This window comes from Segatella salivae F0493, from assembly GCF_000477535.1.
Classification (GTDB): Bacteria; Bacteroidota; Bacteroidia; order Bacteroidales; family Bacteroidaceae; genus Prevotella; species Prevotella salivae.
This window is the reverse complement of the sequence record NZ_AWGW01000026.1, coordinates 57,672-115,342: the sequence shown is the minus strand read 5'-3', so window position 1 is coordinate 115,342 and position 57,671 is coordinate 57,672. Positions and strand designations below refer to the sequence as shown.

The 57,671-nt window shown below is 41.1% G+C and carries 51 protein-coding genes and 4 tRNA genes (2 of these 55 cut by a window edge); 22 read left to right on the top strand and 33 right to left on the bottom strand.

The window, feature by feature from the left end; genetic code table 11:
* From HMPREF9145_RS09410 to HMPREF9145_RS09390, 5 genes are all read left to right on the top strand, one after another.
* Positions 1-275, top strand: the 3' portion of a protein-coding gene (locus HMPREF9145_RS09410; protein ID WP_036907257.1) for an OmpH/Skp family outer membrane protein. It extends 346 nt beyond the left edge of the window; 275 of the gene's 621 nt are visible here — the last part of the coding sequence; the start codon falls outside the window, past its left edge; it ends in the stop codon at positions 273-275.
* Between the two features lie 222 nt (positions 276-497).
* The gene (locus HMPREF9145_RS09405) at positions 498-1,010 is read left to right on the top strand and encodes a YcxB family protein (RefSeq protein ID WP_021826055.1); all 513 of its coding nucleotides are present in this window, start codon (positions 498-500) and stop codon (positions 1,008-1,010) included.
* On the top strand, positions 1,007-2,095 hold the full coding sequence (locus HMPREF9145_RS09400; RefSeq protein ID WP_021826069.1) for a hypothetical protein: 1,089 nt from the start codon (positions 1,007-1,009) through the stop codon (positions 2,093-2,095). The genes HMPREF9145_RS09405 and HMPREF9145_RS09400 overlap by 4 nt, the downstream gene beginning before the upstream one ends.
* Positions 2,096-2,124: 29 nt before the next feature.
* Positions 2,125-2,547, top strand: coding sequence for a hypothetical protein (locus HMPREF9145_RS09395; RefSeq protein ID WP_021826063.1), 423 nt, complete (start codon positions 2,125-2,127; stop codon positions 2,545-2,547).
* Positions 2,548-2,662: 115 nt separating this feature from the next.
* Positions 2,663-2,917 (top strand): hypothetical protein, encoded by a 255-nt coding sequence (locus HMPREF9145_RS09390; protein WP_021826049.1) that lies wholly within the window; start codon positions 2,663-2,665, stop codon positions 2,915-2,917.
* Between the two features lie 352 nt (positions 2,918-3,269).
* Here the strand turns inward: HMPREF9145_RS09390 and HMPREF9145_RS09385 are convergent.
* The 15 genes from HMPREF9145_RS09385 to HMPREF9145_RS09315 all read right to left on the bottom strand — a co-directional run bounded on the left by HMPREF9145_RS09385 (position 3,270) and on the right by HMPREF9145_RS09315 (position 15,429).
* A tRNA-Asp gene (locus HMPREF9145_RS09385) sits at positions 3,270-3,343 on the bottom strand.
* Positions 3,344-3,367: 24 nt separating this feature from the next.
* Positions 3,368-3,444 (bottom strand) — tRNA-Asp (locus tag HMPREF9145_RS09380).
* 75 nt (positions 3,445-3,519) lie between these two features.
* Positions 3,520-4,029: a GNAT family N-acetyltransferase gene (locus HMPREF9145_RS09375; RefSeq protein WP_021826048.1), complete on the bottom strand. Its 510-nt coding sequence runs from the start codon at positions 4,027-4,029 to the stop codon at positions 3,520-3,522.
* The gene (locus HMPREF9145_RS09370) at positions 4,019-5,197 is read right to left on the bottom strand and encodes a glycosyltransferase family 2 protein (protein ID WP_036907271.1); all 1,179 of its coding nucleotides are present in this window, start codon (positions 5,195-5,197) and stop codon (positions 4,019-4,021) included. Before HMPREF9145_RS09370 ends, HMPREF9145_RS09375 begins: the two co-directional genes overlap by 11 nt.
* A 23-nt stretch (positions 5,198-5,220) precedes the next feature.
* Positions 5,221-5,664: a hypothetical protein gene (locus tag HMPREF9145_RS09365; protein ID WP_021826032.1), complete on the bottom strand. Its 444-nt coding sequence runs from the start codon at positions 5,662-5,664 to the stop codon at positions 5,221-5,223.
* A gap of 17 nt (positions 5,665-5,681) precedes the next feature.
* On the bottom strand, positions 5,682-6,293 hold the full coding sequence (gene recR, locus HMPREF9145_RS09360) for a recombination mediator RecR (RefSeq protein ID WP_021826056.1): 612 nt from the start codon (positions 6,291-6,293) through the stop codon (positions 5,682-5,684).
* 5 nt (positions 6,294-6,298) lie between these two features.
* The gene (locus HMPREF9145_RS09355; RefSeq protein WP_021826027.1) at positions 6,299-6,784 is read right to left on the bottom strand and encodes an outer membrane beta-barrel protein; all 486 of its coding nucleotides are present in this window, start codon (positions 6,782-6,784) and stop codon (positions 6,299-6,301) included.
* Between the two features lie 104 nt (positions 6,785-6,888).
* Positions 6,889-7,554 (bottom strand): B3/B4 domain-containing protein, encoded by a 666-nt coding sequence (locus HMPREF9145_RS09350; RefSeq protein WP_021826072.1) that lies wholly within the window; start codon positions 7,552-7,554, stop codon positions 6,889-6,891.
* Between the two features lie 69 nt (positions 7,555-7,623).
* Positions 7,624-8,049, bottom strand: coding sequence for an energy transducer TonB (locus HMPREF9145_RS09345; protein ID WP_052026756.1), 426 nt, complete (start codon positions 8,047-8,049; stop codon positions 7,624-7,626).
* Positions 8,050-8,061: 12 nt separating this feature from the next.
* Positions 8,062-9,225, bottom strand: a complete 1,164-nt coding sequence (locus HMPREF9145_RS09340) for a serpin family protein (protein ID WP_021826062.1) — start codon at positions 9,223-9,225, stop codon at positions 8,062-8,064.
* A gap of 408 nt (positions 9,226-9,633) precedes the next feature.
* Positions 9,634-10,725: an ABC transporter permease gene (locus HMPREF9145_RS09335; RefSeq protein WP_021826084.1), complete on the bottom strand. Its 1,092-nt coding sequence runs from the start codon at positions 10,723-10,725 to the stop codon at positions 9,634-9,636.
* A 1-nt stretch (position 10,726) separates the two neighbouring features.
* Positions 10,727-11,809, bottom strand: a complete 1,083-nt coding sequence (locus tag HMPREF9145_RS09330; RefSeq protein WP_036907252.1) for an ABC transporter permease — start codon at positions 11,807-11,809, stop codon at positions 10,727-10,729.
* Position 11,810: 1 nt separating this feature from the next.
* On the bottom strand, positions 11,811-13,301 hold the full coding sequence (locus tag HMPREF9145_RS09325; protein ID WP_021826092.1) for an ATP-binding cassette domain-containing protein: 1,491 nt from the start codon (positions 13,299-13,301) through the stop codon (positions 11,811-11,813).
* On the bottom strand, positions 13,282-14,169 hold the full coding sequence (locus tag HMPREF9145_RS09320; protein ID WP_036907249.1) for an HlyD family secretion protein: 888 nt from the start codon (positions 14,167-14,169) through the stop codon (positions 13,282-13,284). Before HMPREF9145_RS09320 ends, HMPREF9145_RS09325 begins: the two co-directional genes overlap by 20 nt.
* 18 nt (positions 14,170-14,187) lie before the next feature.
* Positions 14,188-15,429 (bottom strand): TolC family protein, encoded by a 1,242-nt coding sequence (locus tag HMPREF9145_RS09315; RefSeq protein ID WP_021826088.1) that lies wholly within the window; start codon positions 15,427-15,429, stop codon positions 14,188-14,190.
* Between the two features lie 158 nt (positions 15,430-15,587).
* Between HMPREF9145_RS09315 and HMPREF9145_RS09310 the strand changes: the two genes are divergently transcribed.
* The 8 genes from HMPREF9145_RS09310 (at position 15,588) to HMPREF9145_RS09275 (ending at position 25,613) form a co-directional block, all read left to right on the top strand.
* On the top strand, positions 15,588-16,493 hold the full coding sequence (locus tag HMPREF9145_RS09310; protein ID WP_021826090.1) for a helix-turn-helix domain-containing protein: 906 nt from the start codon (positions 15,588-15,590) through the stop codon (positions 16,491-16,493).
* 69 nt (positions 16,494-16,562) lie between these two features.
* Entirely contained in the window at positions 16,563-17,663 is a 1,101-nt protein-coding gene (locus tag HMPREF9145_RS09305) for a lactonase family protein (protein WP_021826100.1), read from the top strand.
* Between the two features lie 403 nt (positions 17,664-18,066).
* Entirely contained in the window at positions 18,067-20,064 is a 1,998-nt protein-coding gene (gene ligA / locus HMPREF9145_RS09300; RefSeq protein WP_021826050.1) for an NAD-dependent DNA ligase LigA, read from the top strand.
* A 77-nt stretch (positions 20,065-20,141) separates the two neighbouring features.
* Complete coding sequence (gene trmD / locus HMPREF9145_RS09295) at positions 20,142-20,816, top strand: tRNA (guanosine(37)-N1)-methyltransferase TrmD (RefSeq protein WP_036907245.1); 675 nt, start codon at positions 20,142-20,144, stop codon at positions 20,814-20,816.
* Positions 20,817-20,981: 165 nt separating this feature from the next.
* Entirely contained in the window at positions 20,982-22,997 is a 2,016-nt protein-coding gene (locus HMPREF9145_RS09290; RefSeq protein ID WP_021826115.1) for an OPT family oligopeptide transporter, read from the top strand.
* A gap of 30 nt (positions 22,998-23,027) precedes the next feature.
* Complete coding sequence (locus tag HMPREF9145_RS09285; RefSeq protein ID WP_021826070.1) at positions 23,028-24,236, top strand: GDP-L-fucose synthase family protein; 1,209 nt, start codon at positions 23,028-23,030, stop codon at positions 24,234-24,236.
* 15 nt (positions 24,237-24,251) lie between these two features.
* Positions 24,252-25,238 carry a type I phosphomannose isomerase catalytic subunit gene (locus HMPREF9145_RS09280; protein ID WP_007133334.1) on the top strand — a complete coding sequence of 329 codons (987 nt, stop codon included), beginning with the start codon at positions 24,252-24,254 and terminating at the stop codon, positions 25,236-25,238.
* A gap of 60 nt (positions 25,239-25,298) precedes the next feature.
* Positions 25,299-25,613 (top strand): hypothetical protein, encoded by a 315-nt coding sequence (locus HMPREF9145_RS09275; RefSeq protein WP_021826080.1) that lies wholly within the window; start codon positions 25,299-25,301, stop codon positions 25,611-25,613.
* A 406-nt stretch (positions 25,614-26,019) separates the two neighbouring features.
* On the opposite strand, the gene HMPREF9145_RS09270 is transcribed toward HMPREF9145_RS09275, so the two are convergent.
* Positions 26,020-27,087, bottom strand: coding sequence for an OmpA family protein (locus HMPREF9145_RS09270; RefSeq protein ID WP_021826044.1), 1,068 nt, complete (start codon positions 27,085-27,087; stop codon positions 26,020-26,022).
* A gap of 228 nt (positions 27,088-27,315) precedes the next feature.
* On the opposite strand from HMPREF9145_RS09270, the gene cobU reads away from it, so the two are divergent.
* The 4 genes from cobU to cobC are packed head-to-tail and all read left to right on the top strand — an operon-like array spanning position 27,316 to position 30,225.
* Entirely contained in the window at positions 27,316-27,843 is a 528-nt protein-coding gene (gene cobU, locus HMPREF9145_RS09265) for a bifunctional adenosylcobinamide kinase/adenosylcobinamide-phosphate guanylyltransferase (RefSeq protein ID WP_021826098.1), read from the top strand.
* Between the two features lies 1 nt (position 27,844).
* On the top strand, positions 27,845-28,885 hold the full coding sequence (gene cobT / locus HMPREF9145_RS09260) for a nicotinate-nucleotide--dimethylbenzimidazole phosphoribosyltransferase (RefSeq protein ID WP_021826034.1): 1,041 nt from the start codon (positions 27,845-27,847) through the stop codon (positions 28,883-28,885).
* Between the two features lie 3 nt (positions 28,886-28,888).
* Entirely contained in the window at positions 28,889-29,692 is an 804-nt protein-coding gene (gene cobS / locus HMPREF9145_RS09255) for an adenosylcobinamide-GDP ribazoletransferase (RefSeq protein ID WP_021826082.1), read from the top strand.
* Positions 29,689-30,225, top strand: coding sequence for an alpha-ribazole phosphatase (cobC, locus tag HMPREF9145_RS09250; protein ID WP_021826067.1), 537 nt, complete (start codon positions 29,689-29,691; stop codon positions 30,223-30,225). Before cobS ends, cobC begins: the two co-directional genes overlap by 4 nt.
* Before the next feature lie 6 nt (positions 30,226-30,231).
* Here the strand turns inward: cobC and HMPREF9145_RS09245 are convergent, their stop codons facing one another.
* The 8 genes from HMPREF9145_RS09245 to HMPREF9145_RS09210 all read right to left on the bottom strand — a co-directional run bounded on the left by HMPREF9145_RS09245 (position 30,232) and on the right by HMPREF9145_RS09210 (position 40,463).
* Positions 30,232-32,820 carry an alpha-L-arabinofuranosidase C-terminal domain-containing protein gene (locus tag HMPREF9145_RS09245; protein ID WP_021826036.1) on the bottom strand — a complete coding sequence of 863 codons (2,589 nt, stop codon included), beginning with the start codon at positions 32,818-32,820 and terminating at the stop codon, positions 30,232-30,234.
* A gap of 280 nt (positions 32,821-33,100) precedes the next feature.
* Entirely contained in the window at positions 33,101-33,979 is an 879-nt protein-coding gene (folD, locus tag HMPREF9145_RS09240; protein WP_007133325.1) for a bifunctional methylenetetrahydrofolate dehydrogenase/methenyltetrahydrofolate cyclohydrolase FolD, read from the bottom strand.
* 24 nt (positions 33,980-34,003) lie between these two features.
* The gene (gene ffh, locus HMPREF9145_RS09235; RefSeq protein WP_021826105.1) at positions 34,004-35,353 is read right to left on the bottom strand and encodes a signal recognition particle protein; all 1,350 of its coding nucleotides are present in this window, start codon (positions 35,351-35,353) and stop codon (positions 34,004-34,006) included.
* Between the two features lie 185 nt (positions 35,354-35,538).
* Positions 35,539-36,480 carry an endonuclease/exonuclease/phosphatase family protein gene (locus HMPREF9145_RS09230; protein WP_021826057.1) on the bottom strand — a complete coding sequence of 314 codons (942 nt, stop codon included), beginning with the start codon at positions 36,478-36,480 and terminating at the stop codon, positions 35,539-35,541.
* A gap of 11 nt (positions 36,481-36,491) precedes the next feature.
* On the bottom strand, positions 36,492-37,277 hold the full coding sequence (locus HMPREF9145_RS09225; RefSeq protein WP_021826051.1) for a prephenate dehydrogenase/arogenate dehydrogenase family protein: 786 nt from the start codon (positions 37,275-37,277) through the stop codon (positions 36,492-36,494).
* A 2-nt stretch (positions 37,278-37,279) separates the two neighbouring features.
* Positions 37,280-38,347: a bifunctional 3-deoxy-7-phosphoheptulonate synthase/chorismate mutase type II gene (locus HMPREF9145_RS09220; protein WP_007133321.1), complete on the bottom strand. Its 1,068-nt coding sequence runs from the start codon at positions 38,345-38,347 to the stop codon at positions 37,280-37,282.
* Positions 38,348-38,479: 132 nt separating this feature from the next.
* Positions 38,480-39,646: a pyridoxal phosphate-dependent aminotransferase gene (locus HMPREF9145_RS09215; RefSeq protein WP_021826112.1), complete on the bottom strand. Its 1,167-nt coding sequence runs from the start codon at positions 39,644-39,646 to the stop codon at positions 38,480-38,482.
* Positions 39,621-40,463: a prephenate dehydratase gene (locus tag HMPREF9145_RS09210; RefSeq protein WP_021826096.1), complete on the bottom strand. Its 843-nt coding sequence runs from the start codon at positions 40,461-40,463 to the stop codon at positions 39,621-39,623. Before HMPREF9145_RS09210 ends, HMPREF9145_RS09215 begins: the two co-directional genes overlap by 26 nt.
* Positions 40,464-41,162: 699 nt before the next feature.
* Here HMPREF9145_RS09210 and HMPREF9145_RS09205 point away from each other — a divergent pair.
* Together HMPREF9145_RS09205 and HMPREF9145_RS09200 are read left to right on the top strand one after the other, a co-directional pair.
* A complete protein-coding gene (locus tag HMPREF9145_RS09205; protein ID WP_316928788.1) occupies positions 41,163-42,194 on the top strand; it encodes a DUF7833 domain-containing protein in 1,032 nt (343 codons plus the stop codon).
* A 263-nt stretch (positions 42,195-42,457) separates the two neighbouring features.
* A complete protein-coding gene (locus tag HMPREF9145_RS09200) occupies positions 42,458-43,660 on the top strand; it encodes a hypothetical protein (protein WP_036907237.1) in 1,203 nt (400 codons plus the stop codon).
* 144 nt (positions 43,661-43,804) lie between these two features.
* Here HMPREF9145_RS09200 and HMPREF9145_RS09195 read toward each other — a convergent pair whose 3' ends face one another.
* From HMPREF9145_RS09195 to HMPREF9145_RS09170, 6 genes are all read right to left on the bottom strand, one after another.
* Positions 43,805-44,404, bottom strand: coding sequence for a porin family protein (locus HMPREF9145_RS09195; protein WP_021826124.1), 600 nt, complete (start codon positions 44,402-44,404; stop codon positions 43,805-43,807).
* A 574-nt stretch (positions 44,405-44,978) separates the two neighbouring features.
* Positions 44,979-46,070 (bottom strand): UDP-N-acetyl glucosamine 2-epimerase, encoded by a 1,092-nt coding sequence (locus HMPREF9145_RS09190; RefSeq protein ID WP_021826122.1) that lies wholly within the window; start codon positions 46,068-46,070, stop codon positions 44,979-44,981.
* 68 nt (positions 46,071-46,138) lie between these two features.
* Complete coding sequence (locus tag HMPREF9145_RS09185; protein WP_021826091.1) at positions 46,139-47,089, bottom strand: SPFH domain-containing protein; 951 nt, start codon at positions 47,087-47,089, stop codon at positions 46,139-46,141.
* A 29-nt stretch (positions 47,090-47,118) separates the two neighbouring features.
* Positions 47,119-47,565: an NfeD family protein gene (locus HMPREF9145_RS09180; protein WP_036907233.1), complete on the bottom strand. Its 447-nt coding sequence runs from the start codon at positions 47,563-47,565 to the stop codon at positions 47,119-47,121.
* Between the two features lie 120 nt (positions 47,566-47,685).
* On the bottom strand, positions 47,686-48,573 hold the full coding sequence (locus HMPREF9145_RS09175; RefSeq protein ID WP_036907230.1) for a M48 family metallopeptidase: 888 nt from the start codon (positions 48,571-48,573) through the stop codon (positions 47,686-47,688).
* Positions 48,574-48,925: 352 nt separating this feature from the next.
* Entirely contained in the window at positions 48,926-51,628 is a 2,703-nt protein-coding gene (locus tag HMPREF9145_RS09170) for a two-component regulator propeller domain-containing protein (protein WP_021826042.1), read from the bottom strand.
* A gap of 370 nt (positions 51,629-51,998) precedes the next feature.
* On the opposite strand from HMPREF9145_RS09170, the gene HMPREF9145_RS13525 reads away from it, so the two are divergent.
* Positions 51,999-52,154: a hypothetical protein gene (locus HMPREF9145_RS13525; RefSeq protein ID WP_021826068.1), complete on the top strand. Its 156-nt coding sequence runs from the start codon at positions 51,999-52,001 to the stop codon at positions 52,152-52,154.
* Between the two features lie 21 nt (positions 52,155-52,175).
* Complete coding sequence (locus HMPREF9145_RS09165; protein ID WP_262502510.1) at positions 52,176-52,961, top strand: acetylxylan esterase; 786 nt, start codon at positions 52,176-52,178, stop codon at positions 52,959-52,961.
* Positions 52,962-53,095: 134 nt separating this feature from the next.
* Here the strand turns inward: HMPREF9145_RS09165 and HMPREF9145_RS09160 are convergent.
* From HMPREF9145_RS09160 to htpG, 3 genes are all read right to left on the bottom strand, one after another.
* Positions 53,096-53,169 (bottom strand) — tRNA-Arg (locus HMPREF9145_RS09160).
* A gap of 24 nt (positions 53,170-53,193) precedes the next feature.
* Positions 53,194-53,267: transfer RNA gene (locus HMPREF9145_RS09155), tRNA-Arg, on the bottom strand.
* 278 nt (positions 53,268-53,545) lie between these two features.
* Positions 53,546-55,600 (bottom strand): molecular chaperone HtpG, encoded by a 2,055-nt coding sequence (gene htpG / locus HMPREF9145_RS09150; protein ID WP_021826093.1) that lies wholly within the window; start codon positions 55,598-55,600, stop codon positions 53,546-53,548.
* 218 nt (positions 55,601-55,818) lie between these two features.
* Here htpG and HMPREF9145_RS09145 point away from each other — a divergent pair, with 218 nt between their 5' ends.
* On the top strand, positions 55,819-57,671 hold the 5' portion of the coding sequence (locus tag HMPREF9145_RS09145; protein ID WP_021826110.1) for a KUP/HAK/KT family potassium transporter. It continues 94 nt past the right edge of the window; 1,853 of the gene's 1,947 nt are visible here — the first part of the coding sequence; the start codon lies at positions 55,819-55,821; its stop codon lies off the right edge, out of view.

Here is a 57,671-nt window from a genome sequence, read left to right as displayed (position 1 = left end):
AGCAAAACACTGATTTACAGGCACTCAATCAACGCTTAACAAACGAGTTCCAGACTGAAACGGAGAAATACAACAACGCTCTTCGTGACAGCATTCAGCACTATTTGAAGGTTTATAACAAGGATAAACACTATAGTTTAATCCTTAGCAAAGCTGGGGATAACCTGCTTTATGCTGATAAGTCTTTTGATATCACCAACGAAATTATTGCTGGTTTGAACAAGGCCTATAAGCCTTCAGAGAAAATGAAGGCTGCTATGCCAACGAAAAAATAAAGTATTTGCTTCCTAAATCTCATTATATAAAAGGGTGAGTACTATGTAATAGTATTGTCAACCTGCATATAAGAGAGGATAAATCCATTAAAAGAGTCTCTTTTCTTCATTCGAACAACGAAGAAAGGAGACTCTTTTCGTTTTCTTAAAATAAAGGAAGTAAAACGCAAATCATATATAATAAAATTTATATCTTTGTAAAAACAATCTATAAAAGAAGTTATGGAAGAGCCTAAATTCATTATTACAAGGAAACCAACAAAGGAGGATTTCATCCAATTTAACCGCGTTATTAGCGACAAAGAGTTTCATTTCAAACGCTCAGTCACTATTGTTAGCATTGTAATTTTTGTTATATGGACCGATGTTCTCTTATCTATACATCTACAAAGTAAGGTGCTAACGGCTGCCTTATTCCTTCTAAACATCCTCATGATTGTCTTTTATAACTGGAACGTTAGAAAGCGAAGAGACCGCAAGGCAAGTAAACTTTATGATCAAAACAAGATGTTTAATAGTCTGAGTCAAATCAAACTATCATTATTTGACGACCATATTGAAACTCACACGGACTTAGAACAGGGCAATATTCCCTATGACAAACTCTATAAAATCATAGAGACCCCAACACATTTCTATTTCATGTACGCTAAAAACCAAGGTATTATTATTGCTAAAGAGGGTGAAGCCATGACCGACTTTGTCCTTAAACTGAAAGAGAAATACAAGTTATGAAGACATTTTCTATCCTTTTTGCTGCGCTGACTTTACTCATTTCAGCTGCCTGTTCTACAACAGAAAAGAAAGTTATCAATGCTCATCAACTTCTTGGAAAATGGGAAAGTGTCAGTAAGAAACCTTTGAACATGGCACAAACACTCACCATTTCGAAGGCTGAAGTCTATTATGACCCAGCAATAGGAGACACGGTTATGTACTTCGATAGCTACAAAATCAATCATGATAGCCTACGACTTAACTATCAGAAGTCTAAGAATTATGAATGTGTTATCCGTTCTTTAAATGATAGTTCCCTTGAAATCACGGGACTTCCCTTTAGAGAAAAGGAAAAGATTCAATTCATTAAGTCGCTCGTTGACACCACACAACTCCACGGAATATGGCTCAGTAACATTAAAGAAGGCACACTTCACAAACTTGTATTGAACATTTCAGAGCATGATATTGCTTATTCTTGGAGAGAATTTGGGTTCATTTCCTGTTTCACTCCTTATGCTTTATGTGATGACACGCTGAAAATAAAGACTGAAAATAACAAAAATCAAAAGATTGTTATACGTAAGTTGAATCACAATCAGCTTGTGCTTTCTGCATTTCCTGGCATGAAAACAGCACCTGTTTCCTTTACGAAATTACAACCACAACAATTAGATATCATCCTTAATACTGACAGTTTAAGTATCAAAAGCCCTGACAAAATAACCTTTACCATTACAAAAGAACAGATGCTTGAAGCCAGAACAATTCTCGAAAACTTTATGGATACAACACAATATAGGCAGAATATGCAGCAATTACTTGTCAAACAATATGGTAAACAAGCAAATAATAGGCCTTATAGTTTAGGCCCTTCACCTCTCCCCTTCAATCAATATTATCGTCAATATATAGGAGAAAAAGAAGAAGGACATATTTATATATCTGTTAATCTCTTAGGAATAGATATGACAAACTATAACGATAAGTTACTATTCAAAGACTGGATAAGAGTACATGACGGTGGAATCTACTTTGGAACAGCCAGAATAGACCTCACCAACAGAGAGGTTATCGCGTTTGATTTACATGGCGATGCTTAATCATATCACGCAATATAAATTATTATTTCATGGAAAAAGAAACCTATACTCCACGACATATCATCAGAAATCTTGTGTTGGCAAATCTATTTATCTATCTTTTGATGGTAGCTTGTAACCAGATTCAAATGATAATATGGTTCTTTAGTGATGAGAATTCTATCCTGTTCGGTATGGATTTACTCTCTTATACGCTTTCGTTTGCACTTGCTTATCCCGTCGGAGCAGCTATTTCATGGATATTCTTCAATATAGATTCATGGATAAAAATGGCTATATTGCAAGTTTTTATCAGTAATCTCATTGTGTTTGCAATATGTTTTCTGCCTTCAATGGACTTTGATCTGTTTACCCTTATACTGCTTACCATATACTTTATCTTTGGTGGTCTCTGCTCAATCTTTGTCATATTCATTTGCTGTTATATACTCAGGAAATCATTCGAAGATTGATTTGAGCGAGGAGAAGTTGGCAACATGTCAGATAAATCTATTTGTAATGCTTGATATATTCAGTGAAAATTCATTACCTTTGCACCCACTAACTCTCAAAAAACAATAGAAAACTATGAATAACTGGATAAAGATTGCACTGCTTGTTGCCTTTCATGGTCTTATGATGACAGATTATTATTATTGGGATAAGGCACGAATTGCACTGACAACCTTCAAAGTTTACAATACCCACATGCCTGCATTTCAGCAGTTTGCACTAAGCCAACTCGACACCTTGGGCTACGTATTGATAGCCAACGTGACAATGATTGCCCTATTGGTGGTGTGGATTTGTTTCAGCAAAAAGCGCAATACAAAAACCTCTTGAGTCTTAAACAGCGTTTAATTAAATTGCATCCTGTACGTATAAACATATAATTGCAGGGCCATTATCACAAACTTTATTACGCTATATAACTTTATGCGCCACACAATATTTTAGGGAGAAACGCATAAAGTATTTTTCTTTTCTACCCAAGCCGTAACACATTGATTTACATTCCGCTACATCTTAAAACACAAGATGCCTCGAAACACAATATCATTCCTATCTTTTTACTGCGTAAAGTGACTGCTTTTGTCTTATGAAATGCACTATTTTATTTTGCAAAAGCATTGATTTCAAGTTGCCTATTGCCTATAAGCATAAAAAAGCCTCATTGCAAGAGCAATGAGGTTTGCGGTGCGTACGAGACTCGAACTCGTGACCTCCTGCGTGACAGGCAGGCATTCTAACCAACTGAACTAACGCACCAAGGTGCTAATTCAACAAGGATGATGGCGGTGCGTACGAGACTCGAACTCGTGACCTCCTGCGTGACAGGCAGGCATTCTAACCAACTGAACTAACGCACCATGGCACCTTGTTCTGAATTGCGTGTGCAAAGGTAAGGATAAATTTTTATTCTTGCAAACCTTTCTACACCTTTTTTACAAAAAATATTGTAGCAATTGTGCATCAACGAAACAATTATCTTCGCGCAACCAGTCTTTCATTGTCGTGTATTCCCTGAAACCCAACGATTTAAGTAGGTTCAAAGAAGGTTGATTATTGACGGAGACAATGGCATAAACTTGATGAAGATGGACCACTTTTCGTGCATAATCCAAGATGAGTTTCATTGCCTCTGTGGCATAACCACGCCGGCGATGCTTCATTTGAAGAATGATTCCGACCTCTGCTCTGCTGTGTTGTGGATCAAAATCTACCAAATCTATCAGTCCAACACTATTCCCTTTTTTATCTTCAATGATAAGTCTGAGCTGACGATCTGCATAGATATCTCCCGTCGCATGAGCAATATAATCATGTAAAAGATAACGCGAATAGGGCACGTTTACAGCCCCAACATGCCATGTTTCAATATCATTCTCAATCTCATAAAGCAGGTCTAAGTCTTCAGGCTCCATGGCTCTGAGTCTCACTTTGTTACTTTCCATATATGACTTTATCTTCAGTGATTAATATTTTTGATGAATATGTTCCCATAGAATAGCCTTCATTTGCACGCGAAGCCATATCATTCAACACAAAAGTATAGTCGAAAACGTCCATATCATAAACGAGATAAGTAAGTGAAAATTCCTTCTTTTCTGGAATAACAGGTATGTTTGTTGGACTGCCTTCTATGAAAAGAGCAGACAAATCATAATCCTTAGCAATCTTTTGGCAGTCATCAAGCATCGTTTTTTGACCGATAAAGACATAACACGAACGGCGTTTCTTCTGCTGAAATGATATGCCAAAAGAACACAAAAGCTTATGAACAGTCTGGCGAACAACAACCATTAAGGCTTTAAAAACAATGGCTATTTTCAAGAAATAGGCTGCAAACGAAACGACACCATAATGCTTTCGGATATAGATAAGCATGGCTTTATAAAACCGATGCACATAGCGATAGGAAGTCATTGCAGTGCTTTCGCCTTTATAATGCAGTATTTTTAGTGGCAAATACCAATTCTCCCACCCTTTCAAAAGCAACTGACAACTGAGTTCTATGTCTTCTCCATACATGAAATAATCGTCATCCAACATCCCCACTTGTAACAAAGCTTCACGCCGAAGAAAACAAAAGGCCCCACTGACGACCTCAATTTGGTGAGGCATATCCCACGAAATACCTCCCATATAGTAATGCGCTAACCTCTTATTATTAGGGAACAACCTGCTAAGCCCACTCATTTTATAAAGCGCAGTCATGGGAGTAGGCAGTCCACGTCGACTCTCTTTGGCACAACTTCCGTCTGCTTTGAGCATGCAAACTCCTGCAGCTCCCGCCTTGGGATGACGCTCCATGAAAGATAAAACGGCTTTCAACACACCCTCACCCACTATTGTATCGGGATTCAATAAAAGCACATATTCTCCCCGACTCTGCTCAATTGCAATGTTATTTGCACGTGCAAAACCCATGTTTTCACGATTTTCAATGTAACGAACTGAAGGAAAATGCGCCTTCAAATAAGTGATACTATCGTCTGAGGAGTGGTTATCAACAACAAGAATCTCGGCATTCAACCCCTCCAAAGCACGACAAAGTGAATGGAGACATTGTGCTAAATAGTACTTCACATTATAGTTAACGATTATTACCGAGAGCTGAATCACGCGTCACAAAGGCTGAAAACTTAGGATTGAATGATCGTATTGTATTCCTGTTCACAACGTTCTTGCGTAGGAAAAATAAAGAGAGTAGACAGAAAAAGGATAATGGCCATATAGCCAAAAGCAACATTCATGAAGACATAATAAAGCACAGCATTAACCAACATCGGCATAAGCAGCATTTCAAGTCTCACTAATGAATAAGCAAAAAACGTATTCAAAAGTGGGGTTTTATCGTCTTTTATGGCTTGACGAATGGCTCCAAACTTAAACAATCGTAAGGAAACAGGAATAAAACAAATGGTAATAACCTCCATTATTGAGGCAGAAAGAAAGTCAGAATTAGTGCTTTCATGTGCTGTTCCAACGATATTAAACACGTCGTTTTCATTGAGAACAATCCACAATAAGACTATAATGAGGTTAAGAAAATAATTAATTTGGAGTATCTTTTGTATGCGTTTCATCGTTTAATAAGTACTGTTCATTGTTTAAAAGGAGTTCGATTGATGATTGAACGACCAAGCGTCACCTCATCAGTATACTCTAACTCGTCGCCAACAGAAATGCCTCGAGCAATCACACTGATAGCAACATCGAAATCAGCAAGCTTTCGTGAGATAAAGAAATTTGTCGTATCACCTTCCATTGTAGAACTCAATGCAAGAATAACTTCCTTTATTTTGCCCGTCTTTACACGTTCTACAAGTGATGAAATCTCTATATCGTTCGGCCCAATACCATCCATCGGCGAGATAATTCCGCCCAACACATGGTATAACCCATTATATTGCTGGGTCTTTTCTATGGCCATTACGTCTTGAATATTCTCCACTACACAGATTGTTGTGGCGTCTCTTCTAACATCAGAACATATCGGACAGACATCCGTATCACTGATATTATGACACACTTTGCAGTATTTCACCTCGTGTTTGAGTGTAGTGATAGCCTCACTAAAGGCATCTACTTCTTCATTTTCACGTCGAAGCATATACAATACAAGGCGCAATGCTGACTTGCGCCCTATACCTGGTAGCTTGGAAAACTCGCTTACAGCCTTCTCTAAGAGTGAAGAAGGGTATTTATCTGACATAGATCTTAGAGATAAACGCCTATACCCACCTTCAAACCAATTGTAGAATACTGGCTGTGATCCTTGATACTTTGATCATAGTAGATAGCCGGCTCAAGGGTAACTGTATGACTTAAGAAGAAAGCATAACCCACTTCTACACCCGGCATAAAGTCATTATATCCCTTAGAATGAATGTATTTAGCATTTACTCCGAGGTAGATTCCATTCTGTTCGATATAATATCGTCCGCCAACACCTAATGAAAAGCTGTTTGGAGTCACATGACTTGAGCTTGTCTGTATACCCGCATTGCCTAATAACATCAATTCATCGGCTACCATATATCCTAACTTTGCCTGAACACCAAGATTCAGTTCATTAGCTCCATTGTAGCTTAAATTCAAACCAGTCAATGATGCTCCTGCATAAAGCTTACCTTCTTCAAACTGTGCATTGGCTGAGATTGTCATCAGTAATGCCGTGAACAATAAAATAATTTTCTTTTTCATAATTCTTCTTTTCCTTATAAAACTCTAATTGTTTGATTCAAATAATATGGAGTAATAGTGCAAATTTAATGATTTTATCACATCCAACAAAATTTTGTTTGATTTTATTTATAGACAAAGAACGTCCCCCCGTCACTGCAAGCATACTTTCGAAGCAACGCTTGTACATACAAAGCAGTAGACCAAACAGCATCTTCATTGCCATCATATCCATTGACAAGCACCAAGAGATGCGTCGTTTGAGCTGTTATTTTCGTGCGTTCATGGTCACTCGTTGGCGTTCCAATACCCCCTATTTTATCGCGATATACAGGCAAACCTTCAATATTCAATGGGCCACGCCCTATTCCTTCATAAGGTTCTTCAGCTCTACCGATGCCCAAAGTCAATTGATTTCCCACAATCTTATCTGCATCAAAACCACCTAAACTATACCCAAAGGCGATTGAAGCCAAGTTGATTAAGTCTACCAAAGTATCTATTTGATAGAGTTTTTTGCCTTGTAACATTCTACGAATCAAGGCTTCTGCGGCAGGACGATAACGCGAAGGATCTTTTCCACAAGCCCGATAAACGCGACGGGTTGCTGCAATTCCACTAATATCTTTTAGTGTTTCTGTGGTCAGTTCATTGCGAAACTGTTCACCCTTTGCATGGATTTCTTCCCACAATTCACTGCAAAAAGAAGAGTTTTCAACCTTAGCCTCCACACAAGCTCCTACGAAATGAGGACAAACTTGCTCTATTTCTTTACTTACAATAACTTCCATAATGACTACAAATGTAGGTAAAAAAATCAAGAAACGCGGACTTTCATTTCGCAAAACAAATCAAAAGTGCTATAAACCCTTAAACCTTATCGGGAAAACAAACCTACAACGAACAGGACGTCCGCCCTTGATAGCAGGCTTAAATCGTGGAAACTGTCGCCAAACTTTTAGGGCTTCATTCTCAAATGCGGTATCCGTTCGGTGGACAAATTGGGGACATGAGAGGGTCCCATCAGTCTCAACAATAAACTTTATCACCACTCTCCAATTGCCAGTACACTCTACTACTGTTGTCGGCCATTTCAAATGTTCAGCTATAAACTTAAACATTGCCTGCTGACCTCCTGGAAATTCGGGCATTGTATCACAGAATTCATAAATCGGTCCTTTTGTTTTCGTCGCATGAACACAAACAAACTTTTTCTCTTGTCCTATGGCAAAACCTTGCAAAGACAATAAGACGAGTGCTAAACACAATACCAATCGTTGTTTCATAAGCTTACTATACTAAAACCGTTGAACCTCACCGATGAAGCAGATTGCACCAAATCGATTGGTCACTACATAAAGAAATGGATGGTCACAGCGTACGAACCTTCTCTGGATTTCTTTCTTCTTAGGCTCTTCTGTAGCACAAAGTACAGCTACTTCCATCGTTGTTTTGGCCTCAGCTTCAGTGCGTTGCTCGTTAAAATCAATTTGAACCTCCTGCTTAACTCCTGAAACATACGCCTGTCCTAAAGTCATTTTTGAAAGGTTTGCAAGTTGCATGTCAAAGGCATCCCTAACACCTAAGTTCTTCAACACACTTATCATGTCGTTCTTCTTGGCTGTACTAAGGCGTGGAAACCATAGACTTACATCGGCCATTTGCATCTGTTTAAGCGTTTGTTGCCATGTAGTCACATCCAACTTTGACACAATCGGTTCTAACTTTTCTCCTGTTTTAGGCAATAATACATAAAGATTAAAGCCACCATTATATGGTATTTTTACCAATTGATAATCATTTGTTTCGGCATAATCTAACTTAAACCGTCCACTCATCAGCGGTACTTTCTGCTGCTTTCCCTCGGCTGTTGTGAACAAACTTACTTGAGTTTGCGATGAATCAAAAGCCTCTTTCCACACTCCATCAAATCGTAATGTGTTACTAAGGATAATCTTTTGTGCCTCATTTCCCTCTTCTATCGCAGCAAAATAACTTTCTTTCATGCGCTCTTCAAAGGCTGGTAGCAAGCTAATTCCACGACCAACATCAACCCTATTGTCGACAATCAGCGTTGTTACTTTATCATTTTGCGCCTTCGCTTGCCCGTCTTTTGTTGCCGCATCAACCAATAACATCTTGCGACATAAACGATCTGCCAATATGTCCCGACCCAAGAAACGATTTATTTGCCGTTGTGTCGCCCCATCAGCACCAGCATTGAGCATATTCAAAGTATAGCAAAGCCCAAGTGGAGAGACCAATAAGTTGTCATGATTCTTTTGCATCTCATGAACCAAACGAAAGGCCACGCCATTCACCATGCTGTCAACTTCAGCACGTTCTGCATCATTCAGTTTCACCTGCCCATACTTTCCTTTAGCCTTATCCTGTAAACTCGCAGACTTACAAGCAGTTAACAATAAAGCAAAAGCAATGATATACCATTTAATTTTCCTCATAATTTGTCTATATTCAGATATTCTTTTCACCATTGATTATGCCACAAAGATACGTGATTTTCAAATAGATTATTCACTAAGTCCTTTATTTTTTTTCTAAAAATACCTAAACAAGAATCACGAACACAAAAAGAATGTTGTATAAATGATTAGAGAAACCAGATTAAACCAGCAAATTAAGACTACAAAAACAAGCCTTTTTAAGCTGTAAACTGCATCATTTTGCAATGCGAAATGGCGTAGTTTACAGCTTAAAACGACGGAGATTACCTTATGTTTTGCCCCATATCGTTTTACGCATGATTGGCATCACTACAATGAAGGCTATTTCTTTTCATATCGTGCGCCATGAGATGATAGCGTTAGGTGATATTAAACCGCTCACTGAAAGCACACCTTCATAAAGAATTATCTATTTTTCCGATAGCTCAATACTGCCCAAGTATCTGCAAAAACAGATAAGAGAGTGAGCCCAAGCAACTGTGGAAGAATACTCATAAAACCTCCCCCACGCACATAAATCGTTCGAACACCATCAATAAAATAGGCAACTGGATTGATATAAGTAGTCAAATAAGCCCAGTGAGGCATAGAACGTGCGGGCGTAAGTAAGCCACTCATCAACAGACATATCAACAAAAAGAACCATAAAACGAACATGGCTTGCTGCATAGTATCGTTATAATTGGAAATGACCAACCCCAAACCACTGAAACAAAAAGATAAAAGCAGGGCAAGAAGATACACCCAAAACAAGCTTCCTACACACGAAAAACCATATAAAAACCTTGTAAGGACAATACAAATCGTCATGACCAACATGCCAAGTAGCCAATAAGGGATGAGCTTTGCCATGATAAACGTAAACTTACTCACAGGAGTTACGTTGATAGCTTCAATCGTTCCAGCCTCCTTTTCGGCTACAATGTTCAGGGCAGGTAAGGCTCCACAGATAACCATTAGCAAGATTCCAAAGAGTGAAGGAATCATGAATCGCTTACTATCTAAGTGCTTATTATATAAATATAAGGTTGAAACACGCTGACTTAAGGTGGTAAGCAGTCCTTCTGGAGCAACAGATGCGGTCACTATCTGATTCATATATGAAGCGCCCAACATGCCTTTCGACCCATTAACAGCATTTACCGCAATCTGTATTTGAGGGTGCTCGCCCCGCGTTTTATTACGTTCGAAGTGCGCAGGAACCTCTACTATCACGTCTGCTTCACATTGTTCTACGGCACTTAAAGCATCAGTATACGAAGCGTTCTGCCCCTTAAAGACGAAATAATGGCTTGCCTCTATGCGATGAACCAATTGTTGTGAAAGTGTAGAATGGTCGTTATCTACCACCACAACCGCTACGTTTTTCACGTCCATACGCATCACCCAAGGGAATACACACATAACAGCCACAGGATAAACCAACGCCAACACTTTCAGAAAGTGATTGCGGTTCATCTGTAAGAACTCTTTTTTTATGAGATAAAGAATAAGCATACTACCCCAATCTTTTATTAAATTTCAACAACGCTACCGTCAAAAAGAGCGTCGTCATGCCTAAAAGGGTGATGATTTCTGGCAAAACATATTGAAACGATACACCCATAATGAGTAATTTTCTCATTGCAGAGATATAATAACGCGGTGGAATCAGTGCCGCAACCCATTGCAAAACATGAGGCATACTCTCGATAGGAAACATCATGCCGCTTAGCATAGTGCAAGGCATTAACAACATAACGGCCGACATTAATAAGGCTGCCATCTGTGTCTTTGCTATCGTACTGATGAGCAATCCCAGGGATAAAGCCATGAATATATATATCGTTGAGACAAGTAAAATGAGCCAAAGACTGCCAGCAATTGGTACAAACAACACGTAACGTGACATGAGAAGAATCGCTAAAAGCACGACAAATGCCAACACAAGATAAGGTACTGCTTTCGCCAATATGATTAGAAACGGGCGCACAGGTGACACTAACAACACCTCCATTGTACCTCGTTCTTTCTCACGAACTATGCTGATACTCGTCATCATTGCACATATTAACATCAACAAAATCCCCATGATTCCTGGCACAAAGTTATAGGAACTCTTCATTTGGGGGTTATAAAGCATTTTTAAAGCAATGGCACTTGGGGACTTTCTTTGCATGACATTCATCAGTTGAGTGCCCATAATCTGTGAAGCATAATTATTATATTGCTGTGCCATATTAGGGTCTGTACCATCTATAATGAGCTGAACTCCACCATGTTTGCTGGCAAAATCAGTACTAAAAACAATCCCCATATCAGCCTTTTGATTACGAATCAGCTGCTCAGCTTCGGCAGGTGTGTGCACCTTATAGAGCACTTTGAAATACTCTGACTCATCAAGTGCATTAATCATCCGTTGTGTTTGATGATCGATCTGAGACATAACGACAACGGTTCTCACGTTTCTTACGTCAGTAGAGATTGCAAAACCAAAGATCAACATCAGTATAATGGGCATACCAAAGAGTATCATCATCGTGCGTCTATCACGCATAATGTGTTGCGTTTCCTTAATAATAAATGACCAAAACTCTTTCATACTAAACACTTTGCCGGTTGGATTGTCGCGCCAAGAAAGTAAAAACCTCATTCATATCACGTTTATTGAACTGTGATTTAAGTTCAGAAGGCGTCCCGATTGCACTTATCTTACCATCTACCATGATAGAGATTCTGTCGCAATATTCGGCTTCATCCATGTAATGTGTAGTCACAAAGATGGTTATTCCGCTTCGGGCTGCATCGTAAATTAACGTCCAAAACTGCTGTCTTGTGGCTGGATCGACACCGCCAGTTGGCTCATCTAAGAACACAATATCAGGCTCATGGAAGATACTTATGGAGAAAGCGAGCTTCTGTTTCCAGCCTAATGGGAGGGAAGAAACAATGTCGTTGGCATGGTCAGTAAACTGTAATTGTTGGAGTAACTGATGGAGTTTGCGGCTGATGTCAGCAGACTTCATGCCGTAGATATGACCAAACAATTGAATGTTTTCAGTCACAGTAAGGTCTTCATAGAGTGAAAACTTCTGACTCATATAGCCAATATATCGCTTCACTTGCTCGTACTGAGTAGACACATCGAAGCCAGCAACCATGGCATGTCCCCCAGTTGGCTGACTAAGTCCCGTCAAAATGTGCATTGCCGTGGTCTTTCCTGCACCATTAGCACCAAGGAAACCAAAGATCTCTCCACGGCGAACATTAAACGAAATGTCATCTACGGCACGGAAATCTCCAAAGGATTTCACTAAATGTTGCACCTGAATGACGTTTTCTTCGTGTTCCTTCTGGTTGTCGTTTACCTCATGTACCAACGCGGGTGGATTGAAAATAGCTTTGAATTGCGTTAATATTGTCTTGGGATTCCCTACTCCTTTCAACCTACCTTCATGTAAGAATGCCACGCAATCACACTGCAACACTTCGTCAATATAAGGCGTAGAAACTACTATTGTGATGTCATTTTGTTTCAAGGTTACAAGCATTTCCCAAAACTCTTTACGGCTAACGGGGTCGACACCCGTAGTGGGTTCGTCAAGAAAAAGAATGGAAGGCTTATGCACTAAAGCACAACATAGCGCCAGTTTTTGCTTCATTCCACCAGACAAAGCGCCTGCTCTTCGCGTCTTAAATCGTTCTATCTGCGAATAGATTGGAGCGATTAAGTCATAGCCTTCGGCTATCGTTGTGGAGAAAAGTGTTGCAAAGAACTTCAAGTTCTCTTCCACTGTAAGGTCTTGATAGAGTGAAAAATGACCAGGCATATACCCTACTCGTTTCCGAATATCATTCATATCCCGAACTACATCAAACCCATCTACACTGGCTTTTCCTGCATCTGCCAACAAAAGAGTCGTCAGAATACGAAACAAAGTGGTCTTCCCTGAGCCGTCAGGTCCTATGAGTCCAAAGATTTTTCCATGCTCAACATCAAACGAAACGTCATGTAATGCCTGCACTCTTCCATAGCTTTTAGACAATGCTCTGACAGATATTGACGGCCGATGATTAGAAGTTGACCTCGCCATACATACCTATTTTAATGCTACCATCATTCTTAACAGCCACCTTTATGGCATAAACTAAGTCGGCACGCTCGTCATTTGTGAGGATAGTTTTGGGTGTAAACTCACTCTGAGATGATATCCATGACACCACACCTTGATAGCTTTTACGTAGGTTATTCCCGTAATCTGAGAAGACAGTTACACGTTGACCGAGCTTCACTTTACTTAGTTGTTGGCTCGTGATATAAGCCCGAAGATAAAGCCGTTGGATATCAGCGACCTTAAAAAGAGGCTTTCCTGTCATGACAAACTCACCCTGTTCAGCATACTTCTCCAATACAGTTCCGCTGATAGGTGACGTGATATGACACTTCCGAAGCTGGTCAATGACTTGCAGTTTCTCTACATCTGCCGTCCCCATTTGAGCCGAAAGACTGCGCGTAGAGTTACCCAAGGTGGAATTTTGAGCTGCTAACTGTCGCTGAAGAACAAGCAATTGGTTTCGTGAATCATCTAATATCTTCCGGTTGGCAGCCCCATCTTTCACCAACTCCGCATAGCGTTTGACGTCTTCTTGGGCCTTAACAATCTGCTGACGCAAGGCAGCTACCTGCGTAGAAGCATTCGGTTTCTGTGCTTGATACACCATTTTTAGTGCACCAATCTGCCGTGCTTTCAGATAAAAGGGAATGGTATCAATACATCCAACCTCCTTGTTTACGATAACTTTTCCACCTTCTTGAATGTCAAAGCAAATCAGTTTTCCCGTTTGTTCGGCTGAAACAGTCACTTCTGTTGCCTCGAAAGTTCCTGTTGCGTCAAAGACATTATCATTGTTACTGCAGCCCATCAGCAGGCACATTACAGCAAATAACATTATTTTCTTCATCATAATTCTGTTCAGTTGTTATTGATTTATCGTATTTTTAAGTGCGTATAAGGCTTCAAGCAATTGGATTTCATGAGTCGAACGCTGTTGACGTGCCTTGGAAACTGCATTAATATCCCGCAACATCTCATTGATACTTTCCGTTCCTAAGCGTACTTTCTTCTCGCTCTTTCCGCGAATTTGCTCCCGAAGTCTTACGATTTCATCGTCCCGAAGCAGTTGTTTCTTGAGCATAGCTATGTTCCCTTCGGCTGTTTCTACCTCCAAATGATTATTAAAAAGAAAGGTAGCGCGCTCGCTTTCTATCTGCTGTTGCTGCACCATTAGCTTTTGAAGATCATTCTTTCGCGTATATAAGGCTCCAACATTCCAACTTAAAGTTAAACCACCAGCAAGCATTCCATTGTGTATCAGCGATGTAATCTTTGTATGATACACGCCCATTCCGAAGGCTTTTAGCGTTGGAAGAAGACTTGCATTCAATCGTTTTCGCTCCGCACCTAACTGATTTTCGCGTGCTTGGAAATAGGAAAGTTCTGGGCGTTTCACTTCTTCCGACTTCAAATCTAATGCAACAGGCAACTGCAATTGCACGTCTTTATCCAACGATTGATGTATAAAAAGACCCAACATCTTAAGAAATGATTGTCTCGAAGCCTGCTGCGCATCGAGCAATTGCAATGCATTCTCTTGCTCAACTGCCACTGCATCGACATCCGTTGGATTGGCAACACCTCCTCGCATCATTGCTTCAATGGTCTGCCGACTAAGTTTTAGGTCGTCAATCAGCAACGATGTATGTTTGATTTGCGCATCCAACAGCAGCACACCAAAATAGAGTTGCTCCACTCTCCGATTCAAATCATACAGCGAAACAGCCAATTGCTGACGCTGAACTTCGGTTTGTGCGCGGACAATCTGACGCTGAGCATGAATCTTTCCACCATCATACACATTCTGATTCAGCATCACCATGCCCGAAGCCAACGTTTTTTTAGTCTCCATTCCCATTTGTTTCATCACACCACTTACATTCAACAAGTCTGTAAAAGCAACGCCACTAAGCGACACAGACACTTGGGGCAACCAGGCTTTTGCAGCATTTTCCAATGTAAAATCACGTGTAAGTTCCATCAAATGATACTGACTCACAGCGGGATAATTGGCCTCGGCTCGCTGCTTGCAAGCCTCTAATGTGAGCGACTGTGCCCACAATTGCAGGGGCAAAACGCAACAACATATCAAGATTTTCCTTTTCATTATTCTGTCATCTAACTGCTGCAAAGATAGAACAAAATGTATGATGATGTGTTATCCTTTTCTATTGGATAATGTTCTTTTCGTAAGATACGAAGTAAAAAAAGCGCTTTGAAAGGCAAATTTCATTATCTTTGCATCATATTTCAAACTAAAAAGAGATGCAAGACAAGCCCCTTTCACTTACATTCGACCGCTTCAAGGAACTCGTTGAGTCTTACAAAAGCGACTTTCCCGGCAATATCGTCGTCACCAAAGACTTCTCCGTGGTCACCGATTTGAAGTATGTTCTCCAAGCAGTACTGCGGATCGGCTCGATATTTCAGCTGCAAGACTATCGCTATGGCTTGATACGTACGGGCAAAGCTACTGTGCGTTTCAATCTTCTTGACAAGGAATTAACAGCCGGAACCCTTGTTTTTCTCACGCCGGGAACTATCATTCAGCCCCTTGAAGCATCGCAAGATTTCAACTTAACCGGCATGGCATGCTCACCCGATTTCATGCATCTTGCCATGAATGATGCCATTCCTGCCACCTTCAACCGACCAATGACAGATGCTCAAAAACAGCTTTCTGATGCTGAAAACAATTTTATTCAACAACTTTTCGGATTGCTTCTCCAAGCTGTTTCGAAAGAACCTCACAGTCAACAAGTGATTAAAAGCATCATTCGCACGATTATCTATCAATACGATTTCCATTTTTCGATGGTAAAGGACAATGTAACTTCGGAACACTCTAACGAGCGAAACATCTTCGAACGCTTTATCTATTTAGTCAACAAAAACTGCAAACAAGAACATCAAATGGGCTTCTATGCTGAAAAGATGTGCCTCACCGACCGCTATCTTGGTACGGTTGTGAAGGCTGTTAGCGGTCAAACAGGGAAAGAATGGATAGACCGTGCCCTGATTACTTCAGCCAAAGTATTGTTGAAACACAGTGATAAAACGATTATAGAGATTGCTGATGAGCTGAACTTTCCTACGGTAAGCTTCTTTTGTAAGTATTTCAAGAGGCTCACTTCTACCACTCCTAACCAGTTCAGACAAACCAATCCATGATGCTATAACTATATTATAAGGTGCAAAAAGAGAACAAATAACAGTATCAAATCATAAAAAATAAATTCAATGAAGACTAAAACAATCGTGTTAAGTGTGGTGGCTTCTGCCCTTCCAGCCCTCTGTACAGCGAACAACAAGCTCAATATGGTTATCGGAACCTATACTGATAATGGCAGCAAAGGTGTCTATTCTTTTCTTTTTGACCAACAAACGGGGAAAGCAACTGCACAACATTCGCTGGCACTTAAAAACCCTTCATACCTTGCTTTCGCACCAAATGGCCGATATTTCTATGCGGTTAGCGAGAACAATGATACCACAGCAAGCTTGAATGCCATAGCCTTCGGTCGAGATGGAAGCATGAAACTCGTCAACACTCAACGCACACACGGTGAAGATCCGTGTTATGTGGAGACCGATGGACACGTAGTTATGACGGCAAACTATTCGGGAGGAAGTCTCTCTGTGTTTCCAATTGCAGCCGATGGAAGCTTGAAACCCATGGCCAGTCAACACAAAGGAACAATTGGAGGCCCAGACTTGACGAGACAAGACAAGCCTCATGTGCACTGCACTCGATTCACAAAAGATGGTTATATGTTAGCAACAAACTTCAGTGCAGACCAGATTCTATCATTCAAATACAACAAAACAGCAGGTACACTCACACCTTATTCCGCGCCAGTTGATGTTGACAAAGACTCTGGTCCGCGTCATCTCACATTCTCACCCAATGGTAAAGACGTCTACCTTATGAGTGAATTATCGGGTGACATCACGGCATTTCATTATGCCAATGGCTTGCTGAAACGCTTCCAAACCATTGCTGCTGACGATGCAAAAGCCCGCGGTGGAGCCGATATTCACCTCAGCCCTGATGGTAAGTTCGTTTATGCGAGCACACGATTAAAAGGCGATGGAATCACCATTTTTAAGAGATTAGCTTCGGGAAAGCTTGTTCGCTTTGGACAACAACCCACGGGATTGCACCCTCGAAACTTTATCATTACACCGAATGGAAAGTTTGTTCTCGTCGCTTGTCGTGATGCAAATAAGATTCAAGTCTATGCACGCAACCCTCAAACAGGCTTGCTAAGCGACACACATCAAGACATTTTGGTTCAGCATCCCGTATGCGTGAAGTTCGCACCAGTGCAACATCAATAGAGATATTGCAGGTTATCGCGATGCTGTCCGACCACTTTTGCAGTATAATTTCATCAAAAATCAAACAATAAACCATGCTCTTCAAAAGTACAAAGCATGGATATTAATTTCCTTAACCCATAAAGTGGTATTTGAATTTGCGCCATTTTGGTGTGCCTTCTGCGTCATTTCACCGCATGATTTGAGGCAGATTACACACCGAAATAGCACAAATTACAAATAATTTATTATTTATTGATTATCAGAATATTACTATAATCTCACTCAACATAAACTATATTATTTTTTATTACCATTTGAAGCACTACCCCAAAACACAAGAATCAACTTTTTCCTACAATGAGAATGGTTTATGATATAAAAGTTGTATTTTTGCTAAACCATAACTTTTGAATTCTATAAAATGGCAGAAGACAAACTAAGAACCATGCGAGAGCTTGTTGACAAGCTTAATTTCGCGGCCAATGCATACTATAATGGACAGGGCGAACAGATGTCAGACTACGAATGGGACGCCTTGTTTGACGAAGTGAAACGCTTGGAAAAAGAGACTGGGCAGCAATTCCCCGACTCACCAACCAACCGAGTTTCGGAAGACAATATTATTGGAAAGAAGGAAGAACACGAATTTCCTGCCCTCTCATTAGCAAAGACCAAGCAACCCATTGAACTCGCGAAATGGGCAGAAGAGCATCCTATTTGGCTGAGTTGGAAGCTTGATGGGTTGACACTTGTAGTCACTTTTGACAACGGAAAACTTACAAAGGTGGTGACACGAGGCAATGGACACATCGGAACAAACATCACTCATTTGGCTACTGCCATTCAAGGCATTCCACAAGAGATAAAGAACAAGGGCCATGTTGTAGTCAGAGGAGAATGTGTTATCAGTTATGCCGACTTCGAACAATTTAATATTGAGAGCGAAGAAGAATATGCAAACCCACGCAACTTAGCTTCAGGTTCGCTGACATTAAAAGACATTAATGAAGTCAAACAGCGTCATCTTGTGTGGATTCCCTTTACATTAGTCTATACCGATGAAGTCATAACGTCATGGGGAAAGCGTATGGATTGGCTTGAAAAGAATGGTATGAAGGCGGTAGAACGTGAGGAAATAGAACATCCAACACTGCAAAACATAGAACAAGTCATTGCAAAATGGACTGAGAAAGTAACGGGAAAAGAGAACCCCTACCCTGTAGATGGCTTGGTAATTACCTATGATGACACGGCGTTTGCCCAAACTGGCAGCGTCACGGGACATCATGCAACGCGTGCGGGCCTTGCTTTTAAATGGCAAGATGAAAGTGCAGACACCGTGTTAGACCATGTAGAATGGAGTTGTGCAGCCAATACAATCTCACCAGTTGCCGTGTTTTCACCTGTCGATTTGGAGGGAACGAGTGTAAAACGTGCCTCACTCTGCAATATCAGTGAATGTGAACGATTAGGTATCGGCGGCCAAGGAACGAAACTAAGTGTTATCAAAGCCAATAAGATTATACCGAAAGTGATTCGTGTTATCGAGAAAGTTGGCGACTTAGATATTCCATGTTCTTGTCCGGTTTGCAATGCCCCAACCCGCATAACGATTAGTTCGGTCAGCGAAACAAAGACCCTTCATTGCACAAACCACAAATGCCCAGCGAAACAACTGCGTAAGTTTGCGCGCTTTGTAAGCAAAGAAGGAGTTAACATCGATGGCATGTCAGAGCAAACAGTGGCTAAGTTTATCAACTTTGGATGGGTAAAGACCTATGCCGATTTATACAAATTGAAAGATCACGCCATTCAACTTTCGTCAACAGATGGTTTTGGTGAGAAGAGCGTTCGCAACCTTTTGCGCTCTATTGAGAAAGCACGTGACGTGGAAGCACACCACTTTCTATATGCGTTGAGCATTCCTTTGTGTGGTCAAGACGTATGTAAAAGGTTGCTAAGTGCCTATTCGCTGCAAGATATTATCACCATTGCAAGTGGTAAAAGCGAAAATATTGTTCCGGCAAGCGACTCACCTTTTTCTCTCATTGCAGGCATTGGACCCGAAAAAAGTAATCAAGTGGTGACTTGGTTTCATGATGAAGAAAACCTCGCTATGGTTGAAGAACTGCTTCAACAAGTACGCGTGAGCCAAGAAAACACAGCAGCTGAGGGCGACAGTTGCAAGGGATTGACCTTTGTTGTGACTGGCGATGTGACACATTATAAGAATCGTAACGAGCTGAAAGCATACATAGAAAGTCAAGGAGGAAAGGTAACGGGAAGCGTCAGCAAGTCTACCGACTATCTGATTAACAACGATGTAGCCTCTCAAAGTTCTAAGAATCAGAAGGCACAACAATTGGGAATCCCCATAATCTCAGAAGAAGAATTTATTGAAAAGTTTGGAAAAGAATAATATTAAATATGCAACTCGATGCCGATAAAGCATGAGTATGCTTGTTCAATCAAAGAAAAAGTATTACTTTTGCAGTCATGAGAATAGACATTATTTCAGTAATCCCGGAAATGATTGAGGGCTTTGTCACTGAATCTATCCTTGCTCGGGCACAGAAAAAAGGGCTTGTTGAGATTCGGTTACATAACCTTCGCGATTATACGCTTGACAAATGGCGTCGCGTTGACGACTATCCTTATGGTGGAAGCGCAGGAATGGTGATGCAATGTGAACCTATTGACCGCTGCATCTCTGCGCTTAAAGCCGAACGCGACTATGAAGAGGTGATTTACACCAGCCCAGATGGTGAGAAGTTTGACCAGCCTTTAGCCAACGAACTATCCCTAAAAGGCAACATGATTATCCTCTGTGGCCACTATAAAGGAATTGATCAGCGCGTCAGAGACCATCTGATTACGCGAGAGATAAGTATTGGTGACTATGTACTTACAGGCGGAGAGTTGGCCGCTGCAGTGATGACAGACGCTATAGTGAGGCTAATTCCAGGCTCAATCAGTGATGAACAAAGTGCATTGAGCGACTGTTTTCAAGACAATATGCTTGCAGCACCTATATATACTCGCCCATCTGACTATAAAGGTTGGAAGGTTCCAGACATTCTTTTGAGTGGAAACGAAGCGAAAGTACGCCAATGGGAGTTTGATCAAGCAATGGAACGGACAAAACGTTTGCGTCCCGACTTATTGAAATAAATAAAAAACTAAACCGGAAGACCCTTGTAGTCTCCCGGTTTTTTATTTCTTTTTGACAGAAGTATAAGCTTTAGAGAATCCAAAATCAAATTATATTGACTAAATAGAACCAATAATTTTGATTTTATATTCATTTGTTTTATCTTTGTAAGATAATACGGAATTATGGAAAAAGAAACGAAAGACATGGAGGCAGTACAGCTGTCCGAGAACGCATTTCGCGAACTAAAAGAAGGCGAAAAGTATGAACCTGTGATGAGCCCCAACAAGGTTTATCCCGAAGTGAATAGCTGGTCAGTCATTTGGGGCATTCTTATGGCAGTGCTTTTTTCAGCAGCTGCAGCCTATCTTGGACTCAAAGTAGGTCAGGTTTTCGAGGCCGCTATCCCCATAGCCATTATTGCTGTCGGCGCATCTACAGCCGCAAAGCGTCACAATGCACTTGGAGAGAACGTTATTATTCAAAGTATCGGCGCCTGCTCGGGTGCTGTTGTAGCTGGTGCTATCTTTACTTTGCCTGCCATATATATATTGCAAGCCAAGTATCCTGAAATGACAACATCATTCTTTAAGATATTCATGGCCTCGGCATTAGGTGGTGTTCTCGGTATATTATTCCTTATTCCTTTCCGCAAATACTTTGTAAGCGACATGCATGGCAAGTATCCTTTCCCCGAGGCTACAGCCACAACTCAAGTATTAATGAGTGGAGCGAAAGGTAGAGATCAGGCAAAACCGCTGCTATTATCAGGTCTTGTAGGTGGACTTTACGATTTTATTGTGGCCTCACTTGGCTGGTGGAATGAGAACTTTACAAGCCGTGTGGTAGGTTGGGGAACAGAATTGGCCGACAAGGCAAAGCTCGTTTTCAAAGTCAATACAGGCGCTGCCGTCCTTGGTTTGGGCTATATTGTAGGCTTGAAATATGCACTATACATCTGTTTTGGTAGCATTGCAGTGTGGTGGTTGATTGTTCCTGGCATGTCGTTACTATTCCATGACCAAGTATTAAACCAGTGGGACCCCTCCATTACACTCACAGTAGGCGCTATGAACCCTGAAACAATCTTCAGATCGTATGCACGTAGCATCGGCATTGGAGGCATAGCTATGGCTGGTATCATTGGAATTATCCGTAGTTGGGGTATCATCCGTGATGCTGTTGGACTGGCAGCGCGTGAACTAAAAGGTAAAGGTGGAAACATAGATGACGTACAACGCACTCAAAGAGATATCAGTTTTAAGATTATTGCCATAGGAAGTATTGTGGTATTATTACTCACTTTCATCTTCTTTTGGACTGGAGTGATGCAAGGAAACATCTTATTTGCTGTGGTAGGTATACTGCTTGTGACCGTCATTGCCTTTCTTTTTACGACCGTTGCAGCTAATGCTATCGCCATCGTTGGTAGCAATCCAGTATCAGGAATGACGCTAATGACGTTGATATTTGCCAGTGTTGTGATGGTTGCTGTAGGCTTAAAAGGTTCTGCCGGCATGCTGGCTGCCCTCATTATGGGAGGAGTTGTCTGCACCGCTTTAAGCATGTCGGGTAGCTTTATCACTGACTTGAAGATAGGATATTGGCTTGGAACGACGCCAAAGAAACAGGAAAGTTGGAAGTTTTTGGGTACTTTGGTCAGCGCAGCAACAGTTGGTGGCGTGATGATGTTACTCAATGAGACTTATGGTTTCGCAAGCGGCAGTCTGGCAGCACCACAAGCTAACGCGATGGCTGCAGTCATAGATCCTCTTATGAACGGTGTAGGTGCACCATGGATTCTATATGGTATAGGAGCTGTTTTGGCTATAATTCTGACGCTATGTAAGGTTCCTGCGCTCGCTTTTGCATTGGGAATGTTTATTCCTTTAGAGCTAAACGTACCATTGGTTGTGGGAGGTGCCATCAACTGGTGGGTTACTTCTCGTAGTAAAGATGATGAAGTGAACAAGCAACGCGGTGAGCATGGTACGCTGATTGCAAGCGGTTTTATTGCTGGTGGAGCATTGATGGGCGTGATAAGTGCATTGCTGAAGTTTGCAGGTTTTGAGGTTTGGTTGTCCGACATGAAGCTCGCTGTGTCACCAACCTGGTTGACAAGTGCCGCAAGTCAAGTGTGCTCTTTGATAGCTTACATCTGTTTGATTGCATTCTTCATCAGAGCTACACGCAAAAAATAGACTATATAATAAGATAAAAAGAATAAAGAAATGACATTAGAAAAGGATAGTAAGATTTACATTGCAGGCCATCATGGACTTGTTGGCTCTGCCATTTGGAAGAATTTAGAGTCACGTGGCTATACAAACCTAATCGGAAGGAGTCATAAAGAGCTTGACTTGACAGACCAATCTGCCGTCAAATCATTCTTTGATGAGGTACAACCCGATGCGGTAGTTCTTGCTGCTGCATTCGTTGGAGGCATTATGGCGAACTCTCTTTACCGTGCAGATTTCATCATGCAAAACATGAAAATGCAATGCAATGTGATTGAAAACGCATATAAACATGGGGTGAAAAAATTACTATTCTTAGGCTCGACATGTATCTATCCAAAGGATGCGCCGCAACCAATGAAGGAAGATTGTCTACTCACCTCGCCCTTGGAATATACCAACGAGGAATATGCTATCGCCAAAATTGCCGGACTTAAGATGTGTGAAAGCTACAATTTGCAATATGGAACGAACTATATTGCTGTCATGCCTACTAACCTTTATGGTCCTAATGACAACTTCCATTTGGAGAATAGTCATGTGATGCCTGCCATGATGCGTAAGATTTACTTAGCCAAACTCATTCATGATGGAGACTGGAATGCTATTAACAACGACATGAATAAACGTCCACTCAACCCTCCACCAGCCTTGCGTAAGCTTATTGGTGAAGGCAATGTCGACGGTAACAACACGCAAGAACGCATCTTAAAAGCCCTCGCTTTCTATGGCATAGAGGATAATAAGGTGACGTTATGGGGCGATGGTAGTCCATTCCGTGAATTCCTTTGGAGTGAAGATATGGCTGATGCAAGCGTACATGTGCTATTGAATGTTGACTTCAAAGACATCATAGGCATTGATAAATACTCATCTGTTTTCTATGATGCAAAGACAGATGGTGTTGTAGATCGTAATAATTCTGAAGGTCGAGGCGGTGCTATTCCATCGTTAGGTGAAATCAGGAACTGCCATATTAACGTCGGAACAGGAAAAGAACTCACGATTAAACAATTAGCAAACTTAGTCAAAGAAACGGTTGGTTTCACAGGAGAAATCGTTTGGGATGCCTCAAAACCTAACGGCACCCCACGTAAACTCATCGACGTAGAAAAGTTACATCGTTTAGGCTGGACACACAAAATAGAAATCGAAGAAGGTGTAGCGAAACTCTATACCTGGTATCAAGACAGTCTTAAATAAAATCAACAATCAAATATGAAACATTTATATCCATTGTTGTTTGAACCTAATCTTCATGAAACGGTATGGGGAGGAGACAAACTAACAACTTGGAAACATCTGCCAAAGCATACTGCTCCCGTTGGAGAATCATGGGAAGTAAGTGCTGTTCCATCAAGTGTTAACATCATTTCTAACGGAATTTATAAAGGCAAAGACCTCATTTCACTCATTGATAGCTATCCAAACGAGATACTTGGAAAGCATGTTGCAGAGCGTTATGCAGGTAAAATGCCACTCTTAGTAAAGTTTATTGATGCCCGACATGACTTGAGTATACAAGTTCATCCCAATGATGAGATGGCGCAACGAGTACATGGTAAGTTTGGAAAGAGCGAGATGTGGTACGTCCTTCACGCTGATCCTGGCGCATCACTCTACGTTGGTTTTAAACAAGAAATAGACCGAAATGAATATAAAAAGCGAATTGCTGAAGGCACAATTACTGACGTTTTAGCTCGTCACGAAGTGCATGCCGGAGACGTTTTCTACCTTCCTGCAGGACGCGTTCATGCGATTTGCGGAGGCATTTTGCTTGCAGAAGTTCAACAAAGTAGTGATCTTACCTATCGAATCTATGACTATAACCGGCCTGGAATAGATGGAAAGCCACGCGAACTACATACAGAATTAGCCGCAGAAGCACTCAATTATCATGTAGAAAAAGACTATCGCACACACTATTCTGACCAGAAAGAGTGCGATTGTACGGTGCTTTCAACAGAATATTTCTCTGTACATATTATTGACACCACTGCCCCATTCCACCGCAATCTCATGGAACATGACAGCTTTGTCATTGTGATGTGCCTTGAAGGCGACTGCAAAATTCACGTTCATTCGACTGGAGATGAGATTGAATTGCACGAAGGATTTAGTTGTATGATCCCTGCAGAAATAGCAGATTATGACCTTATTCCTGTGAATGGTCATACCAAAATATTAGATACTTACATTGATTAAAAGTAAAGGGTTTCGTGAAACGATTTCGCGAAACTCTATACTTTTTAAAATAAAATGTCTATGTTCGAAGACACAAGTGAATATAACGACATCATTGAACTGCCTCATGTAGAGCCAATCGGACGTAAAAGGCTTTCTTCATGGGAGCATGCTAACCAGTTTTCTGCATTCGATGCCCTCACAGGACTTGGAAAATCAATTGAAGAAGAGACGTCTAAAATACTCAAGGAATACACGATTAATGATGAAGAACAAAAGGGCGCGCTTGCTAAAATGAAAGCGTTCTTTGAACAAGCAAACCTACCATACGAAGCTGCTAACGAATACTTTCAATCCATTTTTGGTCAAGATGCGCAATTAAAGGACTTTCTTTAAGCGCAATATCATTTTGCATTATCTCTCAAAATAAATATAGTAATCGATAAAACGAATCTATCCTGAAAAACAATTCCATTCATTTTATCGCGTAAACAACATTAAAACACCTCTTAATCTCAGCCATTTTAACTTGCAAAATAGCTTATTTGGGTTTGCTTTCTAATTTCATTGTTTTCGCTACCGAAGAGATAACGTAACACTATTTTGCACCTTCCATATCATATTATCATGAAAAGGAAGATTGACTTATAGTGATTTCTATGTTTCTTTTCTTCTATTTCATTGATTGCTTAACCAGAAACAATACCCAAGAAACACACTTTCTTAGAGATGAAGTATTTAAAAAAGAAATCCCCAACGGATTGCTCCGTCGGGGAATATCTTGTAAATTGAGTCTACTTTATTACTTTACGTAGATTACAGCAAGGCGGTTAGATGTTGTACCTTGAACGCCCTTACCATTAGCTTGCTCAACATTTACACCCTTATTCTTCAGGTAGTTAGCAACAACGTTTGCACGATCCTGAGAAAGTTTCTTGTTAAGTGAGCTTGAACCTTCAGGAGAAGATGTACCAACAATCTGTACAGTGCTACCCTTAGCGATGTTATCAAGAACAGACTTAGCTTCGCTTGTCAAGTTAGACTTACCCTGTGCGAATGTTACGAACAATGGGTTAACTACGCTTGCACCTGGAACTTCCTTAACAACTTCCTTGATAACCTCTTTTGGTTTCTTAGCAAGTTCGTTACGAAGATCGCTGATCTGTGAGTTGAGTGCATCGATTTCGCTCTGATCGCGAGGAGTAACAATCTTGAAGTTGTGTGTACCATTTGAGTTAGCGAACTTGTAAATCAAACCACCATTCAACTGAACGTAGCTGTGGTTGATGTTGTACTGGATACCGCTATTACCCATGTTGTAAGGAGTACCGCTCTTATCGTTCAAACCATAAGCAATAGATGGCTCAACATAGAACTGCCACTGCTTCTGTGAACCGAAGTTGAAAGCGAAATCAAGACCTAACTTTGAAGTCAAGTTGTTAACCTGTTTGAAGCTCTTGTACTCTGCAGTGTTGCCAAACAAGTGGCCCCAACCAAGACCAGCTACAGCGATTACTTCGAATGAGCGAGGCTCACCAGTGTAACCACCAAACCAGTTACTGACGTTCAAAGTACCCAACAAGCTTGTGTTCAAGAAGCGAACGATAGTACCTGTTGAAGCATAAGGCTTATTTGAGAAATAAGCATTGCTCTCTACTGCCAAACCAACAACTGGAGTAAACCAGCGACCAATGCGAAGACCTGCATTTGGATCAAGACCCTTTAACCATGCATGACCGGTTGTTTTTGTAGCAACACCGCCATTAACACCAACATAAATGTTGTCAAAAGTCTTACTTTCCTGTACAGTTTGTGCGGATGCTGATACTGTCATTAAGGCAGCAGCAGCTAATAAAACTAACTTTTTCATGTCTCTCTAAAAAATTAATTAATAATTATTGTTTATAATCTTTTTTCTTGTTTACGAGTGCAAAGTAATTAAAAAATATTCGAACTGCCAAATTTTTACTAAGGAATTTATGCTCAACAACATAAAAAATGAGAAATATCAATTATTTAATCAAATTATCTTTCGTTTTATACTTGTTTTTTACCTCTAAGGTCTTATTATTAAACGAGTTTTTATTATCTTCGCAATATGAAAAAGATTATACTGATAACTGGAGGACAACGTTCTGGGAAAAGTATGTATGCAGAACGCTTAGCCCTATCAATGACCGACCAACCAATATATTTTGCCACGGCACGTATTTGGGATGAAGAGTTCAAGGAGCGTGTAAAAAGACATCAAGCACGTAGAGGAGACCATTGGACTAATATCGAAGAAGAGAAATATCTGTCGTACCATACTATATATAATAAGGTATGTGTTGTCGACTGCATTACGCTTTGGTGCACTAATTTCTTTTTCGATGCAAACCAAAATAATCCAAAAGAGCCAGTGATTGATGAAGCACTCGATGCAATTAAAAAGGAATTTGATCAATTTACGGCCCAAGATGCAACGTTTATCTTTGTGACTAATGAGATTGGTAGTGGCGGAGTGAGTGATAATGTGGTTCAAAGACGCTTCACAGACATGGAGGGTTGGATGAATCAATATGTGGCATCAAAAGCTGATGAGGTTGTTCTGATGGTGTCAGGAATACCAGTTAAAATCAAATAACATGATCAATTTTAATATAAAAGCACCCAATCTATCCATAGAAAAGTCGCTGATTGAGAAGATAAACAATCTAAATAAGCCCAAAGGTTCATTGGGAAGATTGGAAGAAATAGCCTTGCAAATAGGACTTATTCAACAGACATTATCTCCCTCTTTGCATCATCCTTGCCACCTACTTTTTGGTGGAGACCATGGTATTGAGCGTGAAAACGTGTCGGTATCTCCACGAGATGTGACATGGCAACAGATGATAAACTTCACACAAGGAGGTGGAGGTGTCAACCTGTTTTGCCGTCAACATGGATTTAAATTGCGAATCATCGACATGGGAGTAGACCATGATTTAACGGCCTATCCAGCCATTATCAATCACAAAATCGCGCATGGAACGGCGAATTTCCTTCGCAATCCTGCCATGAATGATGAGCAATTCCAGCGTGCGTTGCATATAGGTGCAACATTAGTAGATGATTGTTTTGCCGAAGGATGTAACATTATTAGTATAGGTGAAATGGGAATTGCCAATACAAGTCCGTCAAGTATATGGATGAGTATCTTTGAAAACCTTCCTTTAAACGAATGTATTGGAGCCGGTGCAGGCCTAAACCATACCGAGATGCAACACAAATTAGCTGTACTTCAGACTGCCGTTGACCGATTCTTTGCCCAGGGCTATCAGCCCATTGATGCCATTCCATATTTTGGAGGCTTTGAAATGGTTGGGGCAATAGGGGCAATGCTGCGTGCAGCCGAACGTCACATGGTCATCCTTGTTGACGGATTTATCATGACCGCTTGCATGTTGGCAGCGTCTCAAATGCACCCCGAAGTTTTGGCTTATGCCATCTATGGGCACTGCAGTGATGAGGGAGGACACCGCAAAATGCTTAAACTCATGAATGCTAAGCCTTTATTATCTTTAGGTTTAAGACTTGGTGAAGGTACTGGAGGCTTATGTTCCTACCCCATTATTGACTCTGCTGTGCGCATGATTAACGAGATGAATAACTTTGAAAATGCACATATCACCAAATATTTTTAATTCATGCAGATAGACATTCAAAACAATATTTCATGGCGCGACCGCCTTTTTGCTGCGCTAATATTCTTTACTCGCCTCCCCTTTTGGCGCATCTATCAACCTAAAAAAGAGGCCTACGAAACGATAATTAAGTTTTGGCCCCTCACAGGATGGCTCACTTCAGCGTGCATGGCAGCCACTTTTTACTTCGGTTCGATGTATATGCCTCTTTCGTTTGCCGCAATTTTGGCTATCGTAATACGCATTTTAATTACTGGAGCCCTACATGAAGACGGCTTAGCTGACTTTCTTGACGGCTTCGGCGGAGGCGGAAGTGACCGCAAACGCATTTTAGATATCATGAAAGATAGCCGTATTGGCACCTTCGGTGTACTCGGTTTGATTCTTTATTTCATGTTATTGTATCAGTGCCTTACAATTCTTCCAGCCCACACAACGGCATTAATGATTCTGGCTGCAGACCCTTTCTTCAAGATGATTACAGCCAATCTCATCCAATATATGCCTTATGCTCGAACGGCAGATACAGCAAAAAATCGAGTCGTTTACCGTAAGTTGAGCATTAAATCTGGCATAAGTCTCTTCATACAAGGCGTGCTTCCAACTCTTCCTTTGTGGTATTTCTTCGGCTTACCTTATATCTGTATAGCCCTTCCTGCACTTGTTTATTATCTCCTTTATCTATTGATGCACCACCGCATTGGAGGCTATACCGGAGATTGTTGCGGTGCTGTTTTCCTCCTAACAGAGTTGAGTTTCTACCTCATTTATGTCATTATCTCACTTCATCCATTAGCATCTTTATGAAAGTTACCCTTATCCGACACACCAAAGTGAATGTTCCCAAAGGCACATGTTATGGTTGGAGCGATGTGCCCGTAGCCGATTCATTCTGTGAAGAGGCTGCAATCACGAAAGCAAACCTATCTAAAAAACCACCTTTTGACGCCGTGTTCTCTTCGCCATTAACACGTGCTCGCAAGCTTGCTTCTTATTGCGGATACGATAATCCCACACTCGATGACCGACTGAAGGAGATGAACATGGGAGACTGGGAGATGCGTTTATATGACGATATTGCCAAAGAAGACCCGCACATTCTGGCGTGGTATGAAGACTATATGCATCTTGAAGCCACGGGAGGTGAGAGTTTTCCGATGCTGTTCAAGCGCGTTTCGTCCTTCCTTGACTGGCTAAAACAACAACCATTTGAGCATGTCGGCATCTTTGCTCATGGCGGTGTACTCATTTGTGCAGGCATTTATGATGGATTGTTTCCTAAAGAAAATGCCTTCGAAAACCTTACAGCATTCGGAGGCATTGAGGAAATTGAACTATGATATCAATTATTTTGTCACCATATTTGAATTAAAACTTATGGCTATCACACTATAAGCCGGCAATTGCAACACGCTATTTTTCACGTTGATGAGCTTTTCCCGGCGCATAGCATCAAACGTTTTCACCTCCGTATCGCTTGGATTTCCATCAAAACCAACCACACGGCTGTCATCAGGAAGACTGATTCCGTCTAACTTTAAGTTAACTGTTGCAGGCAAAGCATTCACCAATTTCAACATTATTTCACCCGTTCTACTATCTTTTACCACACTAACAGCAACACGATAGGCCAAATCTTTGGCTATATCAACATGCGAAGTAACATATTGATTGCCTGAAAATTGAGAAAATAAGGCCTGGGTATGATAATTAGGAGTTGTCGTTATCTGAGACGCATTGAAATAAATGAGGTCAGGATTCCAGTTCTGATGCTTCTCATGACACAGCAAAGGAGCATAACTTGTCATTTCAACAATATCGCCATTACGCTCAATATTGCAAAGATGTATAGCCTCAGCAAGGGCCGACTCAACCGTTCTTGAGCGCGAAGCATACTCTCCCAAGTAAACTTTCGGACCTTTTCGATCATATTGATCATAATAGTTTTGATTGTGAAGAAACCAGCCCGGTGATTCATAATAATGCTCATCTACAGCATCTATAACTGATTTATTGGCCTTAGCAACCTTCCATCCTTCGATATAATCAGCCGAAGGATAATGGAAAGGACCAACAGTCCCAATAACTTCTATATCAGGATATTTCGCTTTTACAGCCTTGCAAATCATCAAATAGCGTTCTTCAAACGCCGTTGTAATAAGGTCTTCATTGCCAATGCCTATCATTTTTAAATGGAAAGGAGCTGGATGTCCTGCGTCGGCACGCATCTTTGCCCACTTCGAAGAAGTCGGATTACCATTCGCCCACTCGATTAAATCCAACACATCTTGCACGTAAGCAGGCATTTGATTCATAGGGATTCCACATTGTTGCCCAGCTAAACCCTCTTTGTTTGCAGCCGAATTCTGACACGGAACGCCTGCAGCAAGCACAGGAAGTGGGGCTGCTCCAAGATCTTCGCATAGCTGAAAATATTCAAAAAAGCCTAAACCTTTCGTCTGATGATAGCCCCATATATTGCGATCGGGCTTGCGATCATAAAGTGGTCCAATACTTTCTTTCCAATGATAGATATTGTTTATTCCGTCACCATGCAGCATACAGCCTCCCGGAAAGCGCATAAACTTTGGACGCAAGGCTGCAATTGTCTCGGCAATATCCTTACGCATGCCATGTCCTTTATAGGTATCGTGAGGAAAAAGTGACACCATGTCTATCGCAATATCTCCCGGTTTAGTACTTACAATACGCAGACTGCAACGCACAGGTATTACGGGCTGCACCCTCTTTTTGGTCAAAGTATTTAGCGATAGCGAATAAGGCTGCCAGCGGTTTCCCTCAACCTTCACCTTTCCTTCAGTCAAAACCTGCCCCAAAGAATCAACCAACTGAACGAGCAATGTAGCTTTCTTCTGATCAACACAACGTGCATAAACCGAAAAATCAAATTGTTCGCCATGGTCATAGATAACATTATCCCACCCATGATTCGTCAAAGTAGCTTGATTTAGAACTGCATAATGTGCATTGTTCTTGCTCAATGGCTCTGCCGTTGCTATCACAATAGGTTTATCCGAGGTCCAAGCGGTCTGACTATTCCATCCTCGATGGTCGGCAGGAGAATACTCAAAATCTCCATTTTCAAGTAATTGTGCGTATAAACCACCATCAGCTGCACGACTAATATCTTCGAAAAATACGCCTATAAGCTTATCACTTATCGGCTTTGTTCTCGTAAGGTCAACATGCAAAGTAGCCTCAACAGGCCGATTCAAAGCTGCAAAACGCGATTTATCGTCTTTCATTTGCTCTGCATAACGCACGTTATCGGCTTTCAAACCAGCAAACCACGAACGAATAAATTGAAGATGATAAGCCGACACATCGAAAGCATTTCCCAAGAACTTTTTCCCATTTATCACGGCATTATCCTTCTGCCAAAGCACTTCATCGGCTTGTGATGGAATGGAATCCTCTTCAAAATGACGAAAATCTTCTGTGGCATGAACATAGCGTTTGCCTTTGGAAGTCTTCAAATAAATATCAAAAGAGCCATCTCCCATTTGATAAACGACAGGACTTTTCACCCCTTTCTCACGCACAAGGGGATAATCTTGCGGGCGCCATGTAATGAGATCATCTGAATAAGCCGCTGCAAACACAGGCGCACTATCATTCACTGACCACACGGCACGCCACGTTCCGTCAGCAGCCTTAGTCACATAAGGATCAAACATGCGTTTTTCTGCACCCCATGGTCCATAGTCTGAGGCGCAAAGCTGGCCCACTTCATGCCACTGATCATCGTCGCCGAGAAAGGCAAGATGAAGTCCTTCGCGCGCACTCGGTGAATAAACAAAGACCTGACAGGTAGAATCTTTGCCCATAATCGTATAGGCTGGCGTTATATTTTGAGCTCGAACGGCTCCACCACCCAAGCATAATGCCAAGAAAAGTATTATCTTATGTTTCATGTTATATGATTTATTTTCATTTCGTTTGCAACGCGCTTTATCTCATTGAGAATCAGAATGTTTCGTTTTCGGCTTCAGCTGCTTCTGACTTTTGCATTAAATTGGCGCACGATTTGTGCCATTTTAGCTCATCTTCTGCGTCAATTCACAGCATCGTTACTTTCATTTTACTTTACCTGTTGTAGTAAAAAACGGGACTGACTCGCATCACTGCGTACCAGTCCCTATAAAAAAATTAGAGAGTTATAAAAAAATCAAGTTACTACTTATGTTAATAAGTCTACTTATAATATTCTTTTTTGCCTGCCGCCAACGTATTTTTCATTAGCGAACAGATTGTCATTGGGCCAACACCACCAGGAACTGGCGTGATAAATGCACATTTGGGTGCGACCTCATCAAACTTTACATCGCCGTTCAAACGAAAGCCACTCTTACGTGTTTTGTCTTCAACGCGCGTAGTACCCACGTCAATTACGACTGCACCTTGCTTCACCATATCGGCTGTAACGAAGTTAGGTTGTCCGATAGCTGCAATGATTATATCGGCTTCACGACATTCTTTCTTCAAGTCTTTTGAATGACTATGGCAGACGGTTACTGTCGCATCACCATATTGTTTCTGCATCATCAGCTGCGCCATAGGCTTTCCTACGATGTTACTTCGACCGAGAATAACACACTTCTTACCACTGGTTTCAATGTTATAGTGACTGAGAAGCGTCCATATTCCCAACGGAGTGGCAGAGATGAAACAGGGCAAACCAATGCACATTCTGCCTACATTGATGGGGTGAAATCCATCTACATCCTTACGGAAATCAATAGACATGATGACCTTTTGCTCGTCAATATGCCGGGGTAAAGGCAACTGAACGATAAATCCATCGACGTCTTTGTCTTTATTAAGTCGGTCTACACAAGCCAGCAACTCAGCCTCAGTAACATCCGCTTCATAGCGAATGAGCGTGGACTTGAAGCCACATTGCTCGCAAGCGATAACCTTATTGCGCACATAAGTCTCTGAACCACCGTCATGACCCACTAACACTGCCACCAAATGAGGCTGTTTTCCACCAGCTGAAACGATATTCTTTACCTCTTCAGCGATTTCAGCTTTGATTGCTGTTGCAGTTGCTTTACCGTCAATAATCTGCATGGTAGTGAATCAATTCGTCAGACTTTAGAACTTAGGCATACCCGGCATTTTCATACCTTTCATGCGACTCATCATGCTTGCCATTTGATTTCCCGTAACCATTTTCATCATTTTACGCGTCTGGTCAAACTGCTTGATGAGCTTATTCACCTCTTGTATATTCGTTCCTGAACCTTTTGCGATGCGTTGTCTGCGGCTCGTGTTGAGTATTTCAGGATTAGTGCGCTCCTTAGGTGTCATACTTTTGATGATGGCTTCAATGCCTTTGAACGCATTATCATCGATATCAACGTCCTTAATGGCTTTACCTACGCCCGGAATCATACTTGCTAAGTCTTTAAGATTGCCCATTTTCTTAATCTGTTCAATCTGACCGAGGAAGTCGTTGAAATCAAATTTATTCTTTTGTATCTTCTTTTGGAGTCGTCTTGCCTCTTCTTCGTCGAACTGTTCTTGCGCGCGTTCAACGAGTGAAACGATATCACCCATGCCGAGAATTCGGTCAGCCATGCGCACAGGATGAAACGCATCAATCGCTTCCATCTTCTCTCCTGTGCCGACAAACTTAATGGGTTTCGTGACAACCGTACGTATTGAAAGTGCTGCTCCGCCTCGAGTGTCGCCATCAAGTTTGGTCAAAACAACACCATCGAAGTCGAGTCTGTCGTTAAATTCCTTTGCCGTGTTCACAGCATCTTGGCCAGTCATGGAGTCAACCACAAAGAGAGTTTCGTCTGGATGGAGTGCATTTTTGAGATTAGCAATCTCATTCATCATCTCTTCATCAACCGCAAGACGACCAGCAGTGTCGACAATCACAACATCATATCCCTTTGCTTTGGCCTCACGCACAGCGTTGTTAGCAATCGCAATGACATCTTTGCTCTCAGGTTCTGAGTATACTGGAACACCAATCTGCTCGCCAACGACTTTTAATTGCTGAATAGCAGCAGGACGATAAACGTCACAAGCCACCAACAAAGGTTTCTTATTGCGTTTGTTCTTAAGCAGGTTTGCGAGCTTACCACTAAAAGTTGTCTTTCCCGAACCTTGCAAACCACTCATTAGAATAATGGCAGGATGGCCTTCAAGTTGGATGTCAACAGTGTCTCCTCCCATTAAATCGGCCAACTCATCATGCACAATCTTCACCATCAACTGACCCGGCTTAACTGCTGTAAGCACGTTCATGCCCATGGCTTTCTGCTTTACTGTGTCTGTAAAACTCTTGGCAACTTTGAAATTAACGTCTGCATCGAGCAGGGCTCTACGTACATCTTTCAACGTCTCTGCAACGTTAATCTCGGTGATTTGACCTTCACCTTTCAATATTTTGAATGATCGTTCTAACCTATCACTTAAGTTTTCAAACATAAATTAAAGTCTTTTTTTTATAATTCTCTCATTAAAAATGAGGTCTTCTTAGTGAGAATGAAAGTCAACTCATTTTAGACAATGCAAAAATAAATAATATATAGGAGAAACACTACTATCTAAACATGAATTTATAAATAATTAAGAAAAAAATGATTCAACATGTTAAAATGTGCCCAATACATCTAAAAATCGAATAGTGCAACTAAGGGTAAATGATCACTAAATCCATTTTGATAACATGCGCCATGAAAATTTCTCAATGGTTGGACTCCACCATAGATTTCATCTTCAGTTAAGAGGAATGGAAAGTCAGCCACATAACAACGCTGAAAGAAAGGAATCAACGGGTCACTACAAAAGATATGGTCCAAACTTCCCCATTCTCCACGATATTTATACGTACCTTTTGCGCCATGATTCCCAACAGCCGATGCAGAAACATCTAAAAAATCATGATGCATAACATACTGAATACTAACATCTTTTTGATAGTCATTAAAGTCTCCCGCAATAACAATCTTAGCATTGTTTGAATGATTTCTCACGGAATCAATAGCCTCAACCAATCGCTTTGCAACTGCCATTCGGTGATCACGAGTGGCTAATTCGCCGCCCATTCGACTTGGCGCATGCACCACAAACACATGAAGTGTGTCATCGTTTATTAGTTGTCCTGCCGCATAGAGTATATCTCGGGTTGGTCGCATGCCTTTAATCGGAGCCACACGGATGCTATTCCAGCGCAACAACTTAAATGTAAAAGGTGAATAAAGCAAGGCAACATCAATACCACGCACGTCAGGTGACTCGGTCATCACATACTCATAACGTGCCTGACGAAGTAGGGATCGTTTAGTAAGATCACGTACCACACTGTCATTTTCGACTTCACACAGTGCAACAAGATCAGGTAAAAGCCATTTGTTTTCATGATTACCACAAGCTATTATGGATTGACCAACGTGGTTAAGTTTATTCCAATAGCGACTTTTATTCCAGTGATGATAACTCTCTGGCAAGTATTCCATGTCTTGTTTCAGGCTATCATGTTGTGTGTCGAAAAGGTTTTCGCAGTTCAATTCAACGAAAGTGAAGACCCCAAGTAACAGATACAACCAGTGCATAAGCGTTATTTCTAAGAGATATCTTCCTTTACATGTCGGCGAATCCGTGCGAGAAAGTCTTTCATTGCATCAGCATCTTTGTGGTCAATGATGTCAATGAGTTCTTTCAAAGCCTCTCTAATCTTAGCCACTTGCCCACTCGTGAACGGATTGAAGAGGATTTCTTGCAACAGATAATCATCCTCATTCAACACTCCTTTGGCTATTTTCATGTGCCGTTTGAATGTTGTTCCCGGCGCATCTTGATGCTTCATGACCGCGGCGAAGGCGAAAGTAGAGACAAACGGAATGCTCAATGAATAAGCAACTGTTTCATCATGTTCCTGAAAAGAATACTCATAGATATTCAATCCCAGTCGTTGATAGAGGTCCTTAAAGAAGATTCGTCCCATATAATCCCCTTCATTGATGATAATTGCATTCTCTTCGTTCAGCTGATGTAGGTTGGCAAACGTCGGTCCAAACATGGGATGAGTGCTCACATAAGGTCGATTGCAGGTCTCATAAAAAGCCTTTAAGCCCGTCTTTACACTTGCTATATCACTCAAAATGCAATCTTTCGGCAAATAAGGGAGCACTTCTTGAAATGCAGGAAGCGTGTATTTAACCGTCACAGCATTAATAACTAACTCGGGAGAAAACTGCTTTATCTCTTCAAGTTCGGTGAATCTTTGGCAGTTATACGTAAAGCGCATGCGCCTAATATCCTTCTCATAGACGGCTACTTCGTGTTCAAAGCTGAGCAAATCGATAAAGAAACTCCCCATCTTTCCTGCTCCCATCACTAATATTTTCATGGCTATTGATTTATGATTTCCATCTGTTGACGAACACTTTCTTCGTGAATATGCTCGAAGATTTGAGCCGCAAACTCCGGACTCATGCCACAAAGACTCGCCTGAGCACCACGCTTTGACAGTATCTCATTATATCGGTTGGTCTGCAGAATCGTCATATTATGTTCCTTCTTATAAGTTCCAATCTCTCGGCAAATGCGCATTCTCCTGGCCAAAAGTTCCATCAATTGGCTGTCAATATCATCGATTTGCGTTCTCAATTGGCGTATACCTTCGTTCGTTGTATGCTCATCTCGCACAATCAATAAACTCAATATATAATCCAAAATATCTGGAGCCACCTGCTGTTTGGCATCACTCCAAGCCTCATCGGGCGAACAATGGCTCTCAACTATCAATCCATCGAAGCCTAAATCCATTGCTTGCTGACACAAGGGTGCTATCAAATCGCGTCGTCCTCCAATATGACTGGGGTCGCAAATCAAGGGTAACTCGGGAATGCGTCGATGCAATTCTATCGGTATTTGCCACATGGGCTGATTGCGATAAATCTTCTTTTCGCAGCTCGAAAAGCCTCGATGAATTGCGCCCAAGCGTTTAATGCCCGCTTGATTCAGTCGTTGTAGTGCACCTATCCACAACTCAATATCGGGGTTTACGGGGTTTTTCACCAACACAGGAATATCAATTCCTTGCAAACAATCAGCCAAAGCCTGCATTGCAAAGGGGTTAGCGGTCGTGCGAGCCCCTACCCATAACACATCAATTTCATATTTCAAGGCCAATGCTACATGTTCAGGCGTGGCCACTTCTGTGGCTGTGAGCATGCCCGTTTGCGCTTTAACTTCTTTCATCCAAGGCAGAGCCATCTCACCATTTCCTTCAAATCCTCCGGGTTTTGTACGTGGTTTCCATATTCCTGCACGAAAGATGTGGCAACCTTTAGCAGCCAGTTGTTTTGCGGTGGTTAGCACTTGTTCTTCTGTTTCAGCTGAACACGGACCGGCAATCACGCAGGAAGGCCGCTCACTATCACTCGGTAAGTTTAATGCTTGTAATTCAAGTTCCATATCGTTTATATTTTTTTATGCTATATTGTTTGCTTAATTATTGTCTGTTTTACTTGCAACGAAGCAAGTGTTACAATGAAAATCTCTACACGTTCAATAAAGTTCAAACTCCCCAACCATGGAGACAGCGTGCTAAAATGAAACACTTGTGATTCTTTCTAAGGCTTCATTCAATAGTGTTTCGTTTGCACAAAGACTTAAACGCACATAGCGTTTGCCTCGCTCTCCAAAGATAAAACCGGGCGTTATAAAGACTTTGGCCTGATGAAGTATGGCTTCCGTGAAGTCTTCTACATCCGAATAACGCTCTGGTATGCGCCCCCAAAGAAACAAACCAACTTGCCGTGGGTCGAAAGAACAACCCAAAGCAGCCATTATTTTCTCGGCAATCTTTCTTCTGCGAAGATACACATTTACATTGAATTCGCGATGCCATGCGTCGTCATTTGTGTTAAAAGCTTCAGCCGCTGCCAACTGCAAACCGCGAAATGTGCCACTATCAATGTTGCTTTTAATCTTTAATATCCAACTGATAAACGTTGGATTGGCCACACACATACCGACACGCCAGCCCGGCATATTATAGGCTTTACTCATCGAATTGAACTCAATGCAACAATCACGCGCCCCTTCTACCTGGATAATTGACCTCTTTTCATCTGTATTAAGAATGAAAGAATAAGGGTTATCATTAACAATAATAATGTCGTTTTCTTTGCCAAAGGCCACCAACCGCTCAAAGGTCTCACGATGGGCATTCCCTCCTGTGGGCATATTGGGATAGTTCACCCACATTAACTTGACGCCCGTGAGGTCCATTTTCTCAAGCAAGTCAAAGTCGGGTTGCCAGTCGTTGTCTTCACGAAGAGGATAGTTCACAATCTCTGCACCAAGAATTTTGCTCAGACTTGTATAGGTGGGATAGCCTGGATCGGGCACTAAGACCTTGTCTCCTGGGTCTACAAAGGCTAAGGTTGTATGCAAAATACCTTCCTTACTGCCTATCAAGGGCAGGATTTCTGTTTGTGCATCCAACGCAACTCCATACCAACGGCGATAAAAACCAGCCATAGCTGCGCGTAGTTCTGGCGTGCCAACAGTTGGTTGATAGCCATGAGCATCGGGCTCACGCGACACTTCACACAACTTATCTATAGTCTGTTTAGAAGGTGGAAGGTCGGGACTTCCAATTGCAAGACTAATAATTTGTTCCCCGGCAGCATTGCGTTTAGCGATTTCTTTCAGCTTTCTGCTGAAGTAATATTCCTGTATCTCAGTGACTCTTTTTGCAGCTTTCATATTCTCCAAGTATTTTAATGTTCTTTACAAGCGGTGTAATGGCGTCTATACTCTGGCGATATCGCGTTGGGTTTGCAAACGCAACATCGACATAGAACATATATTCCCACTCGCGACCAATAATCGGAAGTGACTGAATCTTAGTGAGATTGATGTCATAAAAGCTAAGAATGGTGAGTATCTTACTAAGGCTTCCTTCTTCATCAGGCAGGCTAAACACAAGACTGGCCTTGTCAATTTGTATATCCGACAACATGGAAGGGGCTTGCAAACTATGACTCAACACAAGAAAACGCGTATAGTTGTGCTTGTTGTCGTGTATGTCTTCTTGCAACACTTTCAGCCCATATAGCTGCGCTGCATAGTCAGAACAGATGGCAGCCCAACCGTGTTTGTCATGTAAAGCAATCTCTTCTGCACTGCCAGCTGTATCTTCTGACACGACTGCTTTGAATTCGGAATGTAGGTCAAGAAACTTGCGGCATTGTGCCAAGGCAACGGGGTGAGAATGTACTTCATGGATACTGTTCCAGTCGTCAGCAGCGAGGCAGCAGATGGAATGCTTGATATGAAGTTTATGTTCGCCCACAACAACAACCCCACTCGACCGCAACAACTCATAATTATGAAGTAACGAACCTGCAATGGTATTCTCGATGGCAACCAATCCCATGACAGTTGCGTCTTGTTGAATTGCTTCGAACACCTGCTCAAACGTTTTACAACAAATCAATTCTATGGGTTCTCCTTCAAAAAACTGATGCGCTGCAATGTCATGAAATGAGCCTTTCGTGCCTTGTATTGCTATTTTCTTCATAGGTTAAAAATGAAAAACGGCCCTCACTCTATCAAGCGGGACCGTAGTGTATTTTGTTTTATTCTTTACTCAAACCTTAAGTTGAAATTCATACGCAACTTCCCGCTTCACAATTCTTTGCAAAGTAAAAATAATAATAAAAGAAAGATGCATATAAACTCATATCTTGTTTTTCTGATGTACAGTCACATTATATAACTGTTTCTTTTGCAAAAGTAAAGTTTTCATTTCATTCCACCAAACAATATGATAGTTTTCTTTCATAAAAAATAAAGATTTGAAAGATTACCTCACTTCAAATGTCAAACACACATCATTCTCTCGGGCCTCTCTATATGTTTGCACCATACTTTAATTTGACCCATTTCGTCGTCTGTTTTGATTCTATTCAGCTTGCAAAATGATAGGAATCAGAGGCTAAAAACTTTTATTTCATTTTCTCGTTATTTTTCTTCCAAAAAACTTGCAAAAGGGGGTCATAATTTTGTATCTTTGTAACTGATATCTAAAATCATTCCGAAAGCACACGCTCTGGATGTTTTAAGGGTAACAATAAGATTTGCTTTTGTTCAGCAATACCAACTAACTGTGTCTCAACATGAGTCATAGCAGGGGATTGTTGGATAAAAAGAGATACACATTATTAATATAAGGATAACATTATTTCAGCTAATAAAAATACCATTAAATCTTATGGATATGGAAAAAACAATTAAAATGACGGGCAACAAGACAGCTCGCAACAGGCACAACACTGGCAGTTCACAACTTCATTTGCGTCTTGAACTTTCGTTTCTAAACTCATATGACATGGCAATGCTAAAAGAAAAATATAGTATTGCCGGCTGGGGCGTTGCCATTTACATGATGAAATTTCTGTTAGAACGACGCACTAACTGTCGTGCTCCGCTCTATGCTATCTCTGAAATTGCCCATGGTTGTCACAAAAGTCCTAAGTTTGTATTGCAACTGATCAATGACTTCCCTTCATTGTTCCAAATTGAAAGCAACAAAAAGGTATTTTATAGTCCGTTTTTACAGCAACTTTTTGGCGAATGTTCAGCAAGGAATGAAGAGACAAACGATAGTTTAGAAAAATTAACAAATAGGCATATTGATAATCAATCACTTAGCCTTCCTAAGAACAAAGAACTAAAACAAGAACAAAGAACGACGAAAGAGAAAAAGAGAAAGCCCTCCCCCAACCCCTCACAAGGAGGGGAGTTCGACGCCGACGAAGGTTGTTTGATGAAGAATTCCGATGCTGACGCAACTTTGAAGCATGAGGAAGTAGCTCGTAATGTAGTGGCTATGAGTCAGACTTCCCCAACAGAAGGGGCCACCAAACAGCACGAAGCAGGCGTTAGTCGTGAGCTATTGGCAAAACTCTATCAAGATAACGACTACATGATGTGCCTCGAACGCATTGGGAATCTGGCTGTGCGCACAAACTGTATTGTGCGGCGCAACCTGCTCTTTTGGTTCTATCACTACTGCCAGTCGCATGGGAAACTGGTCAGAGAGGAGGCTGATGCCAAGGACTATCTATCCAATTTGATGCGTCCCGGCAGTAATACGCGTGCCCAATTTATGGCTTATCAAAACAAGATTTATGCTATTGAATGGGAGAAGAAACATGCTTCTGGACAAGAAAATAATGGTAAGACGAACGTCATAAACCCTGCAAATGGCTATCCACAAAGTCCGTTTGCAACCCTTTCGTATAGCTAAGTCAGACAACTTTGAAAGAGGTTGTGCTGCCACATGCTGCACTTTATTGGCTGATTCAGCCCGTAAAGTGATGAACCTCACGTGGATAAGCACAATGAAAAGAAAGAAAATACCTCACAAAAAAGATTGGATAAAAGAAAGAGATATTGTATCTTTGCCTATAATCTATTCATCCTTGTGCCACAAACATTGTGCTTTGTGCCTCGAAAGTCAAGGATATGATTTGACAAAAAAATGATTGTTGAAAACAAAAAAGACTGAACATGAGAAAACTACTGATGCTGATGATGACACTCATTGTGGTAATCTCGTTTATACATTGTACGGCTAAACCCAAGGATAAGGCTGAAACTATGGCACAACAACCAGCGACCTTGCCCACAAAATATGATAGTGTGCTGACAAAGGAGCAGTTAAAGGACATGGGGATTGATTGGAACACGCTCAAAAAACACCTGACTTTGCAAGACAGAGCCTGGTATGGTGGAGACTTTAGAGACGACCAATCCAAGCCAAGATATGTGCCTACACGCGAAGATTTCGACCTAACAATTCCGTTGGTTGAATACTATTTGCAGACACATGGCTACCAAAAGCCTTCTGAAGAAGTGTTTCTTAGGCAGATACAACAGGTTTATGGCAAGAAAATTAGCCTTCAATCGCGCGCATATCAGCCTTTATGGAGTGACAACGACTATGATTTTGCGTCAAATTATTTTGCATTATGTTCATCGAGAATCATCACTTTCAACTGGCTTCTCAATGATATGGTGTCGATAAAAGGCAATAAGGTCGTCTTGGATCCATGCTTTTTCAAACAGATTTTGGCGCTAAACAACTTTGTTTTCTATGAAAAGGCGACGGCTTTCAACTACCTTAAACACATGAATGCCAACAGCTTTAGCAACAATTATGGGGGAATTGGCGACATTTATGGGGGACAAGAGATGCTGCATGACCTCTTTTATAAGGATAATTATTATGGGAATGCCATACTCAATCAATGGGTTTTCAAATCAAATGAAGAGTCTGAGCTCGGCTTTTTCCAAAGAATCTTCGTAAAGTCTGCCACCAACAAGCTCGTGGTTCATTTGCCTTTAATTGAAACGATCGAAAGAAACACAACAGGAAATGACCATGATTATTATGATCATCATTTCGCTTTGTATGTGATGGAGTTGCTAAGAGATAATAAAAATAATGTTTATCACTTCAACCTTGAACAGAAAGCACGAATCTTTTGCTATTTTGCGAACTCGGAATATAGGATTCGTAACCGATATAAAGACTTCATGATGCCCGATGATCCCGATGCAAGCTGGGACCAAACTGCCTGGACTTCGGTGATGATGGAGGATTGTAAGGAGATTTATAACACTGCACGTGCCAATAATTTCTATGGCATTTGCAAACCCAATATGCTGAAAGAAATGGCTGAGAAATGGGGAGTGAGGGAGTATAATTAAAGAAATGAGGACGGAAAATGAAAAAGAAGAGCAAAGAATAAAGCCACTCTACCTGCCTGGTTGAATACAAACAGACGCACAGCGAAAGCCACGTCGCCTGTTTTATTGCTTGATTCTTTCCTCTTCTTTATGTTGTATAACTGCTTAGAAACTAAAGTTTACCGTTGCAGCGACATCGTTTAAACGCTTTGAATCATTTATTCTTGGATACTTCTTCAACATATTGCAGAAGCCGATGTGAGCCTGAACACCAAAGCGCCAATGCTTTCCTGTTTGATAATAAACACCGGGCTGGATACCAAAGTCAAAGTTTTTATACATCTTTTTGTCGTTTAACTCATCCTGAGGATTGGCATCTGTATAATAAGTACTATTCGAAGTAAGGAATGAAAAGACTGGACCAAGCTCGGCAACAAAGCCTTTTTCACCACGCGCATGCTGGTGATATTGCAACAAAACGGGTACATCAATAAAAGAACAATCATCAGATCCTATGCCATCGACATCGCCTTTGAAAGGATCATCGAATACAGTTCTATAAGAAACCCCAGGCATAACCGACCAGTTTTCAGACAGATAATAATTCAATCCATAGCCAATTCGGAAAGAATAATGTACATTGTTCTCCGCCAAACTGGCCACTCCTACGCCTAAATTGAAGTTATGTTCAATCTTATGTTCCTGTGCATGGCTCACAAAAACAAGGCATAAAGCCAACATTGTGGTAATAAATTTGCGGTTCATAAATATAAATAAAGATTTAATTAAACTATTTCCTTCTATGCATGCAAATTTAATCAAACAACGATTTGCAACCAAATATTCAATGTTCTTTTTTTAATCGATATGTAAAAAAAACAAATTACACAAAAATCTATAACATTTTACAAGCTAATGTTAAACTAATCAAAAGCCAAAACGCTTTATTCACAATCTTCTATACACAGTAAACGCTGCATGCTGCCTAAGCATACAGCGCCTAAGGGGATAAAGCCCGACGGCTTCTTAAAAATTATTTCCTGAATAAACCTCCTTAACAACTATAACCTATCGAATCTAAATTGAAGTTTTATTAATGCGAATCTTAATTATTACACTAAATAGAGACGTTTCGCTTCTTGCCTTTCGACGCCTCGAATACATTCCTATTAAGATGAGATTCACTCGTCTTTATTATCAACAGAATCACTTTCTATCTGACACAAAAATAGAGAAAGCAAAACAAAAAAGCAAGCATTGGTACAAAGTTTAACATTGTTGGCGAACACATATCAATGCTTAACAACTATAATTTGACAAAGTTCACCAAGCAATGTAACTAACAAAGTATCTGCAATATACGCTCTGCACTTCGTCCATCCCATCGATCGGGAATACCAGCTGCCTTCCATCGTCCGGCAATCATATCCGAAACATAAGTGCGAAGCTGTTCAGGATCCTCACCAACCAAGACATTTGTGCCCACTTTTACCGTCTCGATATGTTCTGTATAGCTGTTTAGCGTGATACAAGGAACTTGATTAAACGTTGCTTCTTCAGCCACATTACCGCTATCAGTGATGATTCCTGCCGCGTGAGCAGTAATATATCCAAAGTCAAGATAACTCTGAGGAGGAACCAAAGTGATGACAGATGGGTAACTTGTTTCAGCCAAAATCTCTTTCACAATGGCTGCAGCCTTCCCGCGAAGTGGAGCAATAATGGGGAAGGTTGCATCCTTTAGTCCACCTATAATAGCCCTAATCAGCTCTGAAAGATGGGCTTTATTTTCAATTAAAGCCTTGCGATTGAGCGTGAAAACAAGGTATCTATGGTCATCAAGTCCAAGCTTATCAAGGATAGCGGGACGCTTAAGACGACCATGATTGTAGCGAAGATTGTCGATAAGGATATTCCCTACCATGTAAACCTTACTCAATTCAGCCCCTTCTTTATTAGCAATGTTGTTGTTACTAATTCCAGCTGTGAAGAGAATATCACTCAAACCATCAATAACAAGGCGGTTAATCTCCTTCGGCATACTAATGTCAAAGCTTCTCGTTCCAGCCGCAATATGAGCTAATTTGATTCCTTGTTTCTTAGCAACTATGGCTGCTGCCATCGTACTTGCAAGGTCATCAACGACAATTACAACGTCCGTTGGGTGCTGCTGTAAATACAATTCAAACTTCGACATGACTTGACCTGTGAGTTCATTCAGGTTCTCACAGTCAACCCCTAAATACATATCAGGCCGACTTATCTCTAAATCATTGAAGAGAGATGGCTCAAGTGAAGGGTCGTCTTCAGTCCCGGTGTAAATCAACTGATAGTTAACTCCACCGAAATGTTTATTGTTTCTTATAGCGCGTATAATCGGAGCAACCTTCATTAAGTTAGGGCGTGCACCGCAAACGATAGCAATATTCATAGTTAAGTGTTTTAATACAAAAGTAAGAAAATATCACGAGACCATGAAACAAAAGTCAAATTAATTTCTTATTCGCCTTTGAAAAGTTCTTTAATTCCACCAATACTTCCCATAAGATTCGACGCTTCATAAGGCAAGAACACCGTCTTGTTCTTATCACCTTGGGCTAACTCCTGCATCATTTGAATGTACTTCTGCGCAAGTAGATAGTTGGCAGGGTTCGTACTCTTACCAACGGCCTCTGTAATCTTAGCGATTGCGATAGCTTCTGCCTCAGCTTTGCGAATACGTGCAGTCGCTTCACCCTCTGCATTGAGAATAAATTGCTGCTTGGCAGCCTCTGCTTTGTTGATGATGGCCGCCTTATCACCTTCACTTTGCAAGATTTGCGCCTGCTTATCACCCTCACTTGTCAAGATGGTGGCACGCTTATTGCGCTCGGCTTGCATTTGTTTCTCCATGGCTTGAAGCACACTTTGTGGAGGAGTTATATCCTGAAGTTCGACACGATTGACTTTAATTCCCCATTTGTTTGTGGCATCATCCAACACGCCGCGAAGCTTTGTATTGATAACATCACGGCTTGTCAGTGTCTGATCCAATTCCATTTCGCCAATGATATTACGCAAAGTGGTTTGTGTTAACTTCTCAATTGCGTTCGGAAGATTATTAATTTCATAGACAGCCTTAAAGGGATCAACAATCTGGAAATAGAGTAAAGCGTTGATTTGCATTTGAATGTTGTCCTTGGTAATTACATTCTGGCGTGCAAAATCATACACCTGCTCACGCAAATCAATGGTATTAGTATAGACATAACGCCCATTGTGCAACGCCACAATAGTCTTTGTGCGGTCTACAAAGGGGATAATCAGGTTAATACCAGGTTTAAGTGTGGCAAAATACTTACCCAAACGCTCCACAATACGAGTCTCACTTTGTGGAATAATAACTACAGTCATCTTGATAAAAATAATGGCTAATACTACAAATACAGCCAATGCATAATAAATTCCCATACGTTTAATTTTATGTTATTCGTTAAAGATTAAATTAATTTCACTGTGACAATGATTGAATCACGGCCAATAATTTCTACCTTATTGCCTTTTTTAATTTCTTGTGGGACCTGACTGACTGCCTTCCACTCGTCACCATCCACTTTCACATAACCGCTTCCACCTGCCGGAATGGCTTCAATGACGATTCCAATCCTACCAATCAATGCGTCGGCATTACTGAGACGGTTTTCACCGTAGGCGTGAAAACGATGCAAAATCTTGGGACGTATGAGCCAAATACTTAGGACTGAGCAGACAGCGCCTATCAAAATCTGGGCCCAGAAAGGCAAAAAGAACGAAGAGCCCAAAGAAAACAGAGCACCAATAGCCAAACAAGTGATGAAGAAATCACCCGAACTCAATTCCAAAATAAGGCAACTAAAAATGATGATTGCCCAGAAAATCCATAAGTTACTTACGATATAATCTATCATGGCTATGATTATTTAAAGATGAAACACTATATAAATTACTATCTAAAAAGGGGACTTCTGTTGTCAAATCCCTACGCTCTCCTCCCCGATGAGGAAAGAGAGAGCCGGAATTCCCTATATTTATCTTCTTCGTTTACTGGTTTTCTTCTTGCCAGCACTAACTTTCATTGTCGGAACTGACTTCGAAGCATAACCTGAAGCCTCATAATACTTCATAGCAGTTGGCATCCATTGCTGAATAGCAGCTATACGTTTGGCATCACTTGGGTGGTCACTGAACATGTCATTACTATTATTACTGCCACTCTGTGCAGCCATTCTTTGCCAGAAAGGCACTGCCTCACGTGGGTCATATCCAGCCATTGCCGCAAAGATTAGACCAATATGATCGGCTTCTGTCTCGTTATCTCGGCTATAACGTAGATTGGCAAAACTGAATCCTTGCTGTGCAACCGCACCGGCTAAATCGCCTACTGACTGGCCCGCTATAGCCCCAAGAATCTGACTTCCGATTTGAGTTCCATAGCTTTGGCGTATCTTTTTCGACATCTGTTCAGCGCTATGCTTTGCTACAGCGTGTGCAATCTCGTGACCAAGTACGATAGCCAACGAGGCTTCATCTTGCGTTACAGGCAACAAACCCTCATAAACCACAATCTTACCCCCTGGCATACAGAACGCATTTACATTCTTATCGGCCACAAGATTGAACTCCCATGCGAAGTTCTTAATCTCATCTGCAGCACCATTATTACGCAAATAAGCCTCTACCGCAGTAGCCAATCGACGGCCAACACGCTTTACCATAGCCGTGTTTGCAGCGTTTGTAGACAGCGTTGCGCTTCTCATATACTTGCTATATTCCTCTTTACTAAGACTCAACACTTGTGCATCACTCACCAACAGCGAATGTTTTCGACCTGTCACAGGCACAGTTTGTGTCGTTCCACATGCTGCCATGACCAACGAAACAGCCAAGATGAGCAGCATACTACTTACTTTCTTCATATCCTTTTCAATCTCTAATTTAACAATTATATTGTTGCAAATATAATCTAAAAAGTGAGAATAACAAAGAAAAAACATTATTTTTCAGTATGTTTTGCATTCTCTCATGTCTTCATCCCCCTCCACCGGTTTGCAAAATGAATGTAATCAGGCGATGAAATGGGCTGGATGACACCGCCAAATGGCCCTTTTCACGAGACGAAATGCACCACTTTTCTTTCCTCTATAAATTAAGGTGAGAAATAAGGCATAAGTTTCAACGAACCTCTTTATTATCAGCCATTTAGCAACAGGATTCTTCACTTATCAAAACACGACGCATTCGGATAAACAAAGCCCCATGGAAACTCGCTTAAACATGGTCCTTCTTATATTGAGAAGGCAAACAACCATATTGCTCTTTGAAGAACTTAGAGAACTGCTTTGGCGACAATCCCGTCTTATAAGCAATCTCTGCAACCGACATCTCTCCCTGTTGCAGCAACCGAAGCCCATGTTGCAATCGAATGGTCCGCATGAATTCAAGCGGAGCCTGCCCCGTTTCACTCATCAACTTCTTATAAAGTGCACTGCGACTAAGGTTCATCTCCTCACTGAAACGCTCCACACTAAACGCTGCATCAGCCAAATGTGCCTCTACAATCGCTGTTGCCTGGGCTATCAAACGATTGTCGCCTTCAGACAATGGCATTTCATCCGGCATCAAATGGGTAGTAAGCGCAGAAGAATCTGGCACAGATGGCTTTTCAAGTTGTTTTTGATAGGAAATAAAAAGCTTTGATGTCAACCACCCCACAAGGCCACAAAAGACAACATATAAGCAGATTGCCCACCACGAAAGCCAAAGAGGAGATTTGACATCAAACTGTAAAGTGGTCATGATGTCTTCGTTTCCGTCAAGCACCTTCACTTGCAAGGTGTAATGACCAAAGGGCAACTGGCCTAAGTTGATACAATTATCATTGGCCGTAACCCATTCATCTTCAAGCTTATATGCAAATTTTAGTGGAGCAGCATGCACATAATCTAAAGTAGAAACAAACAATTCTATCTCGTCATTATGTTCAAAAGTCAACGCCTTTAACTGATTTCCACCGAAAGGAATCATCTTACCATTCACCCGTAATTCGGTGAAAAATAACTTCCGGCTCGTCATTCTATCTTCCAAAGCAGCAGGAGTCAGACGAAGATATCTTCCACATCCGCCTGCAAGAATATCCCCTTTGTCCGTACAATAAATGGCTTTCTTGCAGAAAGTGATGTGCTCAAAGCCGTCAGCATCAATGAATTTTCGGAAATGAAAGCGATAGTCCTTGTTGCTATTTCTATCTACTCGCACATTGAAAAGCGCATCACTGGTGGTTAACCACACTTGCCCTTGATGGTCACATGTGATGGCCAACACATTGTTCATGTCATCTTGCGCGCCAAAAACTTTCAAAAGATTGAAATGTTTGTCGTAGATTCGCACTTCATCATTCATACAAACCCACCTCAGCCCCCTTGAATCAATACACAACGCATTGATAGAAGCTGTCTTCAACGCCTCTAATGGCACCGCTTGAAGATGTTTTTTAGCGTTTAACGTATATAGCCCTGTGCTTGTAGATATAAGCAAAAGGTCTTCTTTTTCGCTATATACCATATCAGTAATAGCATTGGTTCGGAGTACCGAATTTGTGAAAGTATAGTTCTTAAACCCTCCCTTCATGGGGAGTTCACATAGTCCATTCATCGTGCTTCCTATCCAAAAATTACCTTCTTTGTCTTGAATGACTCGCCGTGCATAGGCCAGCTGACTATATTTTTGCCATACCGGAGTGATTGTTCCCCGTTCATCCATGCGCAAGATACCTCCACCATAGGTTCCAATATACATGCTTTTATCTTGTGCCAAACGGCCTCCTATGACCAAATCAGAGGTCAAAGAAGAATTGTTTTTTGTGAAATGCGCCCCCGTATCGGCACAAAACAGGCCATTACCATCATAACCTATCCAAAGTTTTCCATACGAATCCTGACAAAAGAAGCCTATATCCTCTTTATAAGGTGTATTGAAAACTGTCATCCCTGCATGATTAACGGGGGCGAAAGATGCACCTAATTTAGACGTACCCACCCATGCTATGTTCTCATTATCAATATAGATGGCGCTCACATGATTGCTTGCCAACGAATAGGAAGAGAGGTCATTATGAACAATTCTATTTGATGTGCCGTCTTCATCTCTTACGATTATGCCATCACTATTCGTGCCTATCCACAGGTTTCCCTGCTGATCTTCATCCATAGACATAACATTTTCATCACTCATTTTCTTGACTTCAGCATGAGAAGACAGCTTTGTTTCGCGCAAACAAAAGAGGCCCGGCACATACTTATCATATAACCACAGGTTGTGTTTGCTATCTTGAAACATGTTCAAATCCTTTATTTGACGACTTAAAGGATATGAACCCATGAAATAAATACTATTTTGTCGGGGATTCACCCGATAGACTTTCCCTTGATTTGTCAATACAAAAGCAACGCCATCCCTACAAGAAACCGAGATAATCTTCTCTTTTATAGGCATCGAAAAGAGGCGATGATCATCAAAAACATAATAGTAAAGTACACCTGTTGAAGTACACCACAGATTGCGATCTGCGTCAACAAACACAGCACCCTGGCTGCGAACACCTAAACGCGCCAGTCTTTTTGCAGCATCATTACAAATGCCATCGCTCTCCTTATCATAGCAAAACAGCTGCCCATCAAGCGTTGTTATCCATAAGGTTTGACGTTTATCTTGAGCAATTCTGAGTATATTGTTGTTGAGCTTTCCATCTTTTTGCACAATATTATAATTGCGAATGCGGAACCCATCATAGCGAGAAAGGCCATTGAGTGTGCCCAACCATACGAAACCCTGACTATCTTTTACAATAGATCGCACATAGTTGTCACTCAATCCCATTCGAAGGTCTATGCTCCGAAAGCTGTATTGTGCACTCACAGGAGTCACTATAACAACAATAATGGAAAGAAGAAATAAACGAAATGTCTTATTCATGCCTTTGATTAAAATCACTTAATGTAACAAAGTTGCAAACAAGTAAGTTTCATTTGTTTGTGTTTATGCTATGAAATACTTGTGTATGTTCTGCATACAAAGATAAGAAAAAGAGTCAAATCAGCCTCCCTTTTGAGTAATTTTTATTCCCAAATGTGTATTTCGCCATAAAGGAAAACTTCAAAATCAATCGAAGAACACACTATAATGAAGTTATACTATCTTTGAATCGCAAAGAAATACCAGCTATCAGACGTATACAACGGACGTAACTCTTGCTGCTGGTGAAACCAAGCATGTCGACTTACCATTCAAAAACCTTCGAGAGCCGGGATTTTATAAGCTCATTGCGAATGTAAATAACAACGATGTGTGCTCCTATAATATTGGTTTTGACCCACAAAATGTACCCATTAAAGCTACAACTCCTAATGATTTTTGGACCTATTGGGAAGAAGGATTAAAAGAATTGGCCTCAACCAAAGCCGAATTCAAGATGGAAGAACTGAAAGATGAATGCAGATGACAACCAAAATACTATGAGTTCATCCTCTCAACTCGCGGTCAAATGCTCAACTATCGCGAGCCAAACCTAACCGATAATGTGTATGGTCGTGACAAAACTACAGGTAAAACAGACTACTATTCCTATGGCTGGGGCGATAAAGAAAAGCATTATTATCGAGGAGCATACCTTGATTGTGTCAGAGCTATCGACTTTGTGAAGAGCCAAACAAAAGTAGATCAAAAGAACATCTATGCTACAGGAGGAAGTCAAGGAGGCTGCTTCACCTATGTTGCAGAAGGATTAACGCGTGCATTCAAAGCCATTGCACCCTCTATAACAGGGCATGCTGACTTTGAAGAAGGCATGAAAATAGTGAATTGGCCACGTGCAAACTTCTTGGCAGCCAAGGCAAAATTGGGAATGAACGATGACGAAATGAATCGCTTTAATGCTTATTTCGATGTGATGAACTTTTCTGCTCATATCACCTGTCCCGTCATTACATGCTTCAGTCTGCAAGACACCACAGACCCAACACGCACAAACCTCGCACCATTCAACTTGTTATCTCAGGTTAAAAGCGAGGATAAGGTTTATATTATCAATCCATTTTTAGGCCATGCTACACCCGCAGAATGGAACAAAAGATACTTAGCCTTCTTCGAAAAATACTATTCTGAGAAAGATCCTACTGGCATTAGGCCTATCAATTTTTATGCTTATACCAATAAACAAACGATTATCTATGATCTCATGGGCAGAAAAACACTTCACCCTGGCAAAGGAATCTATATTGTAAATGGAAAGAAAATTTTAGTCAAATAAAACGTAATCTGAGGCTCAATCAATGAAGTTACAGGCTAACGCTATTGATTGAGTCTCACCTTCTCTTTTGAAAAGAGAGAGAAAAGAACACAAACAATAAAAGAGAAGCTCTGAATTGAACTTCTCTTTTATTGTGACTTCGCTGGGATTCAAACCCGGAACCTTCTGATCCGTAGTCAGATGCTCTATTCAGTTGAGCTACGAAGCCATCCGTTTAGGATGCAATGAAAAGTGACTTCGCTGGGATTCAAACCCGGAACCTTCTGATCCGTAGTCAGATGCTCTATTCAGTTGAGCTACGAAGCCATTTCCTTAATTGCGTGTGCAAAGGTAATACTTTTTATTAAATAACCGAAAACAAAGCCCTAATAAATATTACAATTAACGTTTATTAATTGTTTTCATACCATTATTGATAGCGATATACAGATAATATGCAATAATAAGAGCGCAAGGAGAAATGGGAAGCATGAGCAAAGAAAAAGCCCATTGCAAAATGAAATGATTCATTCTGCAATGAGCTTTGACTGATTTTATCGTCTGTTTCCTATGGAATTACCACACGAAATGACTGCTTTTCCATCTTATTTAATCATGTCTACCGAGCGTTTTAGGAACTCGTCGAGCGCCTTTCCCTTAAGCATTCCGTTTTGAAGGAGGGCAAGGTCTATAAGCTGATGAACGACATTATTGCCTTTTGCATAAGCCTCAATCACCTCAGTTTGCTTATTCTTCTGCTCATCAACAGCCTTTTCGGTATTCTGCAGGTCGTCTTTCTCTTCCTGAGTCAACTCTTCTGGCTTCTTCTTATCCTGGCTCTGACGAAGTGCTGCAAGGCGTGCTTGCTGGCCTTTCAGCTCACTTAATATAGGTTTCAAAGCCTCTGCTGTGTTATTATTGCAGTCATTAAGCACCTGTTTTACAAGCACATGATCACTATTTAACACTAAAGTGAAGCTATCAGGCATCTGTTGATAGAAGCTCATTCCAGGCTGAAACTGACTCATTTGCTTCATACGGCGCATATATTCATTTTGAGTAATGACAACAGGTTGATTGTTTTCACCTAATGATTGAACTTCAACATTGAACTCAACTTTATCGAGTTTTGGCATTTGTGAACGGAAAACCTGACTCAAATTATCGCTATCTTCCGATGAGATGTCAGTCTGTTTCTGGTCTGATTTCACTATAAGTCTGTCAACAATATCGGCATCTACGCGTGTGAAACGAGACTTTTCAAACTTCTGTTCAAGCATGCTTACCAATGGAGTATCAAGCTGTCCATCAAGCAACAACACGTTATAGCCTTTATTCTTTGCAGCCTCTATGTAGGTGTATTGCTCCTCAACATTGTTTGCATAGAGATAAACCAAATAACCATCCTTGTCAGTTTGCTCATCCTTGATAAGCGTTTTGTATTCTTCAAACGTGAAATGTTTCCCATCAACATCCTTGAACAACGCGAAATCCTTTGCGCGATCATAGAAGTCTTCCTGTGAAAGCATACCATAGTTGATAAAGAGTTTCAAGTTGTCCCACTTCTCTTCATAAGCCTTTCTGTCTTCTTTGAAGATACTTTGCAAGCGATCTGCCACCTTCTTTGTTATGTAAGTAGAGATCTTTTTCACGTTTGCATCGCTCTGCAAATAGCTGCGACTAACGTTCAATGGGATATCCGGTGAATCAATAACTCCATATAACAACGTCAAGAATTCAGGCACAATGCCCTCTACATGGTCTGTAACGAACACCTGATTGCAATAGAGTTGAATCTTATTTCGTTGCAAATCAATGTTATTTTTGATACGTGGGAAGTAGAGAATACCCGTGAGATTAAACGGATAATCCACATTCAAATGAATCCAAAATAAAGGTTCATCCTGCATAGGATAAAGCTCTTGATAGAACTTTTTATAGTCTTCGTCTTTCAATGTTGACGGAGCTTTCGTCCAAAGTGGTTCGATATCATTGATAACATTGTCTTTATCTGTGTCGACCATCTTGCCATCTTTCCACTCTTGTTTCTTGCCAAAGACGATTGGAACGGCCATAAACTTGCAATACTTATTAAGCAGTTCCTCAATCTTCTGCTTGTTCAAGAACTCTTTGCAGTCATCACTGATGTGAAGAACAATATCACTTCCGCGGCTCTCTTTGTCTACTTCAGTTATCTCATAGGCTGGAGTTCCATCACAAGTCCACTTGAATCCTTTACTTCCTTCCTTGTAAGAACGCGTTATTATGTCAACACGATCGCTCACCATGAAGCTCGAATAGAAACCTAATCCGAAATGACCAATAATGGCGTTAGCATTATCTTTATATTTATCTAAGAAGTCACTAACTCCTGAAAAGGCTATTTGATTGATGTATTTCTCAATCTCTTCTTCGGTCATACCAATACCATTATCGCTGATAGTGATAGTCTTTGCCTCTTCATCAAGCTTGACATTCACCTTCAAATCACCGAGTTCGCCTTTAAACTCGCCTTTATCTGCAAGGGTCTTTAACTTCTGAATAGCATCTACACCATTACTAACCATCTCGCGTAAGAAGATCTCATGGTCTGAATAAAGAAACTTTTTGATGACGGGGAAGATGTTTTCTGTGGTAACCCCGATATTTCCTTTCTGCATAATATATAATGTTTTAATTTTCTGTTCACGACAAATACAAACACCGTGCCAACTGACAGGCTGGCACATATTGCCCTATCCACCACTCCATTTATGTCAGTTTTATTCATGTTTTCAATGAGAACACAATGCATCTTATTAGCCTTTTTTAAACTTTCAAGAGGATATTATTTTATATATTCTATTAATTTTGCACTCAATTAATAAAATATTTAAAGATGAATTCAGGATTATCTACGCACAAAAAGCTTACCGCTATGGGGCTGCTCATTGCAATCGGAATTGTATTTGGTGACATTGGAACGTCCCCACTCTATGTCATGCGCACCATATTGCGGGCTAATCCTCACTTCGATGCTAACTATATCTTGGGTGCAGTGTCGTGTATTATCTGGACGTTAACACTTCAAACGACGTTGAAATACGTGATTGTAGCCCTCAGAGCCGATAATAAAGGTGAGGGAGGTGTACTTGCGCTCTTCACCTTAATCCGCAAACGAGGCTACCATTGGCTATTTATTGTGGCCATACTTGGGGCAAGTACGTTGATTGCTGATGGGGTTATTACGCCTGCAATCACTGTAACCTCAGCAATAGAAGGACTACATGGGCTATCAACGGATATTCCTATTGTGCCTATTGTGCTGTTTATCATCTCAACAGTATTCTTTATTCAACGCTTTGGAACGGGCTCTATTGGCACCTATTTTGGGCCATTCATGTTGGTTTGGTTCTTACTTTTGGGAATATTGGGTATGATTCACGTTGTGGATTACCCCTATATCATCAAAGCATTCAACCCATATTATGCCATAAAACTACTGGCTTCAAGCCCCGAATGGTTCTTAATTCTCGGTGCGGTGTTCCTTTGTACAACAGGAGCCGAGGCACTTTACTCTGATCTTGGGCACTGCGGACGACGCAATATCACGATAAGTTGGATCTTCGTTAAAGTCATACTCATCCTCAACTACATGGGACAAGGCGCATATATTGTTAGTCATTCTGCATCCATGCACATGGGAATCAATCCTTTTTACGCCATCATGCCCAACTGGTTACTCATCCCTGGTATCATCATGGCTACCGGAGCAGCTATCATTGCCAGTCAAGCGCTCATCAGTGGATGCTTTACTATCTTCAGCGAAGCAGTCCATTTAAACTTCTGGCCGACGATGAAGTTCAAGTATCCTTCAATAGATAAGGGGCAAATCTATATCCCACGAATTAATAATCTGCTTTATATTCTGTGCATCATCACCGTACTTCTCTTCCAAACTTCAGCCCACATGGAAGCGGCTTACGGGCTATCCATCACCATAACCATGCTCACAACAACGGTTATGTTGGCTGTATATTTGAAACAACGCTTCACACCGCATTGGCTCGTTATTGCCTTCTTGCTGGTCTATCTCCTTATAGAAGGCTTCTTCTTCCTTGCTAATCTCACAAAGTTTGCACATGGAGGTTGGTTCACAATCATGTTGGCTCTCATCGCAGGTAGCACGATGTATATCTGGTATCGCGCATGGAACATTCGACGGAAATACTTGAAATTCAAGAGACTTTCAGACTATTATGACATCATTCGCGACCTAAAGGCAGACGAAACCATACCTAAATATGCCACAAATCTTGTCTATATACGGCAGTCTGACAGCGATGATATGGTAGAAGACAAGCTCATTTATTCTATCATCAACAAGCAACCTAAGCGCGCCGACCATTATTTCTTAGTGCATTTCAGCAATGATGATGCGCCCGATACACTGAATTATACGTGTCACGAGCTGATAGAACAAACACTATATGCCATCAACATACGCGTAGGTTATCGTGTAAACCCATTGATGACGCTATATCTTCGTCAGATTGTTGAAGACCTTATTGCGCAACATCGCTTTGATATTCGAAGCTGCTATCCCTCACTTCGCAAGCACAATATAGCCGGAGATTTCCGCTTTATCGTTCTACATCGCATCTATTATGCATCAACTGTCGTGAGCGCTTCAGACAATTTCATGCTACATCTCTTTGGCTTCATCCGCCACATCGGTATCGACGACGAGCA

Bases quoted from the DNA above. Each gene is read 5' to 3' on its own strand.
- HMPREF9145_RS09405 (WP_021826055.1), top strand. From the start codon at position 498: ATGGAAGAGCCTAAATTCATTATTACAAGGAAACCAACAAAGGAGGAT.
- HMPREF9145_RS09400 (WP_021826069.1), top strand. From the start codon at position 1,007: ATGAAGACATTTTCTATCCTTTTTGCTGCGCTGACTTTACTCATTTCA.
- HMPREF9145_RS09395 (WP_021826063.1), top strand. From the start codon at position 2,125: ATGGAAAAAGAAACCTATACTCCACGACATATCATCAGAAATCTTGTG.
- HMPREF9145_RS09390 (WP_021826049.1), top strand. From the start codon at position 2,663: ATGAATAACTGGATAAAGATTGCACTGCTTGTTGCCTTTCATGGTCTT.
- HMPREF9145_RS09375 (WP_021826048.1), bottom strand. From the start codon at position 4,029: ATGGAAAGTAACAAAGTGAGACTCAGAGCCATGGAGCCTGAAGACTTA.
- HMPREF9145_RS09365 (WP_021826032.1), bottom strand. From the start codon at position 5,664: ATGAAACGCATACAAAAGATACTCCAAATTAATTATTTTCTTAACCTC.
- recR (WP_021826056.1), bottom strand. From the start codon at position 6,293: ATGTCAGATAAATACCCTTCTTCACTCTTAGAGAAGGCTGTAAGCGAG.
- HMPREF9145_RS09355 (WP_021826027.1), bottom strand. From the start codon at position 6,784: ATGAAAAAGAAAATTATTTTATTGTTCACGGCATTACTGATGACAATC.
- HMPREF9145_RS09350 (WP_021826072.1), bottom strand. From the start codon at position 7,554: ATGGAAGTTATTGTAAGTAAAGAAATAGAGCAAGTTTGTCCTCATTTC.
- HMPREF9145_RS09345 (WP_052026756.1), bottom strand. From the start codon at position 8,049: ATGAAACAACGATTGGTATTGTGTTTAGCACTCGTCTTATTGTCTTTG.
- HMPREF9145_RS09340 (WP_021826062.1), bottom strand. From the start codon at position 9,225: ATGAGGAAAATTAAATGGTATATCATTGCTTTTGCTTTATTGTTAACT.
- HMPREF9145_RS09335 (WP_021826084.1), bottom strand. From the start codon at position 10,725: ATGCTTATTCTTTATCTCATAAAAAAAGAGTTCTTACAGATGAACCGC.
- HMPREF9145_RS09330 (WP_036907252.1), bottom strand. From the start codon at position 11,809: ATGAAAGAGTTTTGGTCATTTATTATTAAGGAAACGCAACACATTATG.
- HMPREF9145_RS09325 (WP_021826092.1), bottom strand. From the start codon at position 13,301: ATGGCGAGGTCAACTTCTAATCATCGGCCGTCAATATCTGTCAGAGCA.
- HMPREF9145_RS09320 (WP_036907249.1), bottom strand. From the start codon at position 14,169: ATGAAGAAAATAATGTTATTTGCTGTAATGTGCCTGCTGATGGGCTGC.
- HMPREF9145_RS09315 (WP_021826088.1), bottom strand. From the start codon at position 15,429: ATGAAAAGGAAAATCTTGATATGTTGTTGCGTTTTGCCCCTGCAATTG.
- HMPREF9145_RS09310 (WP_021826090.1), top strand. From the start codon at position 15,588: ATGCAAGACAAGCCCCTTTCACTTACATTCGACCGCTTCAAGGAACTC.
- HMPREF9145_RS09305 (WP_021826100.1), top strand. From the start codon at position 16,563: ATGAAGACTAAAACAATCGTGTTAAGTGTGGTGGCTTCTGCCCTTCCA.
- ligA (WP_021826050.1), top strand. From the start codon at position 18,067: ATGGCAGAAGACAAACTAAGAACCATGCGAGAGCTTGTTGACAAGCTT.
- trmD (WP_036907245.1), top strand. From the start codon at position 20,142: ATGAGAATAGACATTATTTCAGTAATCCCGGAAATGATTGAGGGCTTT.
- HMPREF9145_RS09290 (WP_021826115.1), top strand. From the start codon at position 20,982: ATGGAAAAAGAAACGAAAGACATGGAGGCAGTACAGCTGTCCGAGAAC.
- HMPREF9145_RS09285 (WP_021826070.1), top strand. From the start codon at position 23,028: ATGACATTAGAAAAGGATAGTAAGATTTACATTGCAGGCCATCATGGA.
- HMPREF9145_RS09280 (WP_007133334.1), top strand. From the start codon at position 24,252: ATGAAACATTTATATCCATTGTTGTTTGAACCTAATCTTCATGAAACG.
- HMPREF9145_RS09275 (WP_021826080.1), top strand. From the start codon at position 25,299: ATGTTCGAAGACACAAGTGAATATAACGACATCATTGAACTGCCTCAT.
- HMPREF9145_RS09270 (WP_021826044.1), bottom strand. From the start codon at position 27,087: ATGAAAAAGTTAGTTTTATTAGCTGCTGCTGCCTTAATGACAGTATCA.
- cobU (WP_021826098.1), top strand. From the start codon at position 27,316: ATGAAAAAGATTATACTGATAACTGGAGGACAACGTTCTGGGAAAAGT.
- cobT (WP_021826034.1), top strand. From the start codon at position 27,845: ATGATCAATTTTAATATAAAAGCACCCAATCTATCCATAGAAAAGTCG.
- cobS (WP_021826082.1), top strand. From the start codon at position 28,889: ATGCAGATAGACATTCAAAACAATATTTCATGGCGCGACCGCCTTTTT.
- cobC (WP_021826067.1), top strand. From the start codon at position 29,689: ATGAAAGTTACCCTTATCCGACACACCAAAGTGAATGTTCCCAAAGGC.
- HMPREF9145_RS09245 (WP_021826036.1), bottom strand. From the start codon at position 32,820: ATGAAACATAAGATAATACTTTTCTTGGCATTATGCTTGGGTGGTGGA.
- folD (WP_007133325.1), bottom strand. From the start codon at position 33,979: ATGCAGATTATTGACGGTAAAGCAACTGCAACAGCAATCAAAGCTGAA.
- ffh (WP_021826105.1), bottom strand. From the start codon at position 35,353: ATGTTTGAAAACTTAAGTGATAGGTTAGAACGATCATTCAAAATATTG.
- HMPREF9145_RS09230 (WP_021826057.1), bottom strand. From the start codon at position 36,480: ATGCACTGGTTGTATCTGTTACTTGGGGTCTTCACTTTCGTTGAATTG.
- HMPREF9145_RS09225 (WP_021826051.1), bottom strand. From the start codon at position 37,277: ATGAAAATATTAGTGATGGGAGCAGGAAAGATGGGGAGTTTCTTTATC.
- HMPREF9145_RS09220 (WP_007133321.1), bottom strand. From the start codon at position 38,347: ATGGAACTTGAATTACAAGCATTAAACTTACCGAGTGATAGTGAGCGG.
- HMPREF9145_RS09215 (WP_021826112.1), bottom strand. From the start codon at position 39,646: ATGAAAGCTGCAAAAAGAGTCACTGAGATACAGGAATATTACTTCAGC.
- HMPREF9145_RS09210 (WP_021826096.1), bottom strand. From the start codon at position 40,463: ATGAAGAAAATAGCAATACAAGGCACGAAAGGCTCATTTCATGACATT.
- HMPREF9145_RS09205 (WP_316928788.1), top strand. From the start codon at position 41,163: ATGGAAAAAACAATTAAAATGACGGGCAACAAGACAGCTCGCAACAGG.
- HMPREF9145_RS09200 (WP_036907237.1), top strand. From the start codon at position 42,458: ATGAGAAAACTACTGATGCTGATGATGACACTCATTGTGGTAATCTCG.
- HMPREF9145_RS09195 (WP_021826124.1), bottom strand. From the start codon at position 44,404: ATGAACCGCAAATTTATTACCACAATGTTGGCTTTATGCCTTGTTTTT.
- HMPREF9145_RS09190 (WP_021826122.1), bottom strand. From the start codon at position 46,070: ATGAATATTGCTATCGTTTGCGGTGCACGCCCTAACTTAATGAAGGTT.
- HMPREF9145_RS09185 (WP_021826091.1), bottom strand. From the start codon at position 47,089: ATGGGAATTTATTATGCATTGGCTGTATTTGTAGTATTAGCCATTATT.
- HMPREF9145_RS09180 (WP_036907233.1), bottom strand. From the start codon at position 47,565: ATGATAGATTATATCGTAAGTAACTTATGGATTTTCTGGGCAATCATC.
- HMPREF9145_RS09175 (WP_036907230.1), bottom strand. From the start codon at position 48,573: ATGAAGAAAGTAAGTAGTATGCTGCTCATCTTGGCTGTTTCGTTGGTC.
- HMPREF9145_RS09170 (WP_021826042.1), bottom strand. From the start codon at position 51,628: ATGAATAAGACATTTCGTTTATTTCTTCTTTCCATTATTGTTGTTATA.
- htpG (WP_021826093.1), bottom strand. From the start codon at position 55,600: ATGCAGAAAGGAAATATCGGGGTTACCACAGAAAACATCTTCCCCGTC.